The organism is Paenarthrobacter histidinolovorans (assembly GCF_014647595.1).
Taxonomy (GTDB): Bacteria; Actinomycetota; Actinomycetes; order Actinomycetales; family Micrococcaceae; genus Arthrobacter; species Arthrobacter histidinolovorans.
Genome location: NZ_BMPM01000009.1, coordinates 56051 through 111787, shown reverse-complemented (window position 1 = coordinate 111787; position 55737 = coordinate 56051). Strand labels below are relative to the sequence as shown.

58 protein-coding genes and 1 pseudogene (2 of these 59 only partly in view) are annotated in these 55737 nt (G+C 62.2%); 28 read left to right on the top strand and 31 right to left on the bottom strand.

The genetic code is table 11. The features are described 5' to 3' along the window. Together IEY62_RS18405 and IEY62_RS18400 are read left to right on the top strand one after the other, a co-directional pair. On the top strand, window positions 1–40 hold the 3' portion of the coding sequence (locus IEY62_RS18405; RefSeq protein ID WP_229785439.1) for a glycosyltransferase. It extends 1106 nt beyond the left edge of the window; the window shows 40 of its 1146 coding nt (coding positions 1107–1146); its start codon lies off the left edge, out of view; it ends in the stop codon at window positions 38–40. A 5-nt stretch (window positions 41–45) separates the two neighbouring features. Then, window positions 46–231, top strand: coding sequence for a hypothetical protein (locus tag IEY62_RS18400; RefSeq protein ID WP_189020586.1), 186 nt, complete (start codon window positions 46–48; stop codon window positions 229–231). Here the strand turns inward: IEY62_RS18400 and IEY62_RS18395 are convergent. Continuing rightward, window positions 228–1472: a hypothetical protein gene (locus tag IEY62_RS18395; RefSeq protein ID WP_229785438.1), complete on the bottom strand. Its 1245-nt coding sequence runs from the start codon at window positions 1470–1472 to the stop codon at window positions 228–230. The two genes, IEY62_RS18400 and IEY62_RS18395, sit on opposite strands and share 4 nt — an antisense overlap. Window positions 1473–1835: 363 nt before the next feature. On the opposite strand from IEY62_RS18395, the gene IEY62_RS18390 reads away from it, so the two are divergent. After that, window positions 1836–2315, top strand: a complete 480-nt coding sequence (locus IEY62_RS18390; protein ID WP_189020719.1) for an NUDIX domain-containing protein — start codon at window positions 1836–1838, stop codon at window positions 2313–2315. 19 nt (window positions 2316–2334) lie between these two features. On the opposite strand, the gene IEY62_RS18385 is transcribed toward IEY62_RS18390, so the two are convergent. Beyond that, window positions 2335–3114 (bottom strand): alpha/beta fold hydrolase, encoded by a 780-nt coding sequence (locus IEY62_RS18385; protein WP_189020582.1) that lies wholly within the window; start codon window positions 3112–3114, stop codon window positions 2335–2337. Window positions 3115–3216: 102 nt separating this feature from the next. Here IEY62_RS18385 and IEY62_RS18380 point away from each other — a divergent pair, with 102 nt between their 5' ends. Then, window positions 3217–3786, top strand: a complete 570-nt coding sequence (locus IEY62_RS18380; RefSeq protein WP_189020580.1) for an MOSC domain-containing protein — start codon at window positions 3217–3219, stop codon at window positions 3784–3786. A 167-nt stretch (window positions 3787–3953) separates the two neighbouring features. Here the strand turns inward: IEY62_RS18380 and IEY62_RS18375 are convergent, their stop codons facing one another. The 11 genes from IEY62_RS18375 to IEY62_RS18325 form a co-directional block, all read right to left on the bottom strand. Continuing rightward, on the bottom strand, window positions 3954–5927 hold the full coding sequence (locus IEY62_RS18375) for an ABC transporter ATP-binding protein (protein WP_308424494.1): 1974 nt from the start codon (window positions 5925–5927) through the stop codon (window positions 3954–3956). After that, on the bottom strand, window positions 5924–7657 hold the full coding sequence (locus tag IEY62_RS18370; protein ID WP_189020578.1) for an ABC transporter ATP-binding protein: 1734 nt from the start codon (window positions 7655–7657) through the stop codon (window positions 5924–5926). The genes IEY62_RS18375 and IEY62_RS18370 overlap by 4 nt, the downstream gene beginning before the upstream one ends. 85 nt (window positions 7658–7742) lie before the next feature. After that, window positions 7743–9278 carry a CYTH and CHAD domain-containing protein gene (locus IEY62_RS18365; RefSeq protein WP_189020575.1) on the bottom strand — a complete coding sequence of 512 codons (1536 nt, stop codon included), beginning with the start codon at window positions 9276–9278 and terminating at the stop codon, window positions 7743–7745. 88 nt (window positions 9279–9366) lie between these two features. Further along, a complete protein-coding gene (locus tag IEY62_RS18360; protein WP_189020573.1) occupies window positions 9367–9852 on the bottom strand; it encodes an SRPBCC family protein in 486 nt (161 codons plus the stop codon). Window positions 9853–9967: 115 nt separating this feature from the next. Further along, window positions 9968–10318, bottom strand: a complete 351-nt coding sequence (locus tag IEY62_RS18355) for a hypothetical protein (protein WP_229785437.1) — start codon at window positions 10316–10318, stop codon at window positions 9968–9970. Between the two features lie 125 nt (window positions 10319–10443). Further along, window positions 10444–10779, bottom strand: coding sequence for a PRC-barrel domain-containing protein (locus tag IEY62_RS18350; RefSeq protein ID WP_189020569.1), 336 nt, complete (start codon window positions 10777–10779; stop codon window positions 10444–10446). Continuing rightward, on the bottom strand, window positions 10769–11188 hold the full coding sequence (locus IEY62_RS18345) for a hypothetical protein (protein WP_189020566.1): 420 nt from the start codon (window positions 11186–11188) through the stop codon (window positions 10769–10771). Before IEY62_RS18345 ends, IEY62_RS18350 begins: the two co-directional genes overlap by 11 nt. Continuing rightward, window positions 11185–12414, bottom strand: coding sequence for an NRAMP family divalent metal transporter (locus tag IEY62_RS18340; protein WP_189020564.1), 1230 nt, complete (start codon window positions 12412–12414; stop codon window positions 11185–11187). The genes IEY62_RS18345 and IEY62_RS18340 overlap by 4 nt, the downstream gene beginning before the upstream one ends. After that, the gene (locus tag IEY62_RS18335) at window positions 12411–12887 is read right to left on the bottom strand and encodes a hypothetical protein (protein ID WP_189020562.1); all 477 of its coding nucleotides are present in this window, start codon (window positions 12885–12887) and stop codon (window positions 12411–12413) included. The genes IEY62_RS18340 and IEY62_RS18335 overlap by 4 nt, the downstream gene beginning before the upstream one ends. Window positions 12888–13204: 317 nt before the next feature. Further along, window positions 13205–13378, bottom strand: a complete 174-nt coding sequence (locus IEY62_RS18330; RefSeq protein WP_189020560.1) for a hypothetical protein — start codon at window positions 13376–13378, stop codon at window positions 13205–13207. An 86-nt stretch (window positions 13379–13464) separates the two neighbouring features. Further along, a complete protein-coding gene (locus tag IEY62_RS18325) occupies window positions 13465–13623 on the bottom strand; it encodes a hypothetical protein (protein ID WP_018778776.1) in 159 nt (52 codons plus the stop codon). A 358-nt stretch (window positions 13624–13981) separates the two neighbouring features. On the opposite strand from IEY62_RS18325, the gene IEY62_RS18320 reads away from it, so the two are divergent. From IEY62_RS18320 to IEY62_RS18310, 3 genes are all read left to right on the top strand, one after another. Next, window positions 13982–14563: a dTMP kinase gene (locus tag IEY62_RS18320; RefSeq protein WP_189020558.1), complete on the top strand. Its 582-nt coding sequence runs from the start codon at window positions 13982–13984 to the stop codon at window positions 14561–14563. Window positions 14564–14658: 95 nt separating this feature from the next. After that, entirely contained in the window at window positions 14659–14844 is a 186-nt protein-coding gene (locus IEY62_RS18315) for a hypothetical protein (RefSeq protein ID WP_189020556.1), read from the top strand. Further along, on the top strand, window positions 14841–15293 hold the full coding sequence (locus tag IEY62_RS18310) for a hypothetical protein (protein ID WP_229785436.1): 453 nt from the start codon (window positions 14841–14843) through the stop codon (window positions 15291–15293). The genes IEY62_RS18315 and IEY62_RS18310 overlap by 4 nt, the downstream gene beginning before the upstream one ends. Here the strand turns inward: IEY62_RS18310 and IEY62_RS18305 are convergent. Then, entirely contained in the window at window positions 15290–16024 is a 735-nt protein-coding gene (locus IEY62_RS18305; RefSeq protein WP_189020554.1) for an NUDIX hydrolase, read from the bottom strand. The two genes, IEY62_RS18310 and IEY62_RS18305, sit on opposite strands and share 4 nt — an antisense overlap. 100 nt (window positions 16025–16124) lie before the next feature. Between IEY62_RS18305 and IEY62_RS18300 the strand changes: the two genes are divergently transcribed. The 4 genes from IEY62_RS18300 (at window position 16125) to ggt (ending at window position 21837) form a co-directional block, all read left to right on the top strand. Next, on the top strand, window positions 16125–17144 hold the full coding sequence (locus IEY62_RS18300) for an SPFH domain-containing protein (RefSeq protein ID WP_189020552.1): 1020 nt from the start codon (window positions 16125–16127) through the stop codon (window positions 17142–17144). Between the two features lie 9 nt (window positions 17145–17153). Further along, window positions 17154–18053 carry a diacylglycerol kinase catalytic domain-containing protein gene (locus tag IEY62_RS18295; RefSeq protein ID WP_189020550.1) on the top strand — a complete coding sequence of 300 codons (900 nt, stop codon included), beginning with the start codon at window positions 17154–17156 and terminating at the stop codon, window positions 18051–18053. A gap of 874 nt (window positions 18054–18927) precedes the next feature. Then, window positions 18928–19872 (top strand): hypothetical protein, encoded by a 945-nt coding sequence (locus tag IEY62_RS18290; RefSeq protein ID WP_229785434.1) that lies wholly within the window; start codon window positions 18928–18930, stop codon window positions 19870–19872. Between the two features lie 108 nt (window positions 19873–19980). Next, the gene (ggt, locus tag IEY62_RS18285) at window positions 19981–21837 is read left to right on the top strand and encodes a gamma-glutamyltransferase (RefSeq protein ID WP_189020547.1); all 1857 of its coding nucleotides are present in this window, start codon (window positions 19981–19983) and stop codon (window positions 21835–21837) included. Between the two features lie 30 nt (window positions 21838–21867). Here the strand turns inward: ggt and IEY62_RS18280 are convergent, their stop codons facing one another. The 6 genes from IEY62_RS18280 to IEY62_RS18255 all read right to left on the bottom strand — a co-directional run bounded on the left by IEY62_RS18280 (window position 21868) and on the right by IEY62_RS18255 (window position 28198). Then, a complete protein-coding gene (locus IEY62_RS18280; RefSeq protein WP_189020545.1) occupies window positions 21868–22050 on the bottom strand; it encodes a hypothetical protein in 183 nt (60 codons plus the stop codon). Beyond that, window positions 22047–22556, bottom strand: a complete 510-nt coding sequence (locus IEY62_RS18275; protein ID WP_189020543.1) for a hypothetical protein — start codon at window positions 22554–22556, stop codon at window positions 22047–22049. The genes IEY62_RS18280 and IEY62_RS18275 overlap by 4 nt, the downstream gene beginning before the upstream one ends. A 701-nt stretch (window positions 22557–23257) precedes the next feature. Beyond that, entirely contained in the window at window positions 23258–24208 is a 951-nt protein-coding gene (locus IEY62_RS18270; RefSeq protein ID WP_189020541.1) for a hypothetical protein, read from the bottom strand. Window positions 24209–24493: 285 nt separating this feature from the next. Further along, window positions 24494–25816 (bottom strand): MFS transporter, encoded by a 1323-nt coding sequence (locus IEY62_RS18265; RefSeq protein ID WP_189020539.1) that lies wholly within the window; start codon window positions 25814–25816, stop codon window positions 24494–24496. Beyond that, window positions 25813–27408 (bottom strand): acyl-CoA synthetase, encoded by a 1596-nt coding sequence (locus IEY62_RS18260; RefSeq protein ID WP_189020536.1) that lies wholly within the window; start codon window positions 27406–27408, stop codon window positions 25813–25815. Before IEY62_RS18260 ends, IEY62_RS18265 begins: the two co-directional genes overlap by 4 nt. A gap of 25 nt (window positions 27409–27433) precedes the next feature. Continuing rightward, entirely contained in the window at window positions 27434–28198 is a 765-nt protein-coding gene (locus IEY62_RS18255; protein WP_189020534.1) for an enoyl-CoA hydratase/isomerase family protein, read from the bottom strand. A 115-nt stretch (window positions 28199–28313) separates the two neighbouring features. On the opposite strand from IEY62_RS18255, the gene IEY62_RS18250 reads away from it, so the two are divergent. From IEY62_RS18250 to IEY62_RS18235, 4 genes are all read left to right on the top strand, one after another. Beyond that, a complete protein-coding gene (locus IEY62_RS18250) occupies window positions 28314–29207 on the top strand; it encodes a LysR family transcriptional regulator (RefSeq protein ID WP_189020532.1) in 894 nt (297 codons plus the stop codon). A 203-nt stretch (window positions 29208–29410) separates the two neighbouring features. Beyond that, a complete protein-coding gene (locus IEY62_RS18245) occupies window positions 29411–29869 on the top strand; it encodes a DUF5956 family protein (RefSeq protein ID WP_189020530.1) in 459 nt (152 codons plus the stop codon). A 132-nt stretch (window positions 29870–30001) separates the two neighbouring features. Then, window positions 30002–30439, top strand: a complete 438-nt coding sequence (locus IEY62_RS18240; protein WP_189020528.1) for a hypothetical protein — start codon at window positions 30002–30004, stop codon at window positions 30437–30439. A 151-nt stretch (window positions 30440–30590) separates the two neighbouring features. Further along, window positions 30591–31313 (top strand): hypothetical protein, encoded by a 723-nt coding sequence (locus IEY62_RS18235; protein WP_189020526.1) that lies wholly within the window; start codon window positions 30591–30593, stop codon window positions 31311–31313. Between the two features lie 69 nt (window positions 31314–31382). On the opposite strand, the gene IEY62_RS18230 is transcribed toward IEY62_RS18235, so the two are convergent. Further along, the gene (locus IEY62_RS18230; protein WP_189020524.1) at window positions 31383–32066 is read right to left on the bottom strand and encodes a type 1 glutamine amidotransferase domain-containing protein; all 684 of its coding nucleotides are present in this window, start codon (window positions 32064–32066) and stop codon (window positions 31383–31385) included. 33 nt (window positions 32067–32099) lie between these two features. Then, entirely contained in the window at window positions 32100–32690 is a 591-nt protein-coding gene (locus IEY62_RS18225) for a TetR/AcrR family transcriptional regulator (RefSeq protein WP_189020522.1), read from the bottom strand. Between the two features lie 59 nt (window positions 32691–32749). Between IEY62_RS18225 and IEY62_RS18220 the strand changes: the two genes are divergently transcribed. After that, window positions 32750–33718 (top strand): NAD-dependent epimerase/dehydratase family protein, encoded by a 969-nt coding sequence (locus IEY62_RS18220; RefSeq protein WP_229785432.1) that lies wholly within the window; start codon window positions 32750–32752, stop codon window positions 33716–33718. Here the strand turns inward: IEY62_RS18220 and IEY62_RS18215 are convergent. The 8 genes from IEY62_RS18215 to IEY62_RS18180 form a co-directional block, all read right to left on the bottom strand. Continuing rightward, the gene (locus tag IEY62_RS18215; protein ID WP_189020520.1) at window positions 33711–34877 is read right to left on the bottom strand and encodes a Gfo/Idh/MocA family protein; all 1167 of its coding nucleotides are present in this window, start codon (window positions 34875–34877) and stop codon (window positions 33711–33713) included. The two genes, IEY62_RS18220 and IEY62_RS18215, sit on opposite strands and share 8 nt — an antisense overlap. A 4-nt stretch (window positions 34878–34881) precedes the next feature. Further along, window positions 34882–35628, bottom strand: coding sequence for a ThuA domain-containing protein (locus IEY62_RS18210; RefSeq protein WP_189020518.1), 747 nt, complete (start codon window positions 35626–35628; stop codon window positions 34882–34884). Between the two features lies 1 nt (window position 35629). Further along, complete coding sequence (locus IEY62_RS18205) at window positions 35630–36733, bottom strand: Gfo/Idh/MocA family protein (protein WP_189020516.1); 1104 nt, start codon at window positions 36731–36733, stop codon at window positions 35630–35632. Window positions 36734–36771: 38 nt separating this feature from the next. Beyond that, on the bottom strand, window positions 36772–37671 hold the full coding sequence (locus IEY62_RS18200; RefSeq protein WP_189020514.1) for a carbohydrate ABC transporter permease: 900 nt from the start codon (window positions 37669–37671) through the stop codon (window positions 36772–36774). Then, entirely contained in the window at window positions 37668–38603 is a 936-nt protein-coding gene (locus tag IEY62_RS18195; RefSeq protein WP_189020512.1) for a carbohydrate ABC transporter permease, read from the bottom strand. The genes IEY62_RS18200 and IEY62_RS18195 overlap by 4 nt, the downstream gene beginning before the upstream one ends. Window positions 38604–38605: 2 nt before the next feature. Beyond that, the gene (locus tag IEY62_RS18190; protein ID WP_189020509.1) at window positions 38606–39913 is read right to left on the bottom strand and encodes an ABC transporter substrate-binding protein; all 1308 of its coding nucleotides are present in this window, start codon (window positions 39911–39913) and stop codon (window positions 38606–38608) included. A gap of 200 nt (window positions 39914–40113) precedes the next feature. Further along, entirely contained in the window at window positions 40114–41109 is a 996-nt protein-coding gene (locus IEY62_RS18185) for a LacI family DNA-binding transcriptional regulator (RefSeq protein ID WP_189020507.1), read from the bottom strand. Window positions 41110–41429: 320 nt separating this feature from the next. Then, complete coding sequence (locus IEY62_RS18180; RefSeq protein ID WP_189020505.1) at window positions 41430–42536, bottom strand: HigA family addiction module antitoxin; 1107 nt, start codon at window positions 42534–42536, stop codon at window positions 41430–41432. A 145-nt stretch (window positions 42537–42681) separates the two neighbouring features. Here IEY62_RS18180 and IEY62_RS18175 point away from each other — a divergent pair, with 145 nt between their 5' ends. From IEY62_RS18175 to IEY62_RS18155, 5 genes are all read left to right on the top strand, one after another. Further along, window positions 42682–42840 (top strand): hypothetical protein, encoded by a 159-nt coding sequence (locus IEY62_RS18175; protein WP_189020503.1) that lies wholly within the window; start codon window positions 42682–42684, stop codon window positions 42838–42840. Window positions 42841–43018: 178 nt separating this feature from the next. Beyond that, window positions 43019–43456 carry a hypothetical protein gene (locus IEY62_RS18170; RefSeq protein ID WP_189020500.1) on the top strand — a complete coding sequence of 146 codons (438 nt, stop codon included), beginning with the start codon at window positions 43019–43021 and terminating at the stop codon, window positions 43454–43456. Beyond that, window positions 43453–43833, top strand: coding sequence for a hypothetical protein (locus tag IEY62_RS18165; RefSeq protein WP_189020498.1), 381 nt, complete (start codon window positions 43453–43455; stop codon window positions 43831–43833). Before IEY62_RS18170 ends, IEY62_RS18165 begins: the two co-directional genes overlap by 4 nt. 1 nt (window position 43834) lies before the next feature. Continuing rightward, on the top strand, window positions 43835–45313 hold the full coding sequence (locus IEY62_RS18160; protein WP_189020495.1) for a ThiF family adenylyltransferase: 1479 nt from the start codon (window positions 43835–43837) through the stop codon (window positions 45311–45313). A gap of 582 nt (window positions 45314–45895) precedes the next feature. Beyond that, on the top strand, window positions 45896–46441 hold the full coding sequence (locus IEY62_RS18155) for a hypothetical protein (RefSeq protein WP_189020493.1): 546 nt from the start codon (window positions 45896–45898) through the stop codon (window positions 46439–46441). Window positions 46442–46561: 120 nt separating this feature from the next. Here the strand turns inward: IEY62_RS18155 and IEY62_RS21935 are convergent, their stop codons facing one another. Then, the gene (locus tag IEY62_RS21935) at window positions 46562–47677 is read right to left on the bottom strand and encodes a serine/threonine-protein kinase (RefSeq protein ID WP_407671504.1); all 1116 of its coding nucleotides are present in this window, start codon (window positions 47675–47677) and stop codon (window positions 46562–46564) included. 742 nt (window positions 47678–48419) lie between these two features. Here IEY62_RS21935 and IEY62_RS18145 point away from each other — a divergent pair. The 7 genes and pseudogenes from IEY62_RS18145 to bcp all read left to right on the top strand — a co-directional run. After that, window positions 48420–49223, top strand: a complete 804-nt coding sequence (locus IEY62_RS18145) for a hydroxypyruvate isomerase family protein (RefSeq protein WP_024818157.1) — start codon at window positions 48420–48422, stop codon at window positions 49221–49223. 77 nt (window positions 49224–49300) lie between these two features. Beyond that, window positions 49301–50185, top strand: a pseudogene (locus IEY62_RS18140) (2-hydroxy-3-oxopropionate reductase); the annotation flags it as partial. Between the two features lie 127 nt (window positions 50186–50312). Next, a complete protein-coding gene (gene gcl / locus IEY62_RS18135) occupies window positions 50313–52100 on the top strand; it encodes a glyoxylate carboligase (protein WP_189020486.1) in 1788 nt (595 codons plus the stop codon). Window positions 52101–52126: 26 nt separating this feature from the next. Beyond that, the gene (locus tag IEY62_RS18130; protein WP_189020484.1) at window positions 52127–53293 is read left to right on the top strand and encodes a glycerate kinase; all 1167 of its coding nucleotides are present in this window, start codon (window positions 52127–52129) and stop codon (window positions 53291–53293) included. Next, window positions 53286–54635, top strand: coding sequence for an allantoinase AllB (allB, locus tag IEY62_RS18125; protein WP_189020482.1), 1350 nt, complete (start codon window positions 53286–53288; stop codon window positions 54633–54635). Before IEY62_RS18130 ends, allB begins: the two co-directional genes overlap by 8 nt. A gap of 10 nt (window positions 54636–54645) precedes the next feature. After that, window positions 54646–55404: a winged helix-turn-helix domain-containing protein gene (locus IEY62_RS18120; RefSeq protein ID WP_189020480.1), complete on the top strand. Its 759-nt coding sequence runs from the start codon at window positions 54646–54648 to the stop codon at window positions 55402–55404. 83 nt (window positions 55405–55487) lie between these two features. Continuing rightward, window positions 55488–55737 carry the 5' portion of a thioredoxin-dependent thiol peroxidase gene (gene bcp, locus IEY62_RS18115; protein ID WP_189020478.1) on the top strand. 218 nt of this gene lie beyond the right edge of the window, so only the first 250 of its 468 coding nucleotides appear in the window; the start codon lies at window positions 55488–55490; its stop codon lies off the right edge, out of view.

Genomic DNA, 55737 nt, shown 5'->3' with positions numbered 1-55737 from the left:
CTACCTGGATGCAGCACTCAACCGCAAGAAAGTTTGGTAAACCCCGTGTACAACAACCCCGTCAGTCCCCTCGGTGGAGCAGCCGCAGCAGGAATGGGATCCGGAACCCTTGCCATGACCGGCGCAGGCGACCTGTTCTGGTTCGCCCTGGCCGCCTTCGCCATGTTGGCACTGGGGCTCGCGATCAAGAGGATCGTTCCCGTCCGCGCGCAGAAGAACCTGCCGTCCTAGGGAATGATCGCTGTTCCTGCCGAAACCTTGGAAACCGTGGTGTAGCCGGCTTTGGTTCCGGTGACCCGGACGCTCATGGTGTCCGCCTGATCGGCGCTCACAAGCTTGTAGGTCTTGGACGTCGCTCCGGCAATCACCGCCCCGGAGCGGTACCACTGGTACGTCAGAGCTGTACCGGAAGTCCACGTTCCGGGGTTTGCAGTCAGAGTGGAACCAACCGTGAGCGTGCCCGTGATGGTCGGAGTCGGAGCCACCAAGGTTCCGGCCACCACTGCCGCCGTTGGGGCGGACTCCTTGGTGGCTGAGGCGTAACCCGTCAGGCTTCCCGTCACCCGGACTGTCAGGCTGGCCCCCTGGTCCCCGGCTGCCAGGACGCGGGTGGGTCCTGTTGCTCCTGAAATTGCCGTACCGTTCTTGAACCATTGATACGTCAGGGAAGTTCCGGCTGGCCACGTCCCCGGCACGGCTGTAAGCGTTGAGCCCACTGCTGCTGTGCCGGTGATGGTCGGAACCGGACCGGTGAGCTGGTTCGCCGGGACAAAGGAGAAATCCCTGATGGTGACAGATTCCGGCGCAACATGTGCAGCGTCTCCGCCTCCACCGCCCGTTACCCACAGGTTGAAGTGAATCTGTTCCTTGGCGGGAGTGGGAACATTGGAACCCTCCAGGACTGTCCTCTTCAGGAGCGGCCCGTCATAGCCCTCCCCGGCAAACGTCTCAAAAGTCAGCTTGCCCGGCTCCCAAACCATACGGTGGGTGAGGATTGGCGCACTCGTGACGTCGAAAGTGACCGTGTTGTTGCCTTGGCCCGGCGGCAAAGTGGCATCGAACCAGTACCCGTGGCCCTGGGTTACCGGCCAGCTTTCGCCATACGCGGCACCCCCGCCCCACGCTGACGCTTCACAGAGGTCGATCTCGGTGTAGCCAGGCACCGCATTGGGGTCATAAGTGAAAAGGCAGCCCCACACCACTTCCTTTTGGAGCGAGCTGACGTCCTTCTCCACAGTGGTGCTGTACGTGCCATAGCCGAAACCTTCACGGGTGGACTGGAACTCTGCACCCTTGGGCGCAGTCCCCGTGGGATTGGTGAGGGATAGTTTTACATATCCATTGGCATCCGGGTTGCTGACGTTATTGGCATCCCAGCTCGCGTTGTACATGGGTGCCCCACCCCAGAAACGCTTTTGCCAGTTGAACCCCTTCCACGCAAAACTCCCCACCGGGCCGGGATCATCGGCCATGGGTGTTGTGTCCGCCGCATGCGCCGGCCCTGTTCCCGCAAACATGGATAAGGCAACTGCCGCAATCACAGCTACCCCCATTGCTTTTCGTCCCCCACGTGGCAGTTGCCTCACTGATAATGCCATGACTGTTTCCTCCTGCTGATGCGCCCAGAATGCCAGCGGCTGGTCCCGCTGGCCGCAATACGTTCCACCCCCGGAGAACGTACAACTCCTCGATTATCGAGTAGCCATGGCCTGGCGGGAAGCGAAATTGGTACCCAGGATTCAGGAATTAACATCGATTGGATAACGGCGGTGCCTGGCGGCGTAGCCTTGAAGTGTTTCATGAAGATTGTTGAACACCTTGGCCCGGGAGGCACCATCACTATCCGCAGCGCAGGCATCCTCCTATACCGGCGAAACACGGCCGGACAATTGGAGCTATGGATAGCCCACATGGGTGGGCCCTTTTGGGCCAGGAAAGATCAGCATGCGTGGTCAATTCCCAAGGGTGAATTCTCCGACGACGAAGACGCCTTGGTTGCCGCGCGACGTGAATTTACAGAAGAAATCGGCACTCCGCCTCCATTGGTGGACTACGCGTTGTTGGGCACATTCCGGCAGCCCTCGGGCAAGATCATTACTGCGTTCACTGCGGAAGCCCCTGACTTTCAGCCGGAGGAAATTCTCAGCAACACCTTTCCCATGGAATGGCCCAAGGGATCCGGCGCCATCAAAGATTTCCCGGAGATCGACGACGCCCAGTGGCTTGAGGAAACCTTGGCCCGGACCAAGCTCGTCAAAGGGCAGCTGCCCATCGTCGATGCACTGGTACAAAGGCTTGCCGGGGAATCCGTCTAGGGCCTGGCTGCTCCTGCGCCTAGCTGCTCCTGCGCTCAATGAACTCCCGGATCCACTCGATGGTCTCCGGATGGTCCAGATGCAGCCCATGTCCCGCACCAGGTACCCGGACGAGGACCGAACGGGCAATGTGCTGGCGGAGCAGCAGGGCGTTGGGCAACGGAGTCAGCCTGTCTTCGGTGCCGTGGAGGATCAGGGTGGGAGCGGTGATCCCGCCGAGTTCGCTCCAGGCGTCGTGCTCCCGGCTGGCCCGGAAATGACGCGCCTTGGCCCACGCCGACGCACGGGAACTGAAGAAAGTGTGCGTCGCATCGGGATTGTTCCGGACCCATTCGGCGTCGAAAAAGAGCGGCTCCAGGCGGGAAGTGTCGCCACTGACCAGGGCGTCCAGCGCGGTTTTGTCCGGGCCGGCTGCGCTGTCAGGCAATTTCCCGCCACTCGTTGCCGCCAGGATCAAGGTCCGGACTTTCCGCGGATAGTCGATGGCCAGCCATTGCCCAATGCGCCCGCCCATCGAATGACCGTACACGTGTGCTGAATCCACGTCGGCAGCGCTGAGGACGGCCGCAGCGTCCTGCGCAAGAAGGCGTGTGGTGTAGCGGTCAGCTTCGCCCTTTCCACTCCGGCCAATCCCCCGGTGATCAAAGCGGATGACGCGGCAAGAGCGGGACAGAAGTTCCGCCGTCGGGCCCCAACCATCCATGGCTGTCGCCTGTCCGGCGATGAGCAGCATGGGCTCACCTTCGCCGGCCTCGGTCCAGGCAAGTTCAGCGCCGTCGGAGGCTTCGGCAAAGTTCACCGTGCCACCTTATCCCTGCTGCGCCCGAGGCGCTGCGGCCTGGGACACACAGCGACCCGGCGCACCCCTGCGCTCCCGGCCAACCCGGGCTAGCGTTGAGGCATGACTGACTACAGGTACGACGTCGAAGTGCTGCACCTTTTAGTGTCGCCGGCGCACGCCTACTTTGGCCGCGCGCGCGAAGGTGCCGCCGATGTTCCAACAACCGATGCCGATCAAGCCGAGCTGGTTGCCGGCAAAGGAATTGTTGGGGACAGGTTCTTCGGCAAGGCCGCCCATATGGACGCCGCAGTGACGGTGTTCGCCGTTGAGGCGCTGGAAGCCATCGCCGCGGAGCTCGACGCCGGGCCTTTCGATCCACTGCTGACGCGCCGGAACGTCGTGCTGCGGGGAGTGGAACTGGCTCCTTTGCTTGGCCACGAGTTCACGCTGGAGTCAGGCGGAGATGTGGTGCGGCTGAAGGCCGGCCGGCCCGCTCACCCCTGTGCGTGGATGGATGAAATGCTCGCTCCGGGTGCCCACAAGGCGATGCGCGGACGTGGCGGCGTGCGGTGCCAGGTGATCTCTGGCGGATTGCTCCATCGCGGACCAGCTGTGTTATCCAGCCCGGTGCCGCTCGACCCCGGCAAGGCGGGCGAACCGAACGTGCTCCGGCCGTCGCGGTTACCGTAGTAGGCACGTGCGCGTGGCCTTCCCCACCCACTTTGGCCGCAGCTTGATCCGAAAACAACCGAATAGGGTTGAAATATGGCGTTCCGGAGTTCAAAGAGGGTGGTGAAGGTACCTCCCAGGAAATCAGGCCCGCCGTCGTTCCCGAAGCCTCCGAACAAACCAGGGGTTCAGGCCTCCGCCACCGGCGCCGCGAACTGTGCCTCGTACAGCCGGGCATACGCCCCGCCAGCTGAAAGCAGCTCCGCGTGATTCCCCTGCTCCACGATCTGCCCGTCCTCCATCACCAGGATCAGGTCGGCGTCGCGGATGGTGGAGAGCCGGTGGGCAATCACGAAGCTCGTCCGGTCCGAGCGGAGCGCGTTCATGGCTTTCTGCACCAGCACCTCGGTCCGGGTATCCACGGAGCTTGTGGCTTCGTCCAGGATCAACACCGAAGGCCGGGACAGGAAGGCCCTGGCGATGGTCAGCAGTTGCTTCTCCCCGGCTGAGACATTGCCGCCTTCGTCGTCGAGTACGGTGTCGTAGCCCTCGGGCAGCGAACGCACGAACCTGTCTACATAGGTAGCCTGTGCGGCCTCCATGATCTCCGCCTCCGAAGCCAAAGGCCGGCCATAGGCGATGTTGTCCCGGATGGTGCCGCCGAAAAGCCACGTGTCCTGGAGGACCATGCCCATCCGCGAGCGCAACTCCTGCCGCGAGATGGAGGCGATGTCCACGCCGTCGAGCGTTATCCGCCCGGAGTCCAGCTCATAGAAGCGCATCATCAGGTTCACCAGGGTGGTTTTGCCGGCACCCGTGGGACCCACGATTGCGATGCTCTGGCCGGGTTCTGCCACCAGGCTGAGGTCGGTGATCAGGGGCTTGTCCGGGGAGTAGCGGAAGGAGACGTTATCGAACACCAGGCGTCCACGCCCGGCCGGGGCACCGGAAGGAGCGGGTTCGGGTGACTCTTCTTCCTCGTCCAGGAGGTCGAACACACGCTCGGCGGAGGCAACACCGGATTGCAGCATGTTCGCCATGGATCCGAGCTGCGCCAGAGGCATGGTGAATTGCCGCGAGTACTGGATGAACGCCTGCACATCGCCCAACTGCATGGAACCGGCGGCCACCTGCAGACCGCCAACTACGGCAATGCCCACGTACACCAGGTTTCCGATGAAGGTCATGGCCGGCATGATCAGACCGCTGACGAACTGTGCTCCGAAGCTTGCCTGATACAGCTCAGTGTTCTTGGCGCGGAACTTCTCCTGGACCTCGTTCTGCCGACCGAAGACCTTCACCAGGGCGTGCCCGGTGTAGGTCTCTTCGATCTGGCCGTTGAGCTCACCGGTGTTCTTCCATTGGGCCACGAACAGCTTCTGCGACCTCTTGGCAATAAGCAACGTGGTCCCCAGCGTCAGCGGAATGGTGACCAAGGCGATCAGTGCCAGCAGGGGCGAGAGCAGGAACATCATTACCAGCACGCCCAGTACGGTCAGCAGGGAGGAGACCACCTGGCTGATGGACTGTTGCAGGCTTTGGGAAATGTTATCGACATCGTTGGTTACCCGGCTCAGCAGTTCACCGCGCTGGATGGAATCGAAGTAGCGCAGGGGCAGTCGGTGGATTTTGGCCTCGATGCGCTGGCGGAGGCGGTACACGGTCCGCTGGACCACCCCGTTGAGGACGTAGGCCTGCATCCACCCGAAGGCTGAAGCAAGGACGTACAGGGCCAATGCCCACAGCAGCACCGAGGACAGGGCGGCAAAGTCGATTCCGACGCCGGGCGTGAGGTTCATGGCGCCCAGCATGTCGGCTTTGCTGTTCTCGCCTGAGGCCCGCAGGCCCGCGATGACCTGCTCTTTGGACACCCCGGCGGGCAGCTGCTTGGACACGATCCCTGCGAAGATCAGGTTGGTCCCTTCACCCAACAACCGGGGACCGATTACGGACAGCGCAACACTGGCCACGGCGAAGACCAGCACCAGGGCCAGCCAGAGCCTTTCCGGCTGCAGGGTCCCCAGGAGCCTGCGGGCCGAAGCCTTGAAGTTGGAGGCTTTCTCTGCCGGGATGTTCATTCCAGCGAAAGGGCCTCCCCGGCCCGGGCCCATTCCCGGGCGCTGGGGGCCACGACCGCCGGCTGTAGCAGTGGACGTGCTCATGCTGCCTCCTCCGCTGCCAGCTGGGACGAGACGATTTCCCTGTATGTTTCGGATGTCTCCAACAATTCTTCGTGCGTTCCCTGCCCAACGATCCTGCCGTCGTCGAGGACCAGGATCCGGTCTGCGTCGGCGATGCTGGACACGCGCTGGGCGATGATCACCAAGGTGGCACCGTTGGTATGGCGTTTGAGGGCCTGCCGGAGCCTGGCGTCGGTGGCGGTATCCAAGGATGAGAAGGAGTCATCAAAGATGTAGAGCTCCGGCTGCTTCACCAAGGCCCGCGCAATGGCGAGCCGTTGACGCTGCCCGCCGGAAACGTTGGTGCCGCCCTGGGAGATGGCCGCATCCAGGCCCCCTTCCATGCCGCGGACGAAGTCGTCCGCCTGGGCCACGCGCAGCGCTTGCCACAGTTCGTCCTCGGTGGCGTCCGGTTTGCCGTATTGCAGGTTGCTGCGGACCGTGCCGGAGAACAGGTACGGCCTCTGCGGAACCAAGCCAATGTGGCCCCATAGCAGGTCCGGGTGGAGATCGCGGACATCCACGCCGTCCATTCGGACGGACCCGGACGTGGCGTCGAACAGCCTCGGCATGAGGTTCACCAACGTGGTCTTCCCGGCTCCGGTGCTGCCGATGATCGCAGTGGTCTCGCCCGCCCGGGCAGTGAATGTCAGCCCACTCAGCACAGGCCGTTCGGCACCCGGGTAGGCGAATCCGACGTCGCGCATTTCCAACTCGCCGCGGCGGATGCCGCCAGTAACAGGGTTCGACGGCGGCCGGACACTTGAGTCGGTCTCCAGCACCTCGCCGATGCGGTCGGCGGAAACCGACGCGCGCGGGATCATCACTGCCATGAACGTGGCCATCATGACGGACATGAGGATCTGCATAAGGTAGCTCAGGAACGCGATCAGGGTGCCCACTTGCATGGAGCCGTCCTCGATCCGGAAGGAGCCGAACCAGATCACCGCCACGCTGGAGACATTCATGACCAGCATGACCACAGGGAACATGAGCGCCATCAAACGGCCGGCCCGCAGCGCGACGTCGGTGACGTCGTCGTTCGCTTTGCCGAAGCGGGACACTTCCATGTCTTCACGAACGAACGCCCGCACCACCCGGATGCCGGTGAGCTGCTCGCGCAGCACCCTGTTCACGGCGTCGATCCGGACCTGCATTTTGCGGAACAGCGGCACCATGCGCGTCACGATCAGCCCGACGGCAACCAACAGCACGGGCACGCACACGGCAATCAGCCAGGACAGTTGCGCGTCCTGTCGCACGGCCATGATCACGCCGCCGATGCTCAGCATCGGCGCCGCGACCATGAGCGTGCAGGACATGAGGACCAGCTGCTGCACTTGCTGGACATCGTTGGTGGACCGGGTGATCAAGGATGGAGCACCAAACCTGGTGACTTCCTGTTCCGAGAATTCGCCTACCCGGCTGAAGATGGCATCGCGGACATCGCGGCCCATACCCATGGCCGCCTTGGCGCCGAAGTACACGGCAACCACGGAACAGGAGATCTGCAGAAGCGTAATCAGCAGCATCAGGCCGCCCATGCGCAGAATGTAGTCGGTGTCCCCGGCTGCTACGCCGTTATCGATGATGTCGGCATTGAGCGTCGGCAGGTATAGGGACGCAATCGACTGCGCCAACTGAAAAATGACGACGCCCACCAGCAGTCGCTGATGCGGCCGCAGGAAGCGAACCAGTACCTTCCAGAGCATGCTGTCTCCGAGCTTTCGAAGTGAAACCGAAGGCCAGTTTACGTCTGGTTGCTGTGGGCAACTAGAGGGAATCCGCGCAGTCTCCCTACTTCCCGGTAAGCAGCTTCAACGCCGTGGCGCTGCCCTTCAGGTACTTGCGTTCCGTGGCGTCTGAAACGGCGGATTCCCGGGCATGCAGCACGCCGTAGGTGAAGGCTGCGCTGCCAAGTCCGGCCGTCGAACCAAGGGCCAGCAACTCTTCGCGCACCAACACGCTGTCCTGATGGGTGCCCAGGATGGATTGGATTTTGTGCGCAGCCTTGCCAAGCTTCGCGGCACGCCTGCCGTGGACGCGTTCTGCGGCCGCCGCTGCGAAACGCAGCTTCTTGGCTGACTTGCGTACGCGGTGCAGGGCTTCGTCGCGTGAGTGCCCGACGGCGGCGGCCACCGCCGCGTCGTGGCGTTTACGCAGCCGCTTCACGGCTTTGTTGACGAGCTTCGCGGTAGTCTTCCTTGCCGGTGCGCTTCCCTTCGTCGTCAGGGAAGGCGACTCGATGAATGCTTCGAGGTCGTCGAGGAGGCGGAAGTATGCCGGGCTGGTCAGACGGGTCCGGATGCCGGCCATGGCGGTATCGGCCCGGAGCACCATCCGCTGTTCAAGCTCGTCGTGGAGTGGGCCCAGGATCACGTGGTCAGGCAGCTCATCAAGGGCATTCCGGAGGCGCGCATGCAGGACTTCGGTGTCGCGGTACCGCCCCAGGGTCTCCGCAAGGGACTTCAGCCCGCGTTCAAGGTCATCAATGGGCCCGGCGGCGAACAGCGGACGATAACTGTGCAGCACAGAACGTATCCGCCGGGTGTAGGCCCGCAGCTGGTGAACCGAATCGTCACGGCCCAGCCGCACGTGGGCGTCCTGGAGAAACAGGCCGGTGAGCTGCGTCTGCAGGTAGCTGAGTATGGGGTCCGCTGCCCTTTTCTTGCCTGCGCCTTTGGTGGTGTCCGGTTTCCGGCCGGCATTTCCGGGGGCCGGCCATTCGCCGCCCAGCGCGGTGGCCAGTTTGGAGCTTCGGCGGCTGGGAGTGGCACCCGCAGCGGACAGCTGGCGGGTCAGGGTAGCCAACAGGCCGTCACCGGTTCCGTCGGAGGCCGCCAGTTCCACCTCCCATTCCCGCCATTCGAGCCGGCGGCCGTCCCCCACAGTTACCTGGGCCTGGACTCGGTCGTCCACGAAGTCGGCCAAACGCCCGCCCTGGTTTCCGTACAAGGCGTAGCTCACACGATCCGTGTGCAGGGTGGCCACTGCCAGGACGGCATGCGCCCGCGTGTAGGCAAGCACCCTGTCCAGGAGCTCCACCGGAACGGTATCTGCGCTGCCCAAAGGAGCATGGATTTCGGTCCGTTTGCCGGGGCCGAGCGGCAGTTTGAGGTGCCAGCCGGCGTCGTGTCCTCCGGTGCGGCGGCGGAGGGTGATTCCGTGGCGTGCCAGGGAAAGCTGGCTGGTGTCGAAGTAGGTGGCTTCCAACGTGTGGCTTACCGGGTCACCGACTCTGCCCACGCCGTCGATGGCGTCCAGCTTCGGAAGCGGCGTGGACTCCAGTGCGTCGAATTTCTGTTCTGCCTCTACGCTGCTGGACGTTGCCATGGCCTTCAATACTCCCCTTCACGGTTACTCCAAGTATGCCGCGAGGGCCGGCCCGTGGATACGGGCGGCCCTCGCGTGAAGCCAAAACTTACAGGAGTGCTCCGCCTGCGTCGTCCACATCGCCTCCGGACACTGTCCCGCGCCAAGCGCCGGACTCGTGTCCTTGAGCTTCCATGAACTTCTTGAACTTGTCCAGGTCGGCACCCACCCGCAGTTCGTCCACGCCCAGCGCGGATCCGGCCTTTTCGGCGAGGCCTTCAGGCTCCCAGTCGATGGCCACATTGACGCGGGTGCGGGCATCTTCGAGGGGCACGAAGCTCACAGTGCCCGAGTTCCGTGGGCCGTCAACGCTTGTCCAGCTCACCAATGCGTCTGGAACCTGCTCGATGATCTGGGCGTTGTATTCGCGTTTGACGCCCCCCACGTTGGTGGAAAAGTGCAGGGCCGTGTCGTCGATCTGCTCCACGGACTCCACCCCGTTCATGAATTCCGGGAACGACTCGAACTGAGTCCATTGGTTGTACGCGACGGACACGGGCACGTCCACGTCAATTGACTTGTTCACCGTTGCCATGGGTCTTGCTCCTTCGATCTAGCCTCTGTTTCCAGATTCGGGATTTCCGGCGGCGCACCAACCGGCTGGCTGCTTAACCAGTGGCGCGCCAGTCTAAGCGCGCCAGCCAAAGCTCTTAGCCGGCGTCAAAACTTTCTTCGTCATCATCGTTCGGCGACTCTTCCTGGGGAAGGTCGTTTCCGCTGCCATCCGGCAGTTCCTCCGCATCGTCCGGCAGGGATGACTGCTCTGCGTGGGACTGTTCATCGATACCGCCAAAGCGCCCTGCGCCCGGCTCTCCGGAGCTGTCCGAGTCTTCCGGATCCAGGTGGCTGAGGTTCGGCGCGCCGGTACCCTCGCCCAGTGCGGCCTCGTCGATGTCTTCTTCAACGCGTGGCTGGGCCTGGCCACCGCCGGCTTCCTGCTCTGCCGTAGGAGTGCCGTAGCCTCCTACTTCCTCTTCGGGTGTCGCGTCCTGCTTGTCCATATGACTTGTCCTTTCCGATGCGGCGAACGTGATGATGGAACACTTCGAACCTATAAGGATGCTTAGTGGCATGTCCATGCTACGCCAAAATTATCAGTAAACTTAGCAATTCGCTTTTCGATGGTCTATCGTGTCAGCCGCGCATCGTATGCAGTGAAGCCGGACCGCAGCCGGACCCCCTCCGAACCCATCACCGCGATATCCTCCCACAGCACCAGGAATGAGCCCCTGTGCCGCCAACGGAGCAACTGCGCCACCGGCCAAGGTTGGCTGATTTCCTGCCGCTCATAGCCAAGAAACGACGACGCCGTCCGCGGACTCACCACGATTCCCACAAGCCTGGCTGGACTCAGAAGCTGGCCCGCTCCCGCGTCCAACGCGAACCGGACATCCGACACCTCGCCCAGCCGCTCACCAGCACCATCCAGCACATCGCTGCCCAGCATGTCGCTAAGGTTCATGGCTGCCTCCCGGGATCCGGGCAATGACATGGTTCCGCAGCCACCGCTCAACCCATGAGGCGTCCATCGAATCGGCCCGGACACCCAACGTCACCACCGTGTCCACACCCGCCACCACTTTCCACGGAATACGGATCAAACGGCTCGACGGCGGCCTGCCGCCGAAGATGCGGGTTCCCAGTACCGGCCCGGTGAGCAGGGCCGTGATCTGAGGCGGCGCCGTTCCTTCGGGAATCTCTTCATTGGGTTCGGGCCCGCTCAGTTCGATGTCGTCAACAGTGGTGACAGGGACGCCGTCGACGTCCAACATCTGCCGGTCCAGCAAGTGCAGCTGGGCGTCGAGCACAAGGCCCGCCGGCGAGGGCGCAGCGTGGAGTTGCCGCGGTTGGACACGCTTGCGTTCGCTCATGCTCCAGCTCCTGTGGCGATCATCAGTGGGATGGCCGCCAGGGAGGCAACCAGGATGACGAACAGGTAGATCACTCCGGCGATGTTCACCGCTCGATTATTGACGTGCTTGCCCATGTATTGCGGGTCATTGGCCACGATGAGTATTGGCAGGTAGGTCAACGGCAGGGCAATCGCCGAAAAAACCACGGAGTATTCAGTCACCAGGATGGGATCGACGCCCGTGGCCAGCACCGCCACCCCAGCCAGCAACACCACAATCATCGACACGTGGAACCGGGCTGCCTGGGCCGGCCGGCGGAACTTGCCCCACGACCAACCAAAGAACTGCGCCAGCGTGTAACCACTGGAAAGCGTCGTCTCCAAAGCGGCCCCGAACGTCGCTGCCACCACCCCCAGAATCAAGACAGCAAGCGCCAGCTGGCCCCCGGCCTGCGCCACCGGAAGCGCAACCTGGGACAACGAAGTGACGCTGATTCCGGCAGGAAGAAGAACGACGGCGGCGCACCCGGCGATCGCAATGGACAACAACCCGCCCAGCGGGAACCCGAGGAGGACATTGAGGCGGGACTGGGCCAGGTCCTTGATCTTCCAGCGTTCCTCCACTGCCCCCGAGGAGAAGAAGAACACCTCATACGGCGTCATGGCCGCCCCAAACAGGGCAATGGCGTAGTACCAGTACACACCGGCGCCCTCCTGCGCCGGAACGGACGGGGAAAACGCCTGCCCGGCCAGCGCACCCCAATCAGGTTTCAGGAGGAAAAGGGCGACGGCGAAGACCACCAAGGACAAGCCCACGAGCCCGGTGACGTTCTCCATGATGCTGAATTTCACCCGCCAAACCACCAGCCACACGGCCAGCAGGGCAAAGGGAACCCAGAGAATATAGGCCACCCCGCTGGCCAGTTGGAGGGCGAGGGCGATGCCGCCGATTTCGGCGGTTACGGTCATGACATTGATCAGGAAGGAGGCGCCCAGATTGGCCAATCCGGCGCGTGGTCCAAGGCGCTCCCGAATGACCTCAAAGGTGGCCCTGCCGGAAACTGCAGCCACCCTGCCGGACATGTTGGCGAAGAGACAGATGCCCACCACGCCCACCAACACCACCCATGCCAGGGACATGCCGAACCGTGAGCCCACCACCGCGTTGGTCACGAGGTCCCCGATGTCGACAAAGCCCCCGATCGCCGTCAGGATGCCAAGTGCAACACCGAGGAGCCGTTTCACTGGATGCCGGCCTTGGTCATCAGACTGTCCAGTTGCTCGGTGGCAGCGCGAAGTTCCCCTTGCACGGTGGAGAGCTGTGCTTTCCCTTGCCCGTCACTGGGACCGTTCGAAGATGAGGACAGGGCGTCCCGCGCGTGCAGGAGCGCCCTGGAAACGGAAGAGAAGGCAGCCAGGACATCGTTGCGGAGGGTGCGCTCCTCCTGCGTTTGCGCAGAGAGTGCGTGGACCTCTTTCGTGGCGGACTCCACGTCGCCCAGCATGTCGTCGGCTGCGGTGGAGGCGGCGGCCGCCGTCGTACTGTCCGAAATCCTGAGATCCACCGCAAGGCTAGCCGCGCGCACGGCCGATGAAACCTCCTCGGCCGGCCCTTTCAGGGCGTCGGCGGATGGCTGCTGCGAGCAGCCGGCCAGCACGCCGGCAACAACCACCAGAAGAGTAAGGACTACGTTCCGGAACCGCGGAGATTTACTCATGACGGCTTTGGAATCTCGCACCCACCCTGAGGGTTCATGCCCATGTAATTGAGTGGGCCGACAACAATATTCAAGGCAATGGTTGCCACCTGCGAGCATTGGGCGGGTGGGTCGCTGTAGTATCCCCGCTGCCCGGCGGCAACTGCCCCTATAACGAGCCAGACGACTACCAATAGCCCGATGATTGAACCGATTCGCATTTCAACCCCAATCGCTAACTGACAACGCTCAGCAATTAAGTGACAAACCGTAGTTTTGGGACCTGAAGGAGCGTGGCGGCGGACCTGATATCTCCCGCCCGCCGCCCGCTGATCCGATCAATCCGTGGGATTGGTTTCGGTTGTCAGACCGCGGTTGTCCGCTGTCTTTTCATCCTTTTCTTCTGCCGGCCCGGGTGGATTGGCAGATTCGCTGGGACCAGCATCGACGGCGTCATCCTGACTTCCCGACGATGCGTCACCGGCGTCTCCCGGGCCGCTGGTTTCTGGCACCCCCGGCTCCCTGGGAATGGGATTGCCAGGGGTGGTGGTTCCATCGCGAACCTGGGAAAAACCGGCAACTTCGCTTGGATCAGTCGTCATACGCGCGACCGGCCCCTACCGACGACCCAACCGATGAGTGCCAGCACCAGCAGGATAATTCCTACCCAAAGCAGGAAACTGAGTGCCTGGTTGAATCCGCCCACAAGAAGCAGGATGATCGCGATTACGCCGGCGATTATCAAGAGTGTGTTCATTGAGCTACGCATCCCTTTCAATAACTGTTGTCTATTCAGGAAGGCGTCCGCTGGTACTCCACACCGTGTGGAGCGCCACCCATGCCAACGGGCACCGGTTGGAGAAATTCATCTCCGTATTTCTTACGTACCCTCAGGGAAAAGGACCCAAACGAATCTTTTGCCCGTCAGTGGTTCGTACATAGCATCATGATAGGCGTGCTTCCCCCTTTGGCGAAGCAGTTCGTCAGGAAACTTAGTACCGTTTCGCGGAGAGGGCCCCGGGGGCGATCCGCAGCGCATGGTCAAGGGCTGTGGCCCGACTCACGGGACAAGCGGCCACTCCCCTTCGTTGGACAGGAAACGAGGGGAGGCCTCCATGCTCATTGTTCTGACAGGAATTGACGGTTCAGGAAAAACGACGGCGGCCCGCGCCTTGGTGGAGTCAGCCCGCGTTGAGGGGCGGAGTGCCTTACTGCTGAGCAACCACGCCGGCCGGAGGCAGTTCTCGCTTCTGGCCGAGAAGGTCGGATTCACCATGCCCCCGCGCGTCGCGGATTTCATTGAGACGGGTGTGCGGCTGTTCACCGTCCTGGTCAACCATGCACGCGCCCGACGCGCCGACAGCTTGGTTGTCATGGATCGCCATTTGCATTGCCAGCTTGCGCTCCGCGAAAGCAAGGGCCTGGAACGCGGACGGCTGCTGCAGTGGCTGCTAAGGATGCTGCCCGCCCCGGACCTGGCGGTTCATTTCGACGTCGACCCGCGCCGTGCGCACCAGCGCGTCATGGCACGTGGGACCGACAAGGAGACGCTGGCTGATCTGCGGGCGTTTCGCGATGCCTACCGCGCCCTCCCGGAACTCTCCGGATTTGTTGTTGTGGACGCGAACGGCACTCCGGACGAGGTTCTGACCCGGTTGAACCGGCTGATCGATGCAAAGGAGCTGACCTGCGTTTAGATCCCCGTGACTTGCGTCTGCTGGAGCGCGGGGTAGGCTCACGGCATGGCCACGGCAACGGAGATCGTGGTCGCATGCAGCCTTGGGGGACGTCCATGAGTGTAAGAACGCGCAGAGGTCTTCTGATCTTTATTGGAGGCTTCGGGACGTACGCCATCCTCCTGCCGGGTTTGGGTCCATTGCCGGCTTTACTGGCGGGCATTCCCGTGGCGGCACTCGCCGTCTCCGTGGACCGCTGGTTGCGTGCGCGGCGGGACGGTCGCATTCCAGGCATACGGTGACGTTGATCTCGACAGCCGGCATCAGCCGCGCATCCCAACAGGCTGTTGCGACCATTGTTGCCGTTGCCGCCTTGTTCATCATTGCTGTCGCAATTCCCAGCAACCTGCTGCTGATCAATGCCGGGCTGGCCGGCGTGATTCTACTCCTGACCATCGTGGTGCTACGAATGACCGTAAGCATCGAATCCACGAGTAATGCATTGCTTGTTCGATGCCACCCCTTCTACTCCCGGACGATCGCACTGGCCGACCTCGTCGATGTCTCCCCCGCACCATCCAGCTCCCTTACCGAGGGATTCGGCGTAAGGTATTTGGGTCGCAGAACGTGGGGCTTGCTGGTGGGCGGCCCTGCTGTCACAGTGGAGACGCGGAGCCGAACGTGGATCATCTCGACCCGCGACCCCGAAGCAACCGCGGAAGCGATTCGCGCCCTAACCCCGGCGAGCTAGCCTGCCGCCCCATTCCGGGGGCGCATCAGCGGCGGGTTCAGCACCGCGCGGGTGGGGTGGCCCGCCGTCGGACGTGACTCGGGGGCGAGCCTGAACAGCGCGGCCGGCCGTCCGGCGTCGCCCGTTGTCATGCGACCGGTGTCCTCCAGGAAGCCAGGCGTCCCTGTCGCCTTTCGGTGGAAGTTCCGCGGGTCCAGCCGGGTGCCCCAGACTGCCTCGTACACTGCACGGAGCTGGGCGATGGTGAATTCCTCGCCGCAGAAGGCTGCGCCCAGGGGCGAGTATTCGAGCTTGGATTTGGCCCGTTCCAGGGCGTCATCGAGGATTCGAGCATGGTCGAAGGCCAGCTCCGGAACCTCAGTTACCGGGTACCACGCGGCGTGCTCGGCGTCGCTGCCGGCCGCGAGCACCGGGAAGTCCGGTGCCAGGAGCAGGTGCGCGACGGTCAGCACGTCGCCCCGGGGGTCGCGACCCTTGGGTCCGTAGCTCCCCAATTGCTCCAGGTACCCCGGAAGGCGTTCGACGCCGGTCTCTTCCGCGAGTTCGCGGACCGCCGCCTCCTGCAGGTCCTCGCCTGCGAGAACGAACCCGCCCGGAAGCGCGGGTTTGCCCTTGAAGGGTTCGATGAGGCGCGTAATGAGCAGGACGTTCAGCTCGCCGTCGCGCACAGTGAGGGCGACGACGTCGACGGTCACCGGGAAGCGATGGGGCGCTGGGTGGGATTCAGGCATGCATCAATCCTAGGTAGTTATCGTCATATTGACAATAATGCGGGAAGCTCCTACTGTTTAGTTATCGTCAAATTGACGACAACAAGTGAAGGAGAACATCATGGCCATCATCAAGCGCTACCCCTGGATCAGCCACTTCCTCGGCAGCCCCACCGGCTACGTCGTCCACCTGCAAAAGGGGACCGTCAAGCACCAAGGAGTGGGCCAGGCGTTCTTCTTCCGTCCCGCCAACTCGGTATTGAGCGAGGTTCCCGTGGACGACCAGGAACTCCCCACGCTCTTCCACGCCATCACCCGAGACCACCAGGACGTGAGCGTCCAAGCCAATGTGACCTACCGGTTCATCGATCCTGTAGCCGTTTCCACACGCCTCGACTTCGGACTGCAGACCGCCGGCAAGGCACCGGCCACCGGACGCGAACAGGTGTCCACCATCATCGGGCAGCTGTGCCAGAGCCACGCGATAGACCAAATCGCCACTACAACACTCGCCGAGGCACTCGAACGCGGCGTCAGCCAGCTCCGCCTGGTCCTCACCGACGCGCTCCGCGCAGACGCCCGCCTCCAGTCCACCGGCATCGAAATCCTCGGCGTGCAGGTCCTGGCCGTCAGGCCCGAAGCCGAAGTGGAACGCGCCCTGCAGACGCCGGTCCGCGAACAGCTCCAGGCCGAAGCGGACCGCGCTGTGTACGAGAGGCGTGCGGTCGCCGTCGAACGTGAACGCACTATCTCCGAAAACGAGATGGCAAGCCAGATCGAACTGGCGGTCCGCCGGGAGAACCTCGTCGCACAGGAAGGCGCAAACGCCCGGCGCGCTGCTGAAGAAAAGGCCGCGGCCGGGTTGATCGAAGCCCAGGGATCTGCCGAACGCAAGGGAATCGGCGCCGCCGCTGAAGCCAACCAGATCCGGCTCGTCGGCGAAGCAGCAGCAGCCCGCGAAGCCGCCACCATGGAGGTCTACCGCGGCATGGAGCAAGCCACCCTGCTGGCCTTGGCGCTCAAGGATGCAGCGGGCAGCCTGCCGAACATCGGCAACCTGACCATCACCCCGGACCTGCTCAGCGGCGCACTGGCCGGGTTGTTCAAGGAACCCGCCGCCACCGCTGAAATCACCAAGTAAGGTCACACCATGGCAACCCCGCGCATCGTCATCGTCCACCGGCGGACCGAACTCCAGGAACTCCTGGACCGGCACGCCACCCGCGGCCAGGCTGAGTTCTTCCTCAGCACCCGCGGCCGCAGCATCCAGGACGTGCAGGACCGGCACGACCGCCTTACCGACGCCCTCGCGGCGGTGCGTGCATCCATTCCCGCGGATTGGCGCCAGGCCGAAGTTGAACGCGCGGACCTCAGCCGCTTCCTGCTGACGGACGAAGACATCATCGCCGTCGTAGGTCAGGACGGACTGGTGGCGAACGTCGCCAAGTACCTGAACGGGCAGCCGGTTATCGGCATCGACCCCGAGCCCGGCGCGAACCCCGGCGTCCTGGTCCGGCACACACCGGCGGCCGCAGCCGCACTCCTGGCCGCCGGAGATGTTGCGCGGCTGCGCTGCCAGGAGCTCACCACTGTGACGGCAACGCTCGACGACGGCCAGCAACTTTCGGCGCTCAACGAAGTCTTTGTCGGACATGCCTCCCACCAATCGGCGAAGTACACGCTTGCAGCGCCGAGTTTCACGCAGGCCGGAGGACAGACCGAGCGGCAGTCGTCGTCGGGCCTCATTGTTTCCACCGGAACCGGGGCCACCGGGTGGTGCGCGTCCATCGCACTGGAACGTGGCGGACGGGCCTTGCCGGCACCCACTGATCCGCGGCTTGCGTGGTTCGTCCGCGAAGCCTGGCCCTCACCGGTCACCGGGGCCTCGTTGACAGAAGGTGTACTGGAGGCCGGCGAAATGCTGCGGATAACGGTGGCTTCGGACCAACTGGTGGTGTTCGGTGATGGCATGGAGGACGACCGGTTGACGGCATCCTGGGGTCAGGAGATTACCGTGCAGTTGGGGCAGAGGCCGCTGCGGCTGGTTTGATCATTTTTACGCAGCTGAGTAAGGAACGAGGACCACACCCAAACCTGCAATGGGGTAGCATCGTTAGTGCAATGGGCAATAGCCCTGCGAAGTGGGTCTGGCAGTCTTCCGGATGGTATGACGAGCCGGACCTGCGGTATTTAAGGAACGCACTGGATGAGCTCATCCACGAGCGGGGCTGCCCTTCGAATCCAATCGCCACCTTTTTGGTGACACCAGGCAACGGCATCACTCACCCAGAGAAGAGGTTCTTCGTGGGGCCGGCAGTGCATGTAGCGCAATGAGCCATCAGTATCGTTTTCCCGAAGATGCCGCGCAATAATGCGACGGTCTGCTTGCTCCAAGGATGCGTCACTTTCCAGCACCAGCTTTGCAGCTCTGCCTGGAATCAGGTCGTCCATGAGGCGTTCCAAGCACAAAGGCCGGGCAACTTTGTCAGGCATTCCGCGAGCGATATACAGGCGAACACTCAGCCCAGCTTGAATCGCACCCCCTAGGAAGGCATTCCTCGAACTATCACTCTCGCTCTTGAAGTGAACGCTGCGCTGACCAGCGCGGCGCAAAACCGAAACTGCCCGCCTTGCAGATGCGAGGGACTCCGGTCTCACGACAGTGGCGGCAACGAAATAGGCCTTCGATTTTGATTCATCAACAAATACGTGGGCACCACGTGGGATCGCCGAATCCATCTTTTTTCCGGCATTCGCCAATGGCAACCTTCCCTACCTCGCGCAGTCCCAGTGCGTGCTTCTCCGCTTATCTTTATCGATGAGGGTGCGCACCAGGTCAAGTTAATCCAATCAATGTAGTATACGGTTTGGCTCGCTTACTCGTGCCCATCACGCCAACCAATCCCAGTCGCCAAGGAGCTTCCGTGAGCCATGCCCAGCAAGCAACGGAGAACCCCCGGGTTTCAGGGCACCGGCCGGACACCGAGGTCTTTTACCCCGCCATAGCCTTGTTGATAGGCGTTTTCTCCGCGGTCCTCGGTCTGGTCCCAGGGTGGATTACCGGCGCGAAGCTGCCTTTGCAAAATCTCTGGGCCAACCAAGTCATGCCGGATCAGATGCCGTTCTCGCTGCTCCCCCTGAGCCAGTACGAAGTCCTTGGTTTGATCGCCCTCCTGACTACCGGCGGCGCCGCGGCGGGGCTGGCAATACGGCTCTGGAAACCTGCTCACCGCCGCGCAGCCACATGGTGGGCGGTTGGCGGTGTCCTACTGGTGCACAGCGTGGCGGCCATTCAGTCATTCGTTACCCTCGGCAGCGGTCTCATGGGCGGAAAGTTGGCGAGCTTCTACTTCTTCGGGCTGCTGGCGGGCGTCATACTGTCGGTGGCCGCCGGACTCGTGGCGGTTTTGCTGTTTGCTTCGAAGTCGCGGGCAACCACGACGCTCGGTGTTGGGCTCATGGCATCGCCTGTGACTTCCTGGCTGATGTTATGGGCGGTCGGCATCGCCTCCCATCGGAACTTACCCCTCGAGGTCGTCACCATCGCCCACTGGCTTCCCGCCGCCCTTGTGGGTTGCTCGCTGGCCTGGTGCGGGCTCAAACCACCCCGTCGATTGGTGGTCTGGGCGCTGAACCTCGTATTCCTGTGGGTCATCCCCGCCGTCTTCACCGCCACTCAATCAGTTGTGGGGACCCGGGTCATAGCCGGCGACATCCCTGAAATGCTGCTCATGGGCAGGCAGGTCCTGACCGCCGCGCTGGGGCCCGACGGCGGTGCCGGGCAAACGCTGTTGCTCGCCGTCGGCGTAGGGCTGGCGGGTGTCGCCATAAAGGCCATCGCCGCACGGCACGCCGCTGGCCAGCAGTGAGGCGCTGCCACTGCTTCAAGAATCAACCGTTGTTCCCCGCAGAACCCCGGGGTAGGGTGACCGAACCGTTCGCCCACACCATCGTCTGGGAAAGTTCTGGGAGAAACCATGACACATGTGAGACGTCAACTGGCCGCCGTAGCAGCGGCCTTCGCACTCAGCGCAACGAGCGTGGGGATAGCCAGTCCCGCCTCCGCAGATCCTCGTGAAACGGAAAAGACAGCTACGGCAACGGGCTATGGCGGAGCTGTCAGCACGGTGGATCCTGAGGCATCGGCGGCCGCCATCGAGGTCCTGAAGCAGGGCGGCAACGCAGCCGACGCCGCCGTCGCTGCTGCGGCAACCCTTGGAGTTACGGAGCCCTACAGCGCCGGCATTGGTGGCGGCGGCTACTTCGTGTTCTACGACGCCAAGACCGGCAAAGTCGGCACGATTGACGGCCGCGAAACTGCTCCGGCCGCTATGCCTAATGATGCGTTCATCGACCCCGTCACAGGGAAGCCCTATGACTTCACCCCACAACTGGTGACCAGCGGCGTCTCCGTCGGTGTCCCCGGCACTCCGGCCACGTGGGAGCGCGCCCTGGAACGGTGGGGCACCATGGACCTGGGTGACGCACTGAAGCCGGCCATCAAGGTGGCAACCCGGGGCTTCGTCGTGGACGAGACCTTCCAGCAGCAAACCAAGGACAACCAGGCGCGGTTCAGCAACTTCACGTCGACCAAGGACCTGTTCCTCCCCGGTGGCGAGGCTCCCGCCGTCGGAAGCGTCTTCCAGAACCACGACCTCGCGGCGACCTATCGGGTGCTTGCCAAGGAAGGCACGGATGCCTTCTATGGCGGCAAGCTGGCTACGGAAATCGCCACTGCCGTCCAGGCGCCGCCCAAGGTCGCCAATCCGACGCTGCCCGTTCCTGTTGGTTTCATGACAGCCAAGGATTTGGCCGACTACAAGGTGGTGGATCAGGACCCCACCCACATGAACTACCGCGGTTACGATGTTTACGGCATGGCCCCCTCCAGCAGCGGTGGCACCACGGTTGGGGAGGCGTTGAACATCCTGGCGCCGTTCAACCTCTCCGAAATGACAGCAACGGACGCGTTGCACCACTATTTCGAGGCCAGTTCGCTTGCGTTTGCGGATCGCGGCAAATACGTCGGCGATCCTGCGTTCGTGGACGTTCCCACCAACGCGCTCCTGGATCCGGCGTTCGGCAAGGAGCGTTCCTGCCTGATTGACCCCACGAAGGCAATCAAGAAGCCGGTCGCCCCCGGTAACGTCAAGGATTACGACGGCGCGTGCCCGGCTTCTGCGTCACCGCTCGCCAAGGACTCTGATACCGAGAACATCTCCACCACCAACCTGACCGTTGCGGACAAATGGGGAAACGTGGTGGAGTACACGCTCACGATTGAGCAGACCGGCGGCTCCGGGATCGTTGTTCCCGGCCGCGGGTTCCTGCTGAACAACGAGTTGACTGACTTCAGCACGGTTTACGATGCCGCCGACCCCAACCGTATCCAGCCGGGGAAGCGACCGCGTTCTTCCATGTCGCCCACCATCATCCTGGACGAAGGCAAGCCGTTCCTGGCCCTCGGTTCTCCGGGTGGTTCCACCATCATCACGACTGTCCTGCAGACGATCATCAACCGTGTTGACTTGGGCATGACCGTCTCTGAGGCCATCGCGGCTCCCCGTGCTGCACCCAGGAACGGTACGTCTGTGAGCTCCGAGCCGGCGTTCATTGATGCTTATGGGCCGGCGCTGACAGCGCTGGGACACAGCCTGACGCCCGCGGGGGACGCCTTTACGTCCCAGGCCGAGATCGGCGCGGCAACCGCCATTGAATTCGGCGACGGCGGGAAGCTCACCGCCGTTTCGGAGCCAACTCGTCGCGGAGGGGGTTCTGCGATGGTTGTCTCCGGCGATAGCCGCGACCATGGCAAGGGCCCGAAGCCTAGGTAGTGCTTGGTGGCACAGCGGACCGCGGCAACCTCAGCCGCGGTCCGCTGTGCGTTCCAGCGACGAGCGCCAGAAGGCTGAGCATGCACCGAGCGCGCAAATGATGCCTGTAATCAGCGACCACACAGACCCGCTGCCGTTGGAAATGAAAACGTAGAGGGAATAGAAGGTCAGGACCAGGGCCAGGATTAACCAGCTCATCGATTTGTTACTCACGGACGATCCTCTACTTCTGTCTGGCCCTGTTGATTTCCGGCGCACACCCAGAGGTTGAGCTCTTGAATGCCGGCAGTTTCGGGACCAACCGTGATGGGCCGGCGTTCCAGAACGCCGAGACCCTCAGCGCTGAGCTCTTCTTCGATGAGTTCTGTGCTCACGAAAGCGATGTCGCTCGTGTACTCAGATGACCTGTAGGTTCCGTGCTCGTTGAAGCTGATGTGGCTCATGCTCACGTGCAATGCGCCGTTTAGGGCATCCCGGCTTTCAACCGTGATAAGGAAGGAGTCCTGGTCCAGCTGCGATATCGTGGCGCCCCTGTTGATGACTTCCAGTTCGGCGCGGTGATCGGCGTTTACCACTGTCATGAGGAAGCGGCCATCCGGAGCCAGACACCGGTTCACCTCGCGGAACAGCATTTTCCTGCGGCGTGGCTCGAGGAGCGTGGCGTAACTGGCCCCGAGGACAACGCAACCATACGTTTCCTCCAGTTTAGGACCAGTCATATCCGCCTCCGCCACGGACATTTCCCTCCCCAAGGGACTTAGGCTCCGGGTGAGTCGGCCTGAACCGGACGTCAGCTCGAGGATTGGCCCGTGGGTTTCCCCAACAGCGGCCATAATCTCGGGAATCTCCGTCAGGTCCCTGGAGATGATCTGGTCATAAAGGCGGAATCCGAATATCTCCCGCTGTACTCGAGGCGGGCCTCCACGTTCCAAAGCCTCCAGGATAGGATCCATGGCCCTTTCCGGTGTGGTCTTCATCTGTGGCACTCCCCCAGTTTCAGCGTATTCGTTCTTGGAATCGACACTACGTGCGGTTTAACGCGCCACAGGTCGAAATGGGAAAACTAGGTGGTGAATGAGGCCAAATTAGGGGCTTTTTGGCTTCGTCTAGGTGGTGAAGAGGCGCCTTCTAGGTGGCTGATCCCTGCGGACGAACCCCCGGTCGCAGTCAAAGACTGCGTGCCGAGGGTTCGTCACGCTGATGCTTACCTCGGGGTCTTACCTCCAGACTGCTTCCTGTCTTTCCGGGAAAGCCAGATCTCGTTGGCCGCAAAGGGGATGAGAGCGAGGAGCGGTATTGCGACGCCGTGCCAAAACGGAACCAGAGAGAGCACGAGCGGCATAAATGACGCAACGAAAATTGCTGGGTGGACGTAGCGATACCATTTCATGGTTTTGCCTCACCGGTGCAGTACCCGGTGTTACCAGCAATCCCTGGCCGGCATCGTGGCAAGGCCGCCCCGGGGGTTGTACAACGGAACGCCGTAACAGGTGTTGCTATTGATGTACGAAGGTCCCCATACGGAAGCAACGGCATCCACCACGCCCTTCACACCGGCAATACCGACGACGGTGCAGATTTGATTCACAATCTTGGACAGAGCTCCAGAGAGCCGCGAGAAAGTGCATCCTGCCCATGACCCGCCAGCCGCGAGGGCGACGGAAATAGAGCTGAAGGCCTTTATCTCCGCGCCCCAGACAGCGAGCACCGGCCAAGGAATCCACTGGATGCTTGGATCAGCCTTGACCGGGTAAGCCGTGGAGGCATCGTGGGAAATCGTTTGGATGAGCTGTGAACCTGCCAAGGAGAAGGACGTGGGAACCTTCGCGCCATTGGCATCGTATGCCCACGGAACTTGAACGAGACCCAGCGGCTGACCGTCGACGTCGACGATCCGAACCGAACCGTCAGCGTTCACTTCTGCTGACGCCCCCGAAGGAAGATCCAGATCGAATCGATACTCGTGGGGCGCCGCTTCACCCTCGATGCTGATGATGGACTGGCTTCCATACTCAGTTGCGTAGGCGGTGACCGATGCATCCGGCAACGCCGTGCTTACCAGGGGAGCATCGTCCCCGTGAAACAACCCGGCCGGCACTCCACTCAGATCCACGTCTTCGGGAAGCGCCGGTGTGCCGGGTAGCGATACCGAAATGCTGTCTTGCGATGATTCGTCCGTCGTTAGTATTTCAGCGCCCGCAATGGGCACTGTCGCAATGGGCGGTTCGGCATCGCCGCTCAAGGGACTCGTTTGTGTGTATTCGATCGCCGGCGACCCATCACTGCGGTCATCGGCTGCCACTGCAGGGCCAAGACCGGCCGCCAAGAGGCACGCGCTTACTGTAGTGGCCAACACCACCCTCGTGGACATCAAGAGATTCTTCTTCAAATTTCCTCCGATGTAATTGGATACTTTGCATCCAAATTTGGTTGCGGTGAACACCGCACCTATCGGCATCTAACTGAATGGAATTGCTTGCACAGGATCGAAATCGAGAATTAGGTGGTGGGCTTGCCCAAATTAGGTGGTGGATTTGGCTATCTAGGTGGTGATTCGCGGTCGTCTAGGTGGTGGCCCGTCGGCGTGAACGCGCACAAAAAAGGTTGGGCTGGGAGCTTTTATGCGCCCAACCCAACCTCTTCAAACCAAGAGAAACTACAAAACCGTGGTCCGCGACAGCGACAGGTCCTTCGTTTCCCGGAAGAACAGGACCACCACCACAGCGGACACCAAGGCCATGCCCATCAAGTAGAAGGCCGGAGCCAGGGGTGTCCCGAACCCAGCCACCAGGCCGGTTGCCACAAAGGGAGCCGTCCCACCAAACAACACGTAAGCCAAGGTGTAGCCAATGGCTGAGCCTGACGCCCGGACAGATGAAGGGAACATCTCCACCAGCGCTGGAACGTTGGACGTACCGATCACTGCCACCAAAGCTCCCAGGACACTGGTCCCCAGGATCGCGAAACCGAGTCCCAGCGGCATGATGGAGAACGCCGGGATGGTCATCACCACAAAGCCAACGCAGGCCACCAGCAGCATCCGTTTACGCCCATAACGGTCGCTGGCCCGTGCAGCCAGTGGGCAGACCGCTGTGTACACCAGCATCGTGATCACGCTCGTGATCATCGACTCGGCCGAGGAGTAGCCGAGGCTCGACGTCATGTACGCAATCATGTAGCTGCTCATCAGGTAGTACGCGATGGCGTTGGTGATGCTGTAGCCAAAAAGTGTGAAGATCTGGCGGGCGCACAGCCGGATGGCATCGCCCAGGGGCCGCTTGGCTACTTCGCCTTTGTTCTCAAGGCCACGGAACACCGGGGTGTCGTCCACCCTGGACCGGATGTACAGGCCGATCAACCCCAGGGGCGCAGCCAGCAGGAACGGAATCCGCCAGCCCCAGGCCTGCAGATCGGCAGGGCTCAAGGTAGCCGTGATCGCGGCGCCCAGCAACGCACCGGCAACAGAAGCCAGACCAACAGTGGCCGGGATGATGCTCGCATACGTGGCACGCTTGCCTTCCGGCGCGTACTCAACGATGAATGCGGACGAACCCGTGTACTCACCACCGGTGGTGAAACCCTGAACTGCACGGAACAGGAACAGCAGGATGGGTGCCCAGACGCCGATCACTGCGAACGTCGGCAGGATACCGATGCAGAACGTCGCCGCGCTCATGATGAGCACGCACAGGCCGAGCATTTTGTTGCGGCCAATCCGGTCACCGTAGCGTCCAAAGAAAGCCGCCCCGAGCGGCCTGGCGATAAAGCCGCCGGCGAAGATCGCCCACACCGCCAGCAGTGACGCCGTCGTGGAGTAATCCGGGAAGAAGAGCTTCGCAATGGTGACGGACATGACCGCATAAGCCGCGGAGTCGAACCATTCGACGAAATTTCCGACGGCGGCTGCCGCGGCGACGCGCTTAAGGCTCCTGCGCGGGGAAGACTCGGTTTCAGCGACTTTCTCGGTCATCGTATTCATGATTGTTGTCCTTCGGGGCGGGGAGAGGCTACAACGTGTGGGAGTTCGCGGAGCTGGGCCCGCTGGACTTTTCCGGTGGCGGACTTCGGCAGCGCGGTGACGTATTCAATGAATCGTGGGTACGCGAAGCGGGAGAAGTTCTCCTTTACATGCGCCACGATGGTTTCGCTCAGCTCCGCTCCCCCAGCGTGACCGGGCATCAGTTCAATCCAAGCCTTGATGGACTGGCCCCGGAGCTCATCGGGCACGCCGGTCACTGACACGTCCCTGACGGGATCGAGCTCGCGAATGACTGCCTCCAGCTCATAGGGCCCCACACGGTAGCCGGACGTTTTGATGACGTCGTCGGTCCTCCCCAGGAACCAGAAGTAGCCGTCGTCGTCCGTGTAGGCCTGGTCCTTCGTGTGGTACCAACCACCTCCGAAAGCAGCGTCTGACGCCTCGGGCATGTTCCAGTATCCCAAGGGAAATTGGGGGTTGGATCGGGCGCGGAGGCAGATCTCGCCGGTTTCACCCGTGGCTACTTCCTGCTCGTTTTCGTCCAGAAGGCGGACTTCCCATCCAGGAAGTGGACGCCCCATGGACCCCGGCTTCACCGGCACGTCGGGGTAGTTCCCCAGCAGCGGGTACGACTCGGTGGAGCCGTAGTAATCGAGCAGGGTCACCCCGTACTGCCCCTCGAACCACGTGATCAGGTCCGGCGTCAGCGGCTCATTGGACGAACAAACCGTCCGCAGGGACAGCGGGAAGCGAGTCCCGGCGTCGGGCACGTCCTCGCGCATCTTGCGCAGGAACGTCGGGTTCACCAGCGCGCTGGTGACGTGGTGGCGGCTCATGCTGTCCAGCAGGGCCGCGGGGTCGAAGCCGCCGCTGGGACGGAAGACCAGGTGCGTGGCGCCTAGTCGGAGCGGGCCCATCAGCTTGGCCAGCGACCACGCCCAGTCCCCCGCGCCGTAGAAGACGTCGCCGTCGCCGATCTGGTGGCAGTACTCGAACTCGTTGTGGCCCAGGAGCGTCCGGTGGGCGTGGACGATTCCCTTTGCGCGGCCGGTGGTGCCCGAGGTGTAGAAGATCAGGGCGGGTTCGTCGGCTTTGGTTTCGATGTCTTGGAAGTCTGTGGGCGCATCTTTGAGGGCCGGGCTGTCGATGTCGATGAACGTGCCTTCGAAGTCCTCAAAGAGATGCTTCGCTGAGTCCTCGGCGATGATCACGGACGCGCCGCTGTCGTCCAGCCGGAACCGGATCGGCTCAGCCGCCCACAGCAGGGACATGGTGACCAGGATGGCGCCGGTCCTGAGCACGCCGAGGTACGCGGCGGGGGTGTCGGAGCGCTGAGGCAGCAGGACGGCGACGCGGTCGCCCTTCCTGACGCCGGCCTTTTGGAGGGTGGCAGCGATTTGCCGGGAACGGTCCTGGATTTCGCCCCAGCTCACCTCGCGTTGACCCTCGACGGCGGACTCCAGGATGAGTGCCCGCTTGTCCCTTGGGTGCCGGTCGGCGACGTCGACGGCCATGTTGTAGAGCTCGGGCACCTCCCAGCGGTGGGTGTTCCGCAGTTCGGTGTAACGGTCTTGGGTTGTTGTGGTTGTCATGGTGCCTCCTTGGTGTTCGTCCGGCTCAGCGGCGGCCGGCGAGGAAGCGGGCCATTTCACGCTGCGGTTCGCCGGTGCCGTAGGCCTCGCGGTGGACACGTTTGGCTTCGGCCATCGCGTCGCTGAGATCGTCGTCTTCCAGGCTGCGCAGGCGGTTCTTGGTCAGCCGAACGGCGCCCGGAGGAAGGAGGCTCAAGCGTGCGGCGACGTCCTTGGCGTAAGCCAGCACGCCGCCGTCGTCCGCCAAGTAGTTAAGGAGGCCGAGCCGCTGTGCCTCGGCAGCGTCCACCAGTTCGCCGGTGAGGACGAACTGGGAGGTTTTGGACTTGCCGAGGATGCTCCACATGGCCCAGATTCCGGTGATGCTGGGGATGCCGGAGAGGACTTCCGGCTGACCCATACGGACTTTGGAATCGCCAACGCGGAGGTCCGCGAGCAGTGAGTACTGGAAACCGGAGCCTGCGGCGACGCCGTTGACCGCGGCGATGGTGATCTGGTCGAGGTTGCGGACTGCACGGTAGAGGCGATCAAAGCCGTCGATCCAGGCTTCGGCAGACTCGTGATCCTCGGGGTTCATCGACGCGGTCTCGGCCAGATCCTGTCCGGCGCAGAACGCGCGGCCGCTGCCGGTGAGGATAACTGTGCGGACTTCGTCGTTGCCCTTAAGGCCTTCCAGGTAGTCGATGAGTTCGCTGCGCATGGCCTCGGTCCAGGCGTTGAGCTTGTCCGGGCGGTTGAGGGTGATGATGGCGGTGGGGCCGGTCTGTTCGAAGAGGACATCCTGGGACATTGGGGAGTTTCCTTTGGTTTGTTGGGCTTCTTGGTTCCCATCTGACCATCGGCGAATGTGACCCGTCTAACATCAATATATACTCATCTTGATACCAAACTGATATGGTGCCGCGATGGACCTTCACCATCTCAAGTACTTTGTGGTGCTCTCCGAGGAGCTGCATTTCGGTCGCGCCGCGCAGCGTTTGCACATGGCTCAGCCGCCGCTTTCGCAACGGATCAAGGACCTGGAGAAAGAGCTCGGGGTGCAGCTGTTCCACCGGAGGCGCACCGGCGTCGAGCTGTCTGAAGCCGGGGCTTTGCTGCTGGAGCACGCGCGTGGCGTGCTGGATCATGTGGCCATGGCGCAGGAATCGATGCGGCGGATCCGGCCCGGCGCTTCGGGCATCCTGCAGGTGGCGGTACCGCCGGACACGAACCCGGTGGCGTTGTCCACAATGGTGTCTTTCTTTAGTTCGCTTGCACCCGACGTTCTGCTGAACCTTCACGAGCTCACCACCGTTGAGCAGGTTGAGCGACTGCGCGACGGCGAACTGGACGTTGCGGTGGTGCGTCACCCTTTGAGCAGCGTGGGTTTCGAGTCGGGGGCTTTGTATTCGCGGGCGCTGGGAGTGGTGCTGAACGCGGCGCACCCGTTGGCTTCGTCGGAGGCCGTGCGGCTGGGTGACTTGGCCGGGAGTCCGTTGATCATCTTCCCGCGCCACATGGCACCCACCCTGTACGACTCGTTCCTGCACACGTGCCGGGATGCCGGGTATCTTCCTGCTGCGATTGTCCACGCACGGAATCAGCACTTCACGCACGGGCTGATCATGGCTGGCCGTGGGGTGCACTTCAATGAGGAGCCGTGGACACCGTTGCCTTCGGGCATTGTGTGGCGGCCACTGGTTGGTGATCCCCTGGCCTGGCGGACGTCGGCGCTGTGGCTGAAGAGCCGACGGTCAGCGGAGACGGACGCGTTCGTTGCAGCTGTGGGTGCGGGGTTGGAAGCGGGCGGGCACGGGTAATTGCCTTTGGCTTAGTTGGTGACCAGCTATTCAGTTGGATCAGCGATCTTCAAAATTTATGCGGGCCATCAGCCATTCTCGTGAATGTGGAAGGTGTGCCAGATTTGCTGCCATGCTCCACCAAAGGACAGTCGGAGCGCGGTCGTCCAAAATCAAACTCTGTTTCGACCCAAGGATTTGCTTGCTTCGATCAAGGATGAAAGATGGTGAACATGATTCATGACCCGTGGGAGTGCACTGAACTGCAGGAGCCTCCAAAGGATTGGATACGTGCCACCGAGAACGGTTGGGGCGCCTTGGTCGTCTGGGCTGCTGGTCCTGGCAACGTTACGAGAGTGCGCTCGGCACCGGATGACCGGTACGGTTCGATTGCCCGCCTACCCGGGGACGGAGAACGGAGTCAGCAATTCCTGCTGACTGAAGCCGACCTCTCATCCATCGACGACGACATTGATGCCTATCTGGCCGATGCGGGAATTCCGCCAAGACCCCGCGGATTCAACTGGTTCATCCGTCGCCCGTCCGGCATCGACCTTGACGACGATACGTTCTGGGGTGCCATTTGGGATGCCACAACAAAGCGACTTCCGCACGAAGGTTTGCGTCCGTCAATGATGACAGGACCCGCGAAGGAGGCCATGGCTCGCTTCTACCAGGACTGAGATCCAGCGCATTCAGTGCGGTCCACAGGACCCCGTGGTGCCGGTGACCGGTAATGCTCGTGGCATAGAATCGCGAGAAGTGCGAAGCAGAGCGCCGAAATTTCGGCACCGCTATTGGGGGAAGAGGTCAGAATGTTCGGTTCGAAGAAGAAGCTTAACGGTCTGGTGGAGCATCTCAGGCCGGACCTCAGTCGGGAGTCGCTCGGCGTCGGCCCCAATTTCCCGGGCGTCGCCCCGAACCCGGTCCTCAGCGGGGAAGCGCGGAAGCGCAATGCGGAACTGCGCAATGGAACGCTGGCGCTTGGTGTTCTCGTCGACTGGCGGGAGGTCAACAGCAACCCGCGCGTTGTCCTGATGCTCGACGTGGAGACCGCCGACGGCACCTCGTTCCGCGGTATCGCAGACGAAAGCCTGACGATCACCGCGCTCACCCGACTCGCCCCAGGACAGACGCTGCCAGTGCGCTACCGGCCGGCTGTCATGGACCACTACGTTGCACTTGCCACCGACGCGAACCCCGCCGATGTGCAGCAGCTTTCTGACTTGATCGCGAGCCGCAAGAGGAGCTGACTCAGAGCCGCAAACCGCCAAGGGACGCAGAGCCACGCTGGTAACAACTCCCCCGGTACCAGGCCAGCGCCGCCCACACGCTCACGACCGATAGTCTTATCTCGACTGGGAATCGCCCGGCTAAAAAAGTAGACCCAATGGGGGAAATAGAGTGAAGAAGTTTGCGCTGCAGAGCGTCGGAATGTCGGCGTTGGTAGTGATCGCACTAACCGGATGTGGTGGGTCAACCGGCTCCACTGATAGCGCTTCGCAAGAGGCTACGGCCACGCCGACGCCCACCGCCGCCAAGCAGTACACCAACGACGAGCTCGTTGAACTGGTCAAGCAGATCAAGCCGAAGTCAGGCAAGGAATTGACCATTGCTTCCAGCGAGGAACTCGCCCAAGAGAACCCCATGAAGGCGCTCATGAGCATGTTCACCATCGAACCGGCTGAGTGCAAGGACCTCGCAACGCTGGGTGGCAGTGAGACCCTCGCCGGCTCAACCACCGCTGCCGGCGCAGATCTGGACGCTGCATCAGGGGTCATGACCATGGTGACCCTTACGTCCGGGCTCGATAAGCAGAAGCTTCAGGACAGCATCGATAAGAGCGGTGTCCAGGCAGAGAAGTGCTCGAAGATGACGCTGTCCATGTCCGGTCAATCGATGAACGTCGCCACTGAAAAGTTCGACGGCATCAACACGGTCCCCGGAACTGTGGCTTACAAGACCGAAATGTCCACAGCCAGCGGCGCGGCACAAACCACCTACATGGCTTATGCCATCAAGGAGGGCGTGCTGATCTCCGCTACGGCGTCCGGCAAGGGCGCTGATGCCAACGGCGTTGCCACGGCCAGCGACCTCATGGAGCAGGCAGCAGCACTGATCAAGTAGCAGGCCGCCCGCTCAGGGCCACGATCCGCGCTGGGTCGTGGCCCTGAACCTCCTTCCACCACCGAAGCTTTAGAGGAGCGCGGCAACCTTCTGGGCTGTCGCTTTGGCCGATCCCGGATTCTGGCCGGTGACCAGGTTGCCGTCCGCGATGGCGTAGGAGACGAACGGGAGCAGGGCTTTCTCGTAGAGCGCTCCTCGTCCTTTCATCTCCTCCTCGGCGTTGTACGGCACCAGCTTGTCGACCCGAGCCAGCACTTCTTCCTGCCACGCGAAGCCAGTCACTTTCCGGCCCTGAACCAGGAGGCTGCCGTCTGAAAGCCTCGTGTTGAGCAGGCCGCAGTAACCGTGACAGACCGAGGACACGATGCCGCCTCGTTCCCAGATTTCGCGGGTAATCCTCTGCAATGCTTCGCTGTCAGGAAAGTCGTACATCACCGCATGGCCGCCGGTGAAGTAGATGGCGTCGTAGTCGGCCGAGTTGATGCTCTCCGGGCTGGCGGTGTTTTCAAGAAGGGCCATCCGCGCCGGGTCGTTGTGCCACGACTTGGCTGCTTTGTCGTAGCTGGGGAACTTCAGTGAGCGTGGTTCCAAAGGGGCAGGACCGCCTTGCGGGCTGACAATGTCCTGTTCGAAACCGTGAGCCTCGAAGACCTCCCAGGCGTGAACCAGTTCGGACAGCCACAGGCCGGTGCGGTGCGACGGATCGTCGTAGTGGCTGACATTGGTGACGACGTGAAGGATGCGTTTTGTCATGCTCGTTCTCCTGGAGGTGTGACCGGATCGGGCCTAGCTACGCGCATTGAGCGCGAAGACCGCCCCAACCGCCGACTGCACACGGGCTGCGACGTCGTCGCTGGTTTGAGGCCGTAACTTGCCGTCGAGATGAAGGAACGCCAGGCCATGCGCCATGCTCCATAGCGCGATGGACAGGTTTGAGTTGTTCGCGCCCGGGAAAAGGCGTTCGATCGCTTGGTTCAACGTCTCGTGCAACCCTTCCGAGGCCTGGACGCGTTCGCTGTCCTCCTCGTCGCATTCGTTGCCGAACATCAACCGGAACACGGCCGGACGCCTCAAGGCGAACCCAACGTAGGCCACTCCGAGTGCCGTGATCACGTCCTCTGGCACCGAGGGATCCCCCAGGACGGCGAGCGCGTCCTCAAGATCCGCGCGGAGGTCCTTGAATCCCTCAACAGCAACCGCACTGTCGAGCGCTTCCCTGTCGGCGAAGTGCCGGTAGGGGGCGGTGGGAGATACTCCTGCACGCCGGGCAACAGCCCGCAACGAGAACGGCTCACCCGCTTCAAGGCCCTCGACGGCGGCGGCGATCAGGGCCGCGCGAAGGTCGCCATGGTGGTAGCTCTTAGTCGATGTTGACACTGCTAACTTTGCCTCCTACGCTGATGTAAGCAGTGCAAACATATCGCATTGAGAAGCCAATGTCACTCGAATCAGCGGAGGTTGAATTGCAGACCATACTGGGCGCCAACGGCCAGATCGCCGTGGAACTCGCCCGCGAGCTACACCGTGCCTACACCGAGGAATTGCGGCTGGTGAGCCGCAACCCACGCAAGGTGAGCGAGTCCGACGTCGTCATAAGTGCGGACCTCCTCGACGCCAGCCAGACGGCTGCGGCCGTTGAGGGCAGCGACATCGTCTATTTCACCGCAGGGCTACCAGCGAAGACCGAGCTGTGGGAGGCCCAGTTCCCTACGATGCTCAGGAATGCGCTTGATGCGGCTCGGACTGCCGGCGCCAAGTTCGTCTATTTCGACAACACCTACATGTACCCCCAGGACGACCGCATCCAGACCGAGGAGACCCCCTTCGTTCCCAACGGACGGAAGGGAAAGGTCCGCGCGGCTATGTCGTCCATGGTGCTTGAGGAGATGGCCCGGGGCGACATTCCCGTCCTCATCGCCCGCGCTCCCGAGTTCTACGGGCCCGGCCGGACGCAGAGCTTCACCAACACCCTGATCATTGACCCTCTCAAGGCGGGCAAGAAGCCCCGCGTCCCGGTGCGGGCCGACCGAGTGCGCACGCTCATCTGGACCCCGGACGCGAGCCGTGCCCTTGCGCTTCTGGGCAATACCCCGGACGCCTACGGGCAGACCTGGCACCTTCCGGTGGCTGAGGAGCGGCCAACTTACCGGGAGTTCGCCACCATGGCCAGCGAAGCGTTTGGCCAGAAGCCCGGCTACACCGTCGTTCCCCGATGGGTTCTCACTGCAGCCGGGCTGTTCTCGCCGCAGGTACGGGAACTCAGGGAGCTACTGCCGCGCTACGAGCACCACAACCGCTTCGACTCCACGAAGTTCACCTCACGCTTCCCTGAGTTCGCGGTCACCAACTACTGCGATGGCCTGGCGATCATTCGCCGGGAGGCCGAGACGGTTCCGGCTAACTGACCGCAGCGGGTTCCAACACCTCCGTCACTACGCTTCTGTTCCGCGCCGACTCCTCGACGGCGGCCAGCACCCGCTGGATCTGCAGCCCGTCGGCGAACGACGGCGATGGCTGGGTTCCGTCGCGAACAGCCAGTAGGAAGTCGCGGACCTGGTGCGTGAAGGTGTGCTCCCAACCGATGACGTGCCCCTGCGGCCACCACGCCTGAAGGTACGGGTGCTGGGGCTCGGTGACCAGGATCCGCCGGAAGCCCTGCTCCCGCACAGGAAGCGTGGCGTCCAGGAAGCCGAGCTCATTCAGGTTCTCCAGATCAAACGTCAACGAACCCAAAGACCCGTAGATCTCTATCTTCAAAGAGTTCTTCTGACCCGTAGCCACTCGTGACGCTTCCACCGACGCACTGAGGCCACCGGTCATCCCCAAAGTGGCCCACGCGGCGTCGTCGACTGTCACCTTCTCCAGCCCAGCGGCACCGGGACGTTCGGCCACGAAAGTCCTCAACGTCCCGGTCACCTCGGTGACGGTTTGGCCCGTGAGGTGCTGGACCTGGTCGATAGCGTGGGAAGCGATGTCGCCCAGCGCGCCGGAGCCGGCTGTCTCCTTGCGGAGCCGCCAGCTCATGGGGGCCTCGACGTCGGACAGCCAGTCCTGCAGGTAGGCGGCACGGACGTGCCGCACAGTCCCGAGACGTCCTTCGGCAATCAAATCCCGGGCCAATGCCAGCGCCGGCACGCGGCGGTAGTTGAAGCCGATCATCGATTGCACGCCCCGGGCCCGCGCCGAAGCTGCGGCGGAAGCCATCAATTCGGCCTCTTCGAGAGTGTTGGCCAGCGGCTTCTCAACGAGCACATGCTTCCCCGCTTCCAAAGCCGCGATAGCGATCTCGGCGTGCATCCAGCCCGGTGCGCAGATATCCACAATGTCGATGTCGTCCCGTGAAATCACGGACCGCCAATCCGTAGCGGACTCCGCCCAGCCGTACTTGGCAGCCGCCTCGGCCACTGCCAAGGCGTCCCGACCGACCAACACTTTTTGTTCGAAGGCAGGGACGTCGAAGTAGCTGGCCACGTTCCGCCACGCGTTCGAGTGCGCCTTGCCCATGAAGGCATAGCCGATGGCGGCCACACCCAAGGGACGGCCAGTGGGAAGAAGTGTGGTCATCTTCTTAGGCCTCGAACCAGCCCCGCGAAGGGTTGGAAACCTCGGGTGACTCTCGGAAGACTCCGGGCTGGGCAACCCAGCCGACGCCGTTGGCGATGACTTTCTGGATCTGCGGCTGGTGGTACACCGGGTATTCCTGGTCGCCCGGGCTGAAGTAGAAGATCCGGCCCTTGCCGCGCGAGAACGTCACGCCTGAACGGAACACCTCTCCCCCGGTAAATGAGCTGATGAAGATCAGGTCGTCGGGTTCCGGAATGTCGAACAGTTCGCCGTACATTTCCTGCTGCGGAATCACGATGGGACTCTCAACGCCGGCTGCGATCGGGTGCGACGGCTTGACCGTCCAGACCAGTTCGCGTTCGCCCTCGTTGCGCCACTTCAGCGAGCAAGTGGTCCCCAGCAATCGGGTGAAGATCTTGGCGAAGTGCCCCGAGTGCAGCACCACCAGGCCCATGCCGCCGAGCACGTGGCGCTGCACGCGCTCCACGACCTCGTCAGCGACTTCGCCATGCGCAATGTGCCCCCACCACAGCAGCACGTCGGTCTGTTCCAGCACCTCTTCGGAAAGTCCGTGTTCCGGATCGGCGAGTGTCGCCGTCGAGATTTCGGAGTCCGGGTAGAAGCCGCGGAGCCCTGCGGCAATGGCGCCGTGGATCCCTTCGGGGTACATCTCACCGATCGTGGCGGGCTCATTGCGGGCCTCGTGCACGGCCTCGTTCCATACGACAATCTTCAATTTCGAATCAGACATTTCAGAGCACCACTTCACGTTGTTCAAGGGCGGACTTGTAGCAGGCATCGAGCACCAGGGCACGGCTGAGGGCTAGTGACCCGTCGTGGCTTCCCCACACGGTCTCACCGCCGCGGACGGCAGCAATGAAATCGTCGACGACGGTCTGGTGGGCTCGCCCGGGTTCGGCCACCACTTCGAAGTCGGCGTTCTCGCCGTCCTTCTCGGTGAAGACGCGGACGTCAGCAACCGGGTTCTCGGAGGCGCCGACCGAGCGCAAGTCCGCTCCGCCGTCGGTCCCGTAAACCGTGAAGTCCATCAGGTCCCGCTCGTCGCGGTAGGTGGCCCATCCGGCTTCCAGGATCAGGGTTCCGCCGCCTTCGAGCCGGATGAACGCGGAGGCGAAGTCTTCCACTTCAAACTTGTGGCTGGAGTTCGACGCAGTGTACCGGGCGTTGCCGCCGAGGCCGCGCGGACCGAGTTCGGAGTGGGTGGACGCCGAGACGGCCAGCACCTTGGGTTCGCCCAACAGGTGCAGCGAGTAGTCCAGGACGTGCACGCCGATGTCCGCAAGCGGTCCACCTCCGGCGAGTTCCGGGTTGGTGAACCAGCTGCCCAGCATCGGAATGCCTTGGCGTCGGAGCCAGGATGCCTTGGCGTAGTATGGGCGACCCAGCGTACCGGCGTCGATCACTTCCTTGAGCGCCTGGATGTCGCCGCGGCGGCGGTGGTTGAACGCGACGTCCAGGACCCTGCCGGCCTTGCGGGCTGCGTCCACCATCTGTTGACCCTCGACGGCGTTGCGCGCCAACGGCTTTTCGCTCAGCACATGCAGTCCCCGTTCGAGCGAAGCAATCGCGATCGGTGCGTGCAGGAACGTCGGCACGGCGACGCTGACGGCGTCGAGGCCTTCAAGCTCGATCATGTCCTCCCAGCGGGCGAAGGCGTGGGGAATGCTGTACTCCTCTTTCAGCTGGGCTAGGAGGTCTGCTTCCATGCCTGCGACGGCCACAATCTCGACGCCGGGAATGTTGCTGTACGCCTTGAGGTGCTGCTGGCCGGCCCAACCGATGCCCACAACTCCCACCTTGAGGCTTGCGGACGGGGCCTGCTGCTGAATGCTCACGTTGTTCCTGTTCTTTCTGGGGTTACTGGGGTTTAGGGTTAGCCCTTGACGGCACCGGCGGTCATGCCGGAAACAATGCGCTTCTGGCACACGAGCACCAGGATCACGAGCGGGACGGTGATGATCACTGATGCGGCGCTGATGGTGCCGAGGGGTTGGTCGAACTCGCTGGTTCCGCTGAAGAACGCAATCGCCACCGGCACGGGGCGGGCTTCGGGCGAGGTGGTCAGCGTGACGGCCAGGAGGAATTCGTTCCAGACCGAGATGAACACCAGGATGGCCGTCGTCGCCAAGCCGGGGACCGCCAGCGGGAGGATCACCTTGCGGAAGGCGACGAACGGTGTGGCGCCGTCCATGTACGCGGATTCCTCCAGCTCACGCGGAATCTCCTTGAAGAACGACGTCAGGGTGTAGATCGCCAGCGGCAACGCGAACGTCAGCTTCGGGATGATGAGGCCCAGCAAGGTGTCATACAGGCCGATCTCGCGCCAGATGGAGAACATCGGGGCCGCGATGGCGATGGCCGGGAACGTGGTCACCGAGAGGATCAGCGTCAGGATCATCGCCTTGCGGCGCATCTTCAGCCGGGCCAGCGCATAGGCAGCGAAGGACGCGAACACCAGCGCCACGGTTGTGGTCACGAAGGCGATAATCACCGAGTTGCGCAAGGCCAGGAGGAACTCGGGGTTCTGGAAGACCACCAGATAGTTCTCAAGGGTCGGCTGGCTCGGGAAGAGCTCGCCTTGGGACAGGCTCGCTCCCTTCTTAAGGGAGGTGTTCACCAGCCAGTAGAACGGGATGAGCGAGAAAGCCATGACGGCCACCACGAACACCCACACCAAGGGGTGCAGTTTCGATTCCCCACGCAAGCGACGCTTCGGCGCCTTGCGGGCGGTGGCGAGTTCCGGCGTCGGGCGTTCTGCAATCAGTGTGCTCATTGTTCCTCCTTCGCGACGTCGCGGATGTTGCCGCCGGCGAAGCGGACGTAGATGACCGAGACCACCATGACAGTGAGGAAGGTCAGGATGGACAGCGCCGAGCCCTCGCCTACCAGCCGGTTTTCGCGCAGTTGCGTGTAGGCGAGCATGGACATGGATTCGGTGCCGTTGGCGCCGCGGGTGAGCACGAACGGGAGGTCGAAGACGCGGAGGGCATCCATGGTGCGGAAAATCGCGGCGAGGACGATTGCCGGACGCAGGAGCGGCAGGGTGATGTTCACGAAGGTCTGCCATTTGCTGGCGCCGTCGAGTTCTGCGGCCTCGTACGTTTCGGCGGAGATGACCTGCAGGCCGGCCAGGATGATGAGCGCGGCGAACGGGGTGGTCTTCCAGACGTCGGCCATGACGATCACGGCCATCGCGTAGCCGTGCTCACCGAGCCAGACGACGTCGCCGCCCGGCAAGCCGAGTGTGGAGAGGACGTTGGTGACCAGGCCCATGTGGGGCTGGAACATCGTTTGCCAGGTGATGGCGCTGACAACGGTGATGATCGCGTACGGCAGCAGAACCACGGTGCGCAGGACCGCGCGGCCCTTGAACGCGAGGTTGAGCAGCAAAGCCATGGCCGTGCCGAGGATGAGTTCCAGGCTGACCGAGAGGCCCGCGAAAAGGAACGTCTGGCCGAATGCAGCCCACCACTCTTGGCTTGCGAGGGCGTTGATGTAGTTTTCCAGTCCGACGAAGCGGGACAGGCCGGCGGTGCGGACGCTGTACTGGTTCAGCGAGAGCCAGATCGCGTAGCCGATGGGGACCGCCGCAACCAGCGCCATGATGACCAGCGACGGCGCGGTCATGCGGAACGCGAGCTTGCGTTCGGCGCGGTCGCGGCCGCTTTGCGTCTTGCCTCCGGGGTGGAGTGTTTTGAGGGCCATGACTAGAAGCTCGCCTTGGCGGTGGTGATTTCGTCAGCCATCTTCTTCACGGCTTCCTCGGTGGAGGCGGTGCCGGAGAGGACGGCGTAGACGTTCTTGTAGATCGCCTGGCTGATCTGCGGGTAGACCGGGGAGATCGGGCGCGGCTTGGCACCCTTCACCGAGGCGAGGAGTTCCGCGGCGAACGGCATCTTCTGGAGCACCGCGGCGTCAGAGTAGGCAGCTTCGTTGACCGGGGCCTGTGAGTAGTCCATGGCCACGTGCTTCTGCCAGTCCGGGGTGGTGGCGAAGTCGATGAACGCGACAGCCCCGGCCTGGTTGGTGGAGTGGGCCGAGATCGCCAGGTTCCAGCCGCCCAGCACGCCGGAGGCCTTGCCCCCTTCCCATGCGGGCAGCGGCGCGACCGCGAAGCTGGACGCCAGCGGTGTCGCGTTCAACAACCGGTACACGTGCGGCCAGTTGCGCTGGTATCCGAAGTCGCCGGACTCGTAGGCGAGGCGGGCCGGGTCTTCGTTGTAGGTGAGGACAGCGCGGTCCGCTGAGCCGTTTTTGAGGCCGTCGCTCATGAAGTTGAGGACGTCGCGGGTTTCCTTGGAGTCGATTTTGACGTCGCCCTGGTCGTTGAGCACCTCGCCGCCTGCGCTGTAGAGCATTTCGAGGAAGTTCACGGTGAGGCCCTCGTACTGCTTGCCTTGGTAGACGTAGCCGTTGCCGGGAGCCTTGGCGGCTTCCGCGTAGAGCTGTTGCCAGGACTCGGGCTTGGCTACCTTGTCCTTCTGGTAGTAGATCAAACCGGCGTTGGTGAAGAACGGCGAACCCCAGTACTTGTCCTGGTACTTGGTGGTTTCCACAGTGGAGGGAATGAGCCGGTCCTTGTTGGCTTCCACCAGCTTGGTCTGGTCCAGCAGCCAGCCCTGGGAGGCGAACTCGGAGGTCCAGATGACGTCCGTGACGAAGAGGTCGCACTCCGTGGACTTGCCCTCAAGCCGCTGCACGATCTGCGTGCGGGCTTCATCCGTGGTGGCGCCGATCTCCGTGTACTTGGCCGTGACCTTGCCGTTCGCCTTGGTGAACGCCTCAGCCGTGCCCTTGTAGATGCCGCTCGCGTCCTTGACGCCGCAGATGTTCACGGCACCGCTGGCATTAGCGCCCGACGCCGGATCGGCAGCTGCCGCTTTTTCCGCACCTTGGGGTGCTGCTCCCCCGCCGCAGGCGCTGAGGAGGAGGGCTGCTGCTACTGCGGTCGCGGCTAGGGCTTTGCGGTTTCTGGCTTTGTTCTGGAGCGGGAGAGCAGGTCGGTTCAAGTCCACAAGTGGCTCCTTTGGGGTCTGTGGGCGGGTGGCGTTCAGTGCGCGTTTTGGCTGTCCCGCGTGCTGAGGGTGGCTTCGTTGCCGGTGGTTCTTTTGATCTGTGGAATCGATTCCAAATGTTGTCTGGAAAAACGGCCTTGCGGCCGTGGAATCGATTCCAAAGTAGTGTGACAGGGACCACTGAGGGCTGTCAACCCTCTTTATTTCGTGGAGTCCCTGATGACGAGTTCATGCGGGAGGAAGGTTCTTCCCTTGCGATGCGAACCCTCGACGGTCATCCGCTCCAGGAGTTCAGCGAAGGCCACGCGGCCCATCTCGTAGGCGGGTTGCCTCACCGTGGTTAGCTCCGGGACACACATTTCAGCTTGGGCCGAGTCATCGAAGCCTGCCACGGCGATGTCATCGGGAACTCGTAGTCCGGCGTCGGTGAGTTCCCGGACGCACCCGGCGGCGACCACGTCGGTCCCGCAGAAAACGGCGTCCGGGCGGTCTTTTGCTTTGAGAAGCTTCTTGGCGAGCGTACGGCCGGCGTGGAAGCCGAAGTTGCCTTCGCCGAACAGGATCTGGTCCGGCTCCAGGCCTTGCTCAGTAAGCGCTTGGCGGAAGCCCTCTTCCCGGAGCCGGCCCGAGCGGGCACCCCTGTGGGCGAGCATGGCCAGATTCTTGGCGCCGGTGTTGATCAGGTGCTTGGTGATGTCGTAGGCCGCCTGGCGGTCATCGATGGACACCCCGAACGCTGACTCAGCGTCGACGATTTCACAGACCTGGATGACGCTTAGCTGCTCGGCGACAACGTTGACTTCCTCGTCCGGCATCGTGGGCGAGAAGATGACCAGCCCATCCACTGAGCCGTTGCGCAGCATGTCCACGAGTTGCTGTTCACGATCCAAGTCCCCGTCGGTGGCTGCGATGAGGCTGACGTAGCCCGAGTCTGCCGCCGCGTCACCGACACCACGGAAGACCTCGCTGATCACGAGCGAATCCAGGTTCTTGGCGAGGGCCAGCACGCGCATCGTCCGGTCTCTTCTGAGGTCCCTCGCCGAAGCAAGCGGGCGATAGCTAAGCTCCCGGATGGCGGCGTTGACCTTTTCCTTGGCCGCCGCACTAACGGCCGAACTCCCGTTCAAGACGCGGGACACCGTCCCCACGGACACCCCCGCCGTTCTGGCGACGTCCTGAACTGTCGGCCGAGCCATTCATTGTCCTTCCACGGATGGTGCTACCACTAGACCCCGACCGTTTCGACCGGCGATTCTCAGCTTAGTCCCAGGATCAAAGGCGGCCCCCCATGCGAAGTTCCATAACTGAAGGCGAATCTTGAAGTCGATTGTCACTCATGTGTGAGGGTAGTAAAGACGAGAACTTCTCTCCTTTGCCACAGGTTCGATTCGGCGACATCGACCATCGCTTACAAAACTAATGATTTCAGAAAGTAAAGCCACTTCCTCATTCCGGACCGCCGCTGCTGAATCGTTGGCAAAGTTAGGAATGCATCTGTAATGGAGATCGAGGCCAGCTAGCCAAGAAGCTCCGTTAGATCAAGCTTCTTACGCAGCTTTGCGATCGGACCGCCCCAGGTGCCGGTTTTGAAAGCCCATTGACCAGCAACCAAGCTCGGAGCAACACCCAAAGTTTTGGCCAGCGAAAGAATCCCGCGCTCAGTCGTCGCTCTGGTCAGTTGTTCCCGGAACTCTACTGGGATCAAGTGGTTCTGCGCGAACTCGTTCGCGGCGGTTTCTTGCGCATCAGAATCATCGTCTGCCTTAAAACCATCAATGAACGTACTTCTCTTGGGATGCAGAAGCACGTGTGCTATCTCGTGCAAGATGGTGAACCACAAGCTATCTAGCGCCTTGTAGCGGCTTGTTACAGCGATCATTGGAGTCCCATTGATCCAACGCGATACACCACTGATGCGAGTATTGGGGATTTCCGACACGAATACGAGAACAACACCTGTAGCCAACAGCAACTGTTGTGCTTCCGTAAAGGCATCCGCAACATTCTCATTTATGGTGAGCTTAGGAAGAACTTCGGCGGCGACTTTAAGTTTTGCCGCATCATAGGCTGGCGCATTTTCTATCAGGTCTGCTGCATGCAGTTCCGACAAACGTAACCAGAGAGCAGTCAAGTCCGGGTCAATGGAATGAATTTGACTTCTCTTGTAAGACGCCTGAGGCTCAAGCCAGGTCTTTGCATAGGCAGACGGCGACGCCACTGAGAAGAAGTCAAGAAGCTTCGCAGCAAGCTCAGGACCTACATCAGACTCTTGTATAACCCTACGGTCAATCAACAATTGTCGAGGGAATGAATTAGCCCATTCAACGAATCTGGAAAGGGCTTTATTCCTGTCCTTACGGGCCTGATGAATCTGGCGTTCGGCCTCCATGTGAAGCCAGGTTTCGGCAGACGTCCCCAAAATTTGTTCGAGGGTAACGGCAACCTCAGGAGAAAGGGCAGCTGTCCCCTTGATCACGAGGTTGATGTGCTTCGTACTTAGACCGGTACGAGCGGCAAGCTGTGCTTGGCTGATTGCTTGATGATCGAGCTCCCTTTGCAGCCAGCGTCCAGGCTGGGGTGCGAAGTCAAATTGCGGGTCTGTGGCGGTGTAGGTGGTCATCATTCTCGATTCAGCTCGCTGGCCGGAGGATTGATCGGCCGCGAATATGTAAGTCCTGGACGAGTAGCGCTTTGGATGAAGCGTGTTCGGACAGCGAAGCCCGACTTAGCACGTCCCGCGGAACGCCGTCGGGACTGAGCGGTCGTACATGCATTTCAACCTCCTCGATCGAGAGCGCCAGATTCCCCGCAGCGACGTCGATCTGAACGCTTTGAAAGGTCATGAGGGCCCCCAACCGGGGGGCATGCCTGACAAGGCTGAGAAGATCTTCGGCTGCGGATGCCTGACCATCGGCGACAGCACGTAGGCGCGCCCCCGTGACACACGAGCGTTCAAGCTGGGGGCTTATCCACGCAAACTGCAATCTTTACCTCTTTGGTAAACGGAACATGTGCTAGAGTCGGATTTACCCGACAGGTATAGGTTACCTTCTTCCGCCCGAAAGGGCTGCAGGTTCAGAACAAAACAGAAAGGAGGGCCAACATATGGCCTCCAACATCAACACCTCCCTTCAGATCGTGATCGACGGCAAGGCGTTCCGCACCCAAGACGGGGACCAGGAAGCCGCAGCATTGCTGCGCCTGGCCAGCCGCGACCCGAAGGTTTTCGACCTCTTCTTGCTCAAAAAGAACGGAGTGGAAGAGAAGATCCGCGACGGGCAGATCATCAACCTCAAGAATGGCGATCAGTTCGTCTCTCGTCAGAAGCTTCACTTCACCATCGACGGCGAGTCGCAGAGTAGCTACGACGACGACCAGTCAGCGGCTGCGCTCCTGCGCCTCGCCGGAGTTGATCCAGCCGGTTACGACCTCGCCCGCATTCTGCCTGGCGGTGGCACGGAGACCTTCTCCGACGCGCAGATCGTGAAGATCAATGACGGGGACGAGTTCGTGACCGCCAAGCACGTAGGTGGTGTCGCGTGAGTGAGACCGCAGTTCTGGCAGGACCGGCCCAACAGTTCATCAATGACATGACTGCAGTCGGCGCCTCGGCCCGGGCAGACGGGCCTCGCATCCTCTACGATGTCGTCGCAGTAGGCGGGGACTTAAGCGGGCAGACGGTGACAACAGGCGTAAGCGTCTCCGAACTCCAGAGTTGGCCCATGGTTCCGCCTCATTGGATCCACCTTCCAGAATCAATTGCATTCGCCGCGACGAACGTTGATGAGGTTGACTGCCCACCGGGATGGAAGAGGCATTCACGCGAATACACCCACAACGACATGTCGGTCCCACCGGCTCTTTCGTGGCTCCGCCACGTGCGCGGCTTCATCTCCATCGCGATCCCGAAGGCGGCCTGAAATGCGGTACTCGGTAGCGATGGCCGGCGAAGTCGAAGCAGCCATGCGTGACCACCTCATTCGCGAAGATGGCCAGGAGGATGTGCTCGCCGCTACGTATGTCCTGTCCACCGGTGTGGAGCGCAGGACCGCTCTGATCAGGTCCGTAATCCTGCCCAACGAAGGCGACAGACACGTGCATGGGAACGCATCCTTTACCAGCGGATACGTACTCCGAGCCTCGAATGAGGCTCGGGCCGCCGGCCATGGGCTTGTTCTTCTGCACTCCCATCCGGCGTCCCGAGGTTGGCAATTCCTTAGTGACATGGACTGGGATACGGAGTCCGAGTATGAGCGCGTCGCCCGGGCCATCACCAAGATGCCGCTGCTGGGAATGACTCTCGGCGGCCGGGACACCTCCTGGTCGGCAAGGTTTTGGTTCGACCGTAAGGTACCGACTTGGGCGGAGTCAGTTCGATCCGTGTCTCCAAAGCTGAGCGTCACGTGGAATGACGAGCTGCGCCGGATCCCTGTCAACACCCGTTCGCAACAGCGGACGGTGTCCTCGTGGGGCGAGCGTTCTCAGGCTTCCATTGCGCGCCTGCGTGTCCTGGTCGTCGGCGGCGGCAGCGTCGGCCTGGACATTGCGCAGCGCCTGGCTGCAACCGGTCTCACTACGGTCGGCGTGATGGACTACGACGCCGTCGAGGCGGTCAACCTGGACCGTATGATCGGGGCAACAAGGCTTGACGCGGCACTCGGACGTTCCAAGGTTGATGTAGCCGCACGTCTGATGAGGTCTTCCGCGACCGCAGAGTCCTTCGAGATCCGCCGCCATGAGACAAGCATCACCGATCCCGTTGGCGTGAGTGCGGCGCTCGATTACGACGTCATCTTTTCCTGCGTGGACCGGCCATGGCCACGGGCAGTGTTGAACGCCCTCGCTTACACGGATCTGATTCCGGTCATCGATGGAGGCATCGCTCTCGACACCTTCGCCGACGGTCGAATGCGCAATGGCATATGGCGGGCACACACCCTAGTTCCAGGACGTCCGTGCATGGCCTGCATTGGTCAGCTGGTTGTCGGGGAGATTCAGCTAGACAAGCAGGGGCTTTTGGATGACCCTGTGTACATCGCAGGTACAGGCCGCGAACTCCCCTCCCGCCAGAACGTCGCCGCTCTGTCCGCCAGCGTCAGCGCCGCGCTTCTGGCGCAGTTCGTCAGTCTCACTGCACACCCGGGCGGGCGCGGCGTCCCCGCTCCGCTGCGTCATGTGCTGTCAACACACACACTTGAACACTCCCCTGCAACCACAGGTCTGTACTGCGCATACGAGAAGGCGACAGCATCAGGTGATACCCGTACGACGGTCGCCGAGCACCGTGACGACTGGCGCACAGTCGTTCATGAGCGTGCAATCAGAAAGCGTCCTTTCCCGCTACGCGTACTCTCGGCATTGGAGGACATCCTGCAGCGCGCGATTTCCCGCATCCTGTAGGACAAGCTCGGGGGCCGACCATTGGCGGTCGGTCCTGGGCATTGCTGGTGGCCAATCCTAAACAATGTGATTAGATGTTGTCTCAGTGAGAGCCTGACCCAGTTCGCAGCCTTACATGCGCGAAATGGGATGGGTGAAGCACCGTAAAAGAAGAGAGTCGGTCCAGCCGTGCAGGTTCGCAACCTGAGCTTTCACTAAGCGGGGGTTTCGAGTTCAAGTCTCGAGTCCGAGCAATCGGGCTACGTCTCAATTGGAAGAGCGCCCGTTTTTCTTAATATTCTTCTTCCTTGCTTCACAGGGACGGATCGCAAAATAGGAGATTCGATTACACTCGCAGCAGCATGGGTTCGGAAGAATGCTGGAACGAGCGAACTGGTTTTCGCCTCTGACAGCCGGCTTACAGGCGGTGAGACTTGGGACAGGGCACAGAAGGTATTTCAACTCCCGCGCACCGATGCTCTTATCTGCTTTGCGGGAAGCACCTTTTTCGCCCTCCCCGCAGTAATGCAACTAATAGCGTCCATTGACGCTTATCCACCAAGCAAGCGTCGCAGCAGCGACCTGGAAGACACAAACGGACACGTGGTTCGTGTGCTGAATGAGATGTACTCCAATCGCGAGGTGCCCGCTGGAGATGAAGATCCGATGGCTGAGTTCATACTGGGCGGATGGTCCTGGAGGGCTTCCAGCTTTCGAATTTGGCATGTCAACTGGGATCCGAACATGAAGCAATTTCAATCCAAGGCCATCCGGCCGTTGACACACCGACCTGGAGCTTGGTTCTGGTTTGCCGGCAGCAAAGACGCTGTGTTCGACGCACGCCTCAAGCTGGAGGGTATGTTGCACGCCTCGGGCGCTCCATTAGACGTTCCACTCGACTTGCAGCCGTTGACCATCATCGCCAAGTACTGCCAAGATCGCACATTCCACGACGTAGGCGGAGCTCCCCAAGTTGCCAAGGTGTATCAGCACATGAACACCAAACAATTCGCTGTTTCGTGGAAACAGGATCCAACCGGCCCCGCCTCCCTTCATTTGGCAGGCAGACCGCTTCTCTCGTACGAAATTGCGCATCTCCCAGAGATCAAGTTTCCGCAGCAGCATTCGGACGATGGACCAAGCAGGTAGGAGGTCCTCAACCTCTAATCCATCGGGGAGTCTTCGACAGCTCCGTACGTGAACCAAATTTCTGCGAGCTCCGCTTCCCCGGCGAGGCGGCGTTCAGAGGACACCTTCCGCCCCGCTGAGCTATCGCCCCGTCTCAGCTACACGTCCGAGGATCAAGGCGGAATGGCGCATAGCATCCTTGTATTCGGGAAAAAGGAGACAATCCGCCCCGATCTTCCGCCACCCTTTTCCGTTCAGGTCGCGCTCGATCCGAAACGCCCAGCGGTCCCGGGAAGCAGGTTCAAGGTAAGCCCGCCATGCTGCTTGCCTTCGACCGTCCCACCCAGACCAAGATTTGCCCACGTCGCTCGTCGAAGGGAACCAAGAGACTACTGGCCTTGCAGCCTCCAGCCCATGTCTGAAATCCCACGCCGACTGATACCTTGACCCCGGTTGAGAATGGGTAGCCTTGCGAATGACTCGCCTGAGCTTTGGATGAACGTGTGGCAGCCAATTCGACAGAACCGCTGCCGTCTTCAATGAGGCCAATTCCCGAATAGATTCGAAGTCTCGATCCCCATTGAGCAATCGGTAGGTTGTGATCCCGAGGGCATAGACATCTCCGACCGCAGATTCTATTCCCAAGCCGGTTTTCAAGGCCTCAGGTGGAAGATGTGCAGTGTAAGACCACGGAGGAATGACCGCCGATGAATTAGTGAAGCAAGACAGCCCAAAGTCGCTGATTTTCACCCTGCCATCGCCGTGGAGAAGCAAGTTGCCGGGCTTGATATCGCGATGCAAGAGCCCACGCGCGTGAAGGTGCTCTACGCCCCAGCACGCTTCCTCCATGTACCTGACGGCGTCTCCCACTGCCACTGGTCGCCCGCCGTAACGATCCTCAACGCTTCCAGCCTCCAAATACTCCATTCGGATGACAGGAATACCGTCTTCGGCATCAGCGGAGAAAATCTGAACAACATTTTCATGTCTTGCCACCATCATCGCCTGAGCTTCAGCATATGCGAATGACCCAGGTGTCAGGCGCGATGGGTCAAGATACTTGGCAGCGCACATGCGGCCCAATGCCTCATCTTCTTCCAGCCAAACTTCGCCGAAATAGCCAGCTCCGAGCCGACGAATCTGTCTGTAGCCCACTTCTCTATGCCTCGACGGGGTACTGAGCCACGGCCACGGCCAGTTGCTCGCGCCGCACTTTCGCAGCGCCCGCGATACATGGGATAAGCTCCATGGCCGCATCTGCGAGAGCTTGAGTCTTACCAAAAGCGCTGCGGACCGTCGCACTCTTGTAGCCCTTCACCGGGACGTGCAATTCACCCAGGGCGGCTTGCACCACTCCGTCCACTTCCGCTCGTGCAAAATTCGGAGACCCCGACGACCGTCCGGACTCAGCCAATCTAAGGGAAGCTATGTCGACGGGAAGAGAAGTCACGATGGCAAGAACCTCACGTCGAACCCAGGCCAACTGGCCGGCGCGACTGTCACTTGGAAAACTAACTTCCTGCCAGTTCAGGATCTGCACGCCAGCTCTGAACTCACCCTCAGTGATAACCCAACCGAGCTTTTCAGCTTGGTTCCGGATTCCAATTACCCGCACCTTTACCCCCAATTGAACGGCGACACCAGATCAGATACATCGTACCGACGAGTCCATGACGGATTGCCATCAATGCAAGACCGCGTCCCACGACCAGGTACTTCTACCACTAGGGGGTAAGTGGAGTCTGGTGGTATCACAACGGTCAGGATTCGCTGTCGTCTTCAGTTGCCTCTCATACAATTGCCGCCACCTGCACATCAGAGCATCTGGTATCCCAAACCCCCGCTCTCCCACCCACCCCCTTGACTCCCACCCTCACCTTCCCTAAACTTTTCATAAAGCAGAATCTAAATTCCACAAAGCGGAAACTGAGACCAAGCACCAAGGCAGCAGCCAAGCATCAGGAAGATAGATCAAAGCCCCTCCTCGGAAGGACCTACGATGACGTACACAGTGAACTGCTCCATCCTCCTGACGGAGCTGCCCTTGCTCGAGCGCCCCGCCGCCGCGAAGGCAGCCGGTTTTGACGCCGTCGAGTTCTGGTGGCCCTTCGAGACCTCCGTCCCCAGCGACGCCCAAGTAACCGAGTTTGAAACAGCCATCAAGGACGCCGGAGTTCAGCTCACGGGCCTGAACTTCAACGCTGGCAACATGCCGGGCGGCGACCGCGGCCTGGTGTCCTGGAAGGGGCGTTGCTCGGAGTTCAAGGACAACATCGACGTCGTAGCCGGCATCGGTGAGCGCTTGGGCTGCAAGGCCTTCAACGCTCTCTACGGCAACCGCCAGGACGAGTTCACGCCTGAAGAGCAGGACGAACTCGCGGCAAAGAACCTCGCCGCAGCAGCAGAAGGCGTCGCCCGCATCGGCGGCACCGTCCTCCTCGAACCGGTCAGCGGCGCCCCCAAGTACCCGCTCCTCACCGCCGAAGACGCACTCAAGGTCATCGCCCGCGTCAAGGCAGAATCCGGCGCACAGAACATCAAGCTCCTCGCCGACTTCTACCACCTGGCAGTCAACGGCGACGACGTCGAATCCGTCATCGAGAACCACGCCAAGGACTTCGGCCACATCCAGATCGCCGACAACCCCGGCCGCGGCGCCCCCGGAACCGGCACTCTCCCCCTCGGCGAATGGATCGCCCGCAGCCGCGAACTCGGCTACGACGGCTACATCGGCCTCGAGTACAAAGAACCGCAGGAATCGGCTTTCAGCTGGGCCATCCGCCAGCGCGCCAACGCCAACTAACGACGGCGGCACTCGCCAAAGCGGCGGCGCTCACCAAATAGCCCGCACGAGTTAAAACACAGACTTTCAGAAAGAGAACCACAATGAGCAACGTTGCAGTCATCGGCCTCGGAATCATGGGCCTCCCCATGGCCATCAACCTCGTCAAGGCCGGCCACACGGTCACCGGCTTCAACCGCAGCCAGGACAAGATCGACAAGCTCGTCTCCGAAGGTGGCCAGGGTGCCACCAGCATCGCGGACGCAGTCAAGGACGCCGACGTCGTTATCACCATGGTCCCGGACTCCCCCGATGTTGAGGGTGTAGTCAGCGGCAAGGACGGCGTCTTCGCCAACGCGAAGAAGGGCACCATCTGGATCGACGCATCCAGCATTCGCCCGGACGTCGCCAAGCGCCTGTCCGAGGACGCAGTAGCAGCCGGTATCCGCCCGTTGGATGCCCCGGTGAGTGGTGGCGAACAGGGCGCAATCGACGCCGTCCTGTCCATCATGGTCGGCGGCGAAGCTGCTGACTTCGAGGCAGCACAGGAAGTCCTCAACGCAGTGGGCAAGACCATCGTCCACGTCGGCCCGTCCGGCTCCGGCCAGACCGTCAAGGCAGCCAACCAGCTGATCGTGGCCGTCAACATCCAGGTCCTCGGCGAGGCAATCGCCTTCCTTGAGGCCTACGGCGTCGACACCGACGCAGCACTGAAGGTCCTCGGCGGCGGCTTGGCCGGTTCCAAGGTCCTCGAGCAGAAGGGTCAGAAGATGCTCGACCGCAACTTCGACCCCGGCTTCCGCCTGGCCCTCCACCACAAGGACCTCGGCATCGTCACCTCCGCAGCCCGCGAAGCCAACGTCTCCGTCCCGCTCGGCGCAGTCGTCGCCCAGCTCGTCGCCGCAACCGTCAACCAGGGCGACGGCGGCCTCGACCACTCGGGCCTCTTCAAGCAGGTCCTCCAGCTCAGCGGCCGTAAGTAAGCCCAAAAGGGCACCAGCAACAAACAGCAGGGAACCCGCCGTCGTACATAAAACGACGGCGGCTCCCTCACTACACCCAAAAACACCACAGACTTCGCCCGAAAGGGCAAAAAACAAGGAGTACACCATGGCAAAGATGCGCACCGTTGATGCGGCCGTAGCCATCCTGGAAAAGGAAGGCGCAACCGAAGCTTTCGGTCTGCCCGGCGCAGCGATCAACCCCTTCTATTCCGCAATGCGTGCCCACGGCGGCATCCGTCACACGCTGGCCCGCCACGTTGAAGGCGCCAGCCACATGGCCGACGGTTACAGCCGCGCAGCTGATGGCAACATCGGCATCTGCATCGGCACGTCGGGCCCCGCTGGCACGGACATGATCACCGGCCTGTACGCAGCATGGGCAGACTCGATCCCCATGCTCTGCATCACCGGCCAGGCACCCGTCGCCAAGCTGCACAAGGAAGACTTCCAGGCCGTGGACATCGAGTCCATCGCCAAGCCGTTGACCAAGTTCGCCATGACCATCCTGGAGCCCGGCCAGGTTCCCGGCGCTTTCCAGAAGGCGTTCCAGCTGATGCGCTCGGGTCGCCCGGGCCCGGTTCTGTTGGACCTGCCCATCGATGTTCAGATGGCCGAGATCGAGTTCGACATCGACGCCTACGAGCCCCTGCCGGTGGAGAAGCCCAAGGCTTCCCGCAAGCAGCTGGAAAAGGCCCTGGACCTGCTGACCGCTGCCAAGCACCCGCTGATCGTTGCCGGTGGCGGCATCATCAACGCCGGCGCTTCGGCCCAGCTGGTTGAGCTGGCCGAGATCCTGAACGTTCCCGTTATCCCCACGCTGATGGGCTGGGGCGCCATCCCGGACGACCACCAGCTGATGGCCGGCATGGTTGGCCTGCAGACCTCGCACCGCTACGGCAACGAGACCTTCCTGCAGAGCGACTTCGTGATCGGTATCGGCAACCGTTGGGCCAACCGCCACACCGGCGGCCTGGACACCTACACGGCCGGCCGTAAGTTCGTTCACATCGACATCGAGCCGACGCAGATCGGTCGCGTTTTCTCGCCGGACCTGGGCATTGCGTCCGACGCCGGTGCGGCGCTGGACGGTCTGTTGGAGCTGGCACGCGAACGCCAGGCAGCGAAGACCCTGCCGGACTACTCGGGTTGGGTTGCCGAGTGCCAGGAGCGTAAGGGCTCCCTGCACCGCAAGACCAACTTCGACAACGTGCCCATCAAGCCGCAGCGCGTGTACCAGGAGATGAACAAGGCCTTCGGCCGCGACACCACTTACGTGTCCACCATTGGCTTGTCGCAGATCGCCGGTGCACAGATGCTGCACGTGTTCGGTGCCCGCAAGTGGATCAACGCTGGCCAGGCCGGCCCGCTGGGTTGGACCGGTCCCGCCGCCTTGGGCGTGGTTCGTGGAACCCCGGACGCCACCGTTGTTGCCTTGTCCGGTGACTACGACTTCCAGTTCATGATCGAAGAACTGGCCGTGGGCGCACAGTTCAACCTGCCGTACATCCACGTTGTGGTGAACAACAGCTACCTGGGCCTGATCCGTCAGAGCCAGCGCGGCTTCAACATGGAGCAGAACGTTTCCCTGGCCTTCGAAAACATCAACTCCACTGATCTCTCCGCGAACGCAGCGGGCTACGGCGTGGACCACATCAAGGTTGCCGAGGGCTTGGGCGTCAAGGCCATCCGTGTTGAGGACCCCAACGATCTGCCTGCCGCTTTCGACAAGGCCAAGGCACTGATGGGCGAGTTCAAGGTTCCCGTGATTGTTGAAGTGATCCTGGAAAAGATCACCAACATCTCCATGGGCGTTGAGATCAACGGCGTGAACGAGTTCGAAGAGCTGGCAGAAACCGCGGCGGACGCACCCACCGCGATCCTGACCAAAGCGTAAGTAACAGTAAGAAGGGAGGCACCGGAATGCGTGTTGTCATCGCCCCGGACAAATTCAAGGGCTCGCTGTCCGCGCCCGACGTCGCCGAGCACCTGGCAACAGGCCTGCTGGCGGGGTTCGGCCACGGCATTGAAGCAACACGCATTCCGGTGGCCGACGGCGGCGAAGGAACCATCGACGCCGCCATCGGCTCCGGCTTCACCCGCCGGACCACCACCGTCACCGGCCCGCTCGGCGAGCCAGTGAAGGCCGACTTCGCAGTGCGGGACCAGGAAGCTGTCATCGAAATGGCGGCGGCTTCCGGTCTCGCCCTTCTGCCGGACGGCCCCACGTCGCAGACGGCCAAGACAGCCACCAGCATCGGCACGGGCGAACTCATCCGCGCCGCGCTGGACCTCGGTTGCCGCAAGATCATCCTGGGTGTGGGCGGCAGCGCCAACACCGACGCCGGCGCAGGAGTCCTGCAGGGCCTCGGCGCAGTGTTCCTGGACAAGGACGGCAACGAACTCCCCGGCGGCGGCGCGGCTCTCGCGGAAATCGACTCAATCGACTTCTCCAACTTCGACGTCCGCGTTGAGGCAACGGAGTTCGTGTTGGCGTCCGACGTCGACAATCCCCTTTTGGGGGTCAGCGGAGCCCCAGCCATCTTCGGTCCGCAAAAAGGCGCGACGCCGGACGACGTCACCTCGCTCGATGCGGCGCTGAGCCACTTCGTCGACGTACTCGCAGCCACAACCGGCCAGCACGCCAAGTACGCCGCCAAGGCAGAAGGTGCTGGAGCAGCAGGCGGCGTTGGCTACATTGCCATCGCGGCACTGAAGGCAGAGCGGCGGCCGGGCATCGACGTCGTGCTTGAATTCACTGAACTCGAGCAGCGACTCAAAGGTGCCGATCTGGTGATCACCGGAGAAGGCAGCCTGGATGAGCAAAGCCTGCTCGGCAAGACCCCCATGGGAGTTTCGCGGGCGGCACAAAGGAACGGGGTTCCCGTGATCGCTGTGTGCGGCCGGAGTACCCTGAGCCGTGAACAACTCACGGATGCCGGCTTCCACACGGTCCATGCCCTGACCGATCTGGAAAAAGATGTCCAAAAATGTATCGCTGAAGCAGGTCCGTTGCTTGAACAATTAGGTAAGCACATAGGCGTGTACCTGGCGGAACGGACCGAAAACAAGGAGTACCTCAATGTCTGAAGCAATCGGCGCCTATGACCTCGTTATCCGGGGCCAGCGCATCCTGACCACCGCCGGCCTCGCAGCCCGCGAAGTTGGCATCCGCGATGGTGTCATCGTCGCCATCGAACCCCTGGGCAACGGCCTGACGGGCGACGAGGTCATCGAACTCGCAGACGACGAAACCCTCATCCCCGGCCTGGTGGACACCCACGTCCACGTCAACGAGCCCGGCCGCACCGAGTGGGAAGGCTTCGCCTCCGCCACGCGCGCCGCAGCTGCCGGTGGCGTGACCACCATCATCGACATGCCGCTGAACAGCATCCCGCCCACCACCAGCGTGGACGGCCTGGAGCAGAAGCGCGTGGTCGCCAAGGACCAGGCGTTCGTGGACGTCGGATTCTGGGGCGGTGCCATCCCGGGCAACAAGAGCGACCTCCGCCCGCTGCACGACGAAGGCGTTTTCGGCTTTAAGTGCTTCCTCCTGCACTCCGGCGTGGACGAGTTCCCGCACCTGGACGCGGACGAGATGGAAGAGGACATGGCTGAGCTCAAGTCCTTCGACTCCCTCATGATCGTGCACGCCGAGGACTCCCACGCGATCGACCGCGCCCCGCACCCCGGCGGCGACCACTACGAAACCTTCCTGGCCTCCCGCCCCCGCGGCGCCGAGAACAAGGCAATCGCCGAGGTCATCGAACGTGCCCGCTGGACCGGCGCCCGCGCCCACATCCTGCACCTTTCTTCTTCCGATGCGCTGCCGATGATCGCCTCGGCAAAGCGCGACGGCGTCAACCTCACCGTTGAGACCTGCCCGCACTACCTGACGCTCATGGCCGAAGAAATCCCCGACGGCGCCACTGCCTACAAGTGCTGCCCGCCCATCCGTGAGGCTTCCAACCGTGAGCTCCTCTGGAAGGGCCTGCAGGAGGGCACCATCGACTGCATCGTCTCGGACCACTCCCCCTCCACACTGGATCTGAAGGACCTGGAAAACGGTGACTTCGCTGTTGCCTGGGGTGGCGTTTCCTCGCTCCAGCTGGGCCTGTCCCTGATCTGGACCGAAGCCCGCCACCGCGGCATCCCGCTGGAACAGGTCGTCTCCTGGATGGCCGAGAAGCCCGCCGCCCTGGCCCGCCTGCACAACAAGGGCCAGCTCGCCCTGGGCTACGACGCCGACTTCTCCATCTTCGCCCCGGACGAAGCCTTCGTTGTGGACGTCACCAAGCTCAAGCACAAGAACCCGATCACGCCGTACGACGGCCGTCCCCTGGCCGGCGTCGTCCGCAAGACATACCTGCGCGGCACCCCGATCGACGGCCAGAACCCCGGCGGCAAGCTGCTCCGCCGCGGCAACGTTTAGGTCTACCGTCATGGCAGTCAATGCCTACGGGCCACCGCCGTCGCGAGGACCCGCAGCCCGCGGGTCCTCCGCGCGGCGGACCGGCCTCAATGATCGCAACGGCCTGACCGCACACGGCCTGGCGCTGTGGGTCAACCCGGCCGAGGGCGACGAGATCGATCCTGAGGTCTGGGAGCGGGCAGCACGACTTGTGCTGGCCCGCGCCATGAAACTTGCCCCGGAGGCGGAAGTCCGCATCTGGCCCGCCATCGGGGCACAGCACTCCGGCGTCGGCGACACTTCCTGGGGCGGCACTCCGCAGGAAGCCGCCGACGCCGGTACCAACGGCACGCTCTCACTCGCCGACGCCCTCGCGGACGCCCGTTCAAAGACCGGTTCCGACGACGGCGACCGCACCGAAGAGGGCGGCAGCACCGCCGTCGAGCCCGTAACGTTGGCCAGCCACCGCAGCCAACTTGCGGTAGACCTTGCCGCTGAAGTAGTCCTGCTTGATGGCGAGCCGGTTGCCTTTACTGGCATGGAATACAAGCTGCTGCGCTACCTCGTGGTCAACTGCTCACGGGCTATCAGTCGTGAAGAATTGCAACGTTTTTTGGAGTCATTTGACCTCCCCGGCGCGGCATTTCGCTCGATCGACGTTTATGTTGGAAGGGTGCGGCGGAAGCTAGGCTCCGCCCGACACACCGTCGCCACCGTCCGTGGTGGCGGCTACCAGTTCGTGCCAGGGCCCTATGCCACAGTGCGCGGACCTGCGGAATACAGCATCTAAGTTCGCTGTTCAGCTCTATAGACAATCCGCTTCTTTGATTGAAATGACCGCCGGTGCATACCGGTTGAACGTAAAGGATCGCCATGACCCAGAAACTCCTCGTCGGAACGCAAGCACCTGATTTCGCGCTTCTCGACGCCGACGGCACCAAGGTCTCGCTGTCCGACTACCGCGGACGCAACGTCATTGTGTACTTCTACCCGAAGGCAGCCACCCCCGGCTGCACCACCGAGGCTTGCGATTTCCGCGACAACCTCGCCAGCCTGCAGGGCAAGGGCTACGACGTCATCGGGATCTCCCCGGACGGTCCCGAGGCTCTCGCCAAGTTCACCG

What these genes read in the sequence shown, in the direction of transcription:
- IEY62_RS18275 (WP_189020543.1), bottom strand. Translation starts at nt 22,556, where the DNA reads ATGACTGGTCCTAAACTGGAGGAAACGTATGGTTGCGTTGTCCTCGGG.
- IEY62_RS18360 (WP_189020573.1), bottom strand. Translation starts at nt 9,852, where the DNA reads ATGGCAACGGTGAACAAGTCAATTGACGTGGACGTGCCCGTGTCCGTC.
- IEY62_RS18120 (WP_189020480.1), top strand. Translation starts at nt 54,646, where the DNA reads ATGGCAGTCAATGCCTACGGGCCACCGCCGTCGCGAGGACCCGCAGCC.
- IEY62_RS18180 (WP_189020505.1), bottom strand. Translation starts at nt 42,536, where the DNA reads ATGATGACCACCTACACCGCCACAGACCCGCAATTTGACTTCGCACCC.
- IEY62_RS18350 (WP_189020569.1), bottom strand. Translation starts at nt 10,779, where the DNA reads ATGAACCTTAGCGACATGCTGGGCAGCGATGTGCTGGATGGTGCTGGT.
- IEY62_RS18375 (WP_308424494.1), bottom strand. Translation starts at nt 5,927, where the DNA reads ATGAGCACGTCCACTGCTACAGCCGGCGGTCGTGGCCCCCAGCGCCCG.
- ggt (WP_189020547.1), top strand. Translation starts at nt 19,981, where the DNA reads ATGACACATGTGAGACGTCAACTGGCCGCCGTAGCAGCGGCCTTCGCA.
- IEY62_RS18145 (WP_024818157.1), top strand. Translation starts at nt 48,420, where the DNA reads ATGACGTACACAGTGAACTGCTCCATCCTCCTGACGGAGCTGCCCTTG.
- IEY62_RS18250 (WP_189020532.1), top strand. Translation starts at nt 28,314, where the DNA reads ATGGACCTTCACCATCTCAAGTACTTTGTGGTGCTCTCCGAGGAGCTG.
- IEY62_RS18370 (WP_189020578.1), bottom strand. Translation starts at nt 7,657, where the DNA reads ATGCTCTGGAAGGTACTGGTTCGCTTCCTGCGGCCGCATCAGCGACTG.
- IEY62_RS18335 (WP_189020562.1), bottom strand. Translation starts at nt 12,887, where the DNA reads ATGAGTAAATCTCCGCGGTTCCGGAACGTAGTCCTTACTCTTCTGGTG.
- IEY62_RS18220 (WP_229785432.1), top strand. Translation starts at nt 32,750, where the DNA reads ATGTCACTCGAATCAGCGGAGGTTGAATTGCAGACCATACTGGGCGCC.
- IEY62_RS18130 (WP_189020484.1), top strand. Translation starts at nt 52,127, where the DNA reads ATGCGTGTTGTCATCGCCCCGGACAAATTCAAGGGCTCGCTGTCCGCG.
- IEY62_RS18195 (WP_189020512.1), bottom strand. Translation starts at nt 38,603, where the DNA reads ATGGCCCTCAAAACACTCCACCCCGGAGGCAAGACGCAAAGCGGCCGC.
- IEY62_RS18240 (WP_189020528.1), top strand. Translation starts at nt 30,002, where the DNA reads ATGTTCGGTTCGAAGAAGAAGCTTAACGGTCTGGTGGAGCATCTCAGG.
- IEY62_RS18395 (WP_229785438.1), bottom strand. Translation starts at nt 1,472, where the DNA reads ATGGCCGATGATCCCGGCCCGGTGGGGAGTTTTGCGTGGAAGGGGTTC.
- IEY62_RS18215 (WP_189020520.1), bottom strand. Translation starts at nt 34,877, where the DNA reads ATGACCACACTTCTTCCCACTGGCCGTCCCTTGGGTGTGGCCGCCATC.
- IEY62_RS18305 (WP_189020554.1), bottom strand. Translation starts at nt 16,024, where the DNA reads ATGCCTGAATCCCACCCAGCGCCCCATCGCTTCCCGGTGACCGTCGAC.
- IEY62_RS18160 (WP_189020495.1), top strand. Translation starts at nt 43,835, where the DNA reads ATGCGGTACTCGGTAGCGATGGCCGGCGAAGTCGAAGCAGCCATGCGT.
- IEY62_RS18270 (WP_189020541.1), bottom strand. Translation starts at nt 24,208, where the DNA reads ATGTCCACGAGGGTGGTGTTGGCCACTACAGTAAGCGCGTGCCTCTTG.
- IEY62_RS18345 (WP_189020566.1), bottom strand. Translation starts at nt 11,188, where the DNA reads ATGAGCGAACGCAAGCGTGTCCAACCGCGGCAACTCCACGCTGCGCCC.
- IEY62_RS18315 (WP_189020556.1), top strand. Translation starts at nt 14,659, where the DNA reads ATGAGTGTAAGAACGCGCAGAGGTCTTCTGATCTTTATTGGAGGCTTC.
- IEY62_RS18325 (WP_018778776.1), bottom strand. Translation starts at nt 13,623, where the DNA reads ATGAACACACTCTTGATAATCGCCGGCGTAATCGCGATCATCCTGCTT.
- IEY62_RS18260 (WP_189020536.1), bottom strand. Translation starts at nt 27,408, where the DNA reads ATGACAACCACAACAACCCAAGACCGTTACACCGAACTGCGGAACACC.
- allB (WP_189020482.1), top strand. Translation starts at nt 53,286, where the DNA reads ATGTCTGAAGCAATCGGCGCCTATGACCTCGTTATCCGGGGCCAGCGC.
- IEY62_RS18210 (WP_189020518.1), bottom strand. Translation starts at nt 35,628, where the DNA reads ATGTCTGATTCGAAATTGAAGATTGTCGTATGGAACGAGGCCGTGCAC.
- IEY62_RS18170 (WP_189020500.1), top strand. Translation starts at nt 43,019, where the DNA reads ATGGCCTCCAACATCAACACCTCCCTTCAGATCGTGATCGACGGCAAG.
- IEY62_RS18265 (WP_189020539.1), bottom strand. Translation starts at nt 25,816, where the DNA reads ATGAATACGATGACCGAGAAAGTCGCTGAAACCGAGTCTTCCCCGCGC.
- IEY62_RS18200 (WP_189020514.1), bottom strand. Translation starts at nt 37,671, where the DNA reads ATGAGCACACTGATTGCAGAACGCCCGACGCCGGAACTCGCCACCGCC.
- IEY62_RS18300 (WP_189020552.1), top strand. Translation starts at nt 16,125, where the DNA reads ATGGCCATCATCAAGCGCTACCCCTGGATCAGCCACTTCCTCGGCAGC.
- gcl (WP_189020486.1), top strand. Translation starts at nt 50,313, where the DNA reads ATGGCAAAGATGCGCACCGTTGATGCGGCCGTAGCCATCCTGGAAAAG.
- IEY62_RS18255 (WP_189020534.1), bottom strand. Translation starts at nt 28,198, where the DNA reads ATGTCCCAGGATGTCCTCTTCGAACAGACCGGCCCCACCGCCATCATC.
- IEY62_RS18185 (WP_189020507.1), bottom strand. Translation starts at nt 41,109, where the DNA reads ATGGCTCGGCCGACAGTTCAGGACGTCGCCAGAACGGCGGGGGTGTCC.
- IEY62_RS18175 (WP_189020503.1), top strand. Translation starts at nt 42,682, where the DNA reads ATGCATTTCAACCTCCTCGATCGAGAGCGCCAGATTCCCCGCAGCGAC.
- IEY62_RS18320 (WP_189020558.1), top strand. Translation starts at nt 13,982, where the DNA reads ATGCTCATTGTTCTGACAGGAATTGACGGTTCAGGAAAAACGACGGCG.
- IEY62_RS18295 (WP_189020550.1), top strand. Translation starts at nt 17,154, where the DNA reads ATGGCAACCCCGCGCATCGTCATCGTCCACCGGCGGACCGAACTCCAG.
- IEY62_RS21935 (WP_407671504.1), bottom strand. Translation starts at nt 47,677, where the DNA reads ATGCGGCCATGGAGCTTATCCCATGTATCGCGGGCGCTGCGAAAGTGC.
- IEY62_RS18230 (WP_189020524.1), bottom strand. Translation starts at nt 32,066, where the DNA reads ATGACAAAACGCATCCTTCACGTCGTCACCAATGTCAGCCACTACGAC.
- IEY62_RS18380 (WP_189020580.1), top strand. Translation starts at nt 3,217, where the DNA reads ATGACTGACTACAGGTACGACGTCGAAGTGCTGCACCTTTTAGTGTCG.
- IEY62_RS18365 (WP_189020575.1), bottom strand. Translation starts at nt 9,278, where the DNA reads ATGGCAACGTCCAGCAGCGTAGAGGCAGAACAGAAATTCGACGCACTG.
- IEY62_RS18245 (WP_189020530.1), top strand. Translation starts at nt 29,411, where the DNA reads ATGGTGAACATGATTCATGACCCGTGGGAGTGCACTGAACTGCAGGAG.
- IEY62_RS18355 (WP_229785437.1), bottom strand. Translation starts at nt 10,318, where the DNA reads ATGGACAAGCAGGACGCGACACCCGAAGAGGAAGTAGGAGGCTACGGC.